Origin of the sequence: Kitasatospora sp. NPDC004669, from assembly GCF_040609455.1 — a bacterium.
Lineage (GTDB): Bacteria > Actinomycetota > Actinomycetes > Streptomycetales > Streptomycetaceae > Kitasatospora.
In genome coordinates this window covers 1-55,686 of the sequence record NZ_JBEXKB010000003.1, presented here as the reverse complement: position 1 = coordinate 55,686, position 55,686 = coordinate 1, and the positions used below count along the sequence as shown (strand labels likewise).

Here is a 55,686-nt window from a genome sequence, read left to right as displayed (position 1 = left end):
CCTGCACCGCGGGGCTCTGGGCGATCTGCCGGGTGACCTTGGCGATCTGCTCGTAGCGCTGGCGCCCGGCCCGCGAGCCCAGGACGTAGCCGGCCGCGAAACCTGCGGCCAACGACAGCTTCCACATGATCGGATCCACCCTCTCCTGGCGGCCTTCTGCCGCATTGCCCTACCCGTTGGTCGGGACGGCGAACCGTCCCGCGCTCCCAGCATCCCCCGGAGGTCGTCGCGGGCGCGCGGGGGGCGCGCCGGGACGGCGGTCCGGGGTGGCCGGGGAAAGCGATTGGCGGACCACCCCCCCGAGTGCGCTAATGTATGTCCCGCAGCGAGCGCCGAGGAGCCCGGGAAACGGGAGCCGAAGCGGAAGCCGATCCCCCATAGCTCAATTGGCAGAGCAGCCGACTGTTAATCGGCAGGTTATTGGTTCGAGTCCAATTGGGGGAGCTCAGGAGGAGGCTCTTCAGGGAGTCCACATCCTGTACGTGGTACGGAAGTCGAGTATCGCGATCCCGCATAGCTCAATTGGCAGAGCAGCCGGCTGTTAACCGGCAGGTTATTGGTTCGAGTCCAATTGCGGGAGCTGCACCGGGTCCGCCCGGTGACTGCTCAGAGCGAAGGCCCCTCGGATGACCGGGGGGCCTTCGTGTTGTCCCGGCCCGGTGTTGCGTCCGTCACCCCCGTCCGTCACCCCCGGCCAGGGGTGCCCGGTCGGTCAGGGGTGCCCGGCTCAGATGGTCGCCTTCCGGTAGAGGTCGGCGACCCGCTGGTCGAAGGTGATGCTGTACGAGGTGTCCGGGCTGTCGCCGCCCTCCTGGTAGCCGCCGATCACGCCGACCACCGTGCCGCTGTCGGTCACCCACGGGCTGCCGCTGGTGCCGTCGGTGTAGCCGCCGCAGTCGAAGCGCTCCTGGGTGGAGCTCTGCGAGCGGGTCTTCACCGCGCAGGTGATCGGCTCGTCGCTCTCGTTCGGGTAGCCGGTCACCGAGACGGCCAGCCCGACGCCCTGGCCGGTCCCGAGCGGGTTGCCGCCGACGGCGTCCTCGATCTGCTTGCCGCCGACCGGGCCGACCGTGACGAAGGCCACGTCGAAGTCCGGGTCGTCCTCCTGCGCCCAGCGCGGGTCCACGGTGATCGACTGCACCGGCCAAGTCCCGTACGGGGTGTAGCCGTTGCGATAGCCGGGGGTGAACACCAGGCCGTCCAGCAGGCCGACCCGCTGGTTCTGCACGCAGTGCGCCGCGGTGACCAGCAGATTGTGCCGGGGGCTGCGCACCACGCTCGCGGTGCACGCCCGGGGGCCCTGCGCGGTGTGGATGGACAGGGTGCCGATCCGGTCGCGGGCCGGGCTCGGCTGGGCGACCTCGGCGTTCGGCGGCTTGTCCGGTCCACCGCACGCGGTGCCGGCGGCCAGCAGCAGGGCGGCCAGCGTGGCCGCTCTGGCCGCGCGCGGGGGCGGTACCGGGCGGGGGGCCATCCGGGCTCCGTCTCGTTCCTCGGGGCGGGCATCCGGGCCGTGCGTTCCGCCGTTCGTGAGGAAGATCTACCAGGCCGTGCCCGGCGGCGCCACCACCGGGTGTTCGATTCCGGTCCGGCCGGTCCTTGCCGGGTCCGACGGAACCCGCCGGACCGGACCCGGCGTCCGTTCAGCCGGTGGCCCGGTCGTAGAGCGCCTGGACCCGGTCGCCGAAGTAGCTGCTGTACGAGGTGTCCGGGCTGTCGCCGCCCTCCTGGTAGCCCCCGATCACGCCGACCACGGTGCCGGTCCTGGTGTTCGGGTCGAAGTCGGTCACCCAGGGGCTGCCGCTGGTGCCGCCGGTGTAGTCGGGGCAGTCGATCCGCAGCTGGGTGGGGCTCTGCTTGGAAGTGGTGTTGGAGCAGGTGATCGGGACGTCGCTGCTGCCCGGGTAGCCGGTGACCCGGACGGGGATCTGGTAGCCGCGGTTGGCGCCCAGTTTGTTGGCGCCGAGCACCTGCTGCACCTGCTGCCCGTTCTGGGCCTGGACGACCGCGAAGGCGACGTCCATGTCCGGGTCGGCCTTGTCCTTCCAGCCGTCGTCCACGGTGACCGACAGTAGCGGCCAGACACCGCTGGGGGTGTCGCCGCTGCGGTATCCGGGGACGAAGACCAGGTCGCTGCGCTGGCCGAGCTTCGGGTCCCAGACGCAGTGGGCGGCGGTGACGATGAGATTGAGCCCGGCGCTGTCCACCACGCTGGCGGTGCAGAAGTGGTCGCCGTCCGCGTTGCGGGTGAACACCGCGCCGACCAGGCCGTTCAGCACGGTGGGCTTGGCGGTGCGGGTGACCCCGGTGCGCTTGCCGATCGCGCCCGTGAGTCGCTGCTTGCTCCAGCCGTGGGTGTCCGGGGAGCCGGAGGCCGAGGGCGGCGCCGAGGTGACGCTCGGGGCGACCCCGCCCGGCCGCGCCGCGGTGGTGCAGCCGGCGGCCGCGAGCACCAGCAGCAGCGCCCCGGCCGCCGCTCCCGTCCCACGCATCGTCATCGGTCCAGGCTGCCCTGGATCGGTCCCTCGGCGCCAGCCGGCCTGCGCTGCCTGGAGAGGCGCACGGCGTCGCGCACCCAGGTGCGCCCCCGGTGCGCACCACGGGTGATCGACCGGCTATGCTGCCCGGGACGGCCTCGTAGGGCCGTCCGCTGCTGCCGTGGCCGACGACCGGCGCGCGGCGAACCGGGGCGGTAGCTCAGCCGGTTAGAGCAGGGGACTCATAATCCCTTGGTCGTGGGTTCGAGTCCCACCCGCCCCACCTCTGCGACGCGTGTCGTGTGTCGTGCGACCGTCCGACGAGTGTCGTACGACCGTCCGCGGGCGAGCTCCTGAGCTGGAGCTTCACCGCCCGTGACGACGGAGAGTCTAGAGCGCGGCCCCCCTCTTCCGGCGGTGGCGCGCCGGAATTCACCCGCCCGTAGGCATCGGCCCCGGAGTCCCGTGACGGCCCGCCGCCGCCTCGGGGATCCCTCTTGTACGGCTTTCGTACCGGCCCTGGCGTCCTGCGCGGAAAAAGTGATATCACTTTGACAGCTGAAGCGGACACTCGCGCAGCGGACATTCGCACCGGGGGGAGTCGGTCTCATGACCACACCGCGTTTCGCCGTCGAGGACGGCCCTGCCATCGATCTTCCGGCCCCGAAGACCACCGAGCGGGTCATCACCGGCGCCGCCGGGCTGCCGGTGCTCGGCGGGGCACTGCTCGGCCTGGCCGCCGGGCTCGCCTCCGTCATCACCGGAGGGATCCAGGTGTCCGGCGGGCACAAGGGCCTGGGCATCGCCCTGGTGGTCGCCGGGCCGCTGCTGGTGCTGGCCTCGCTGGTGCTGCTGTGCGGGCTGACAGTGATCTCGCCCGGCTCGGCCCGGGTGGTCCAGCTGCTCGGCACGTACCGGGGCACCATTCGCGCCGAGGGGCTGAGCTGGCTGAACCCGTTCACCAGCCGTCGGCACATCTCCCTTCGGATCCGCAACCACGAGACCGAGACCACCAAGGTCAACGACGCGGACGGCAACCCGATCGAGATCGCCGCCGTGGTGGTCTGGCAGGTCGAGGACACCGCGATGGCCGTGTTCGAGGTGGACGACTACACCGACTTCGTCGCCATCCAGACCGAGACGGCCGTCCGGCACATCGCCACCAGCTACCCGTACGACGCCCACCACGAGGGGCAGTTGTCGCTGCGCGACGGCGCGGACGAGATCGCCCGCAAGCTCTCCGCCGAGATCGCCGCCCGGGTCGCCTCGGCCGGGGTGCGGGTCATCGAGTCCAGGATCACCCGGCTCGCCTACGCGCCCGAGGTCGCCCAGGTGATGCTCCAGCGCCAGCAGGCCGGGGCCGTGGTGGCCGCCCGGCGGCTGATCGTCGAGGGAGCCGTCGGTATGGTCGAGGAGGCGCTGGACCGGCTCGCCGAACGCGACGTGGTGGAGTTGGACGAGGAGCGCAAGGCCGCCATGGTGAGCAACCTCCTGGTGGTGCTCTGCGGCGACCGGGGCACCCAGCCCGTCGTGAACACGGGCTCCCTCTACCAGTAAAGGCGCGGCGTTGGCGACGGAACGGAAGAAGATCCTGTTGCGACTGGACCCTTCAGTTCACGACGCGCTGGCCAGATGGGCTGCGGACGACCTGCGCAGCACCAACGCGCAGATCGAGTTCGTGCTCCGCCGCGCCCTCACCGAGGCCGGCCGGATGCCTAGCGGTGCGGCCCGGCTTCCCCGGCGCGGCCGACCGCCCAAGGAGAGCCCGGAGAACGGCGGTTCCGACGAGGACTGACCGCAGCGGCCGGGCACCACGGATCTTTCGGAGAGACCGAGATGGACCTGCCCGTCAATCTGCCCGAGAAGTTCTACCTGCTCGCCTACGACCCGCAGCGTGAGCGCCTCACCAAGCACTCCACCCTCAACCTGCTGCTACAGGCGGCGGCGTTGACCGAACTGCTGCGCCGGGGGCTGCTGCGGGAGGAAGGCCGTACGGCCGTCCCCCGGGCCCGCGACACCGCCGCCTCGGCCGGCCTCGACCCGTACAGCGCCCACCTGCTGGGCCAGGTCCAGGAGAAGCGGCCGCACAGCTGGAGCTGGTGGATCGGCCACGCCAGGACCGGCGGGCGCGACCAGCCGACCCGGTGGGTCCGGGACGGGCTCGCGGCGGCCGGCTGGGTCGACGTCCACCGGCGTCGGGTGGCCGGGGTGGTGCCGGTCACCGGGATCGTCCCGCGCGACCCCAAGGTGCGCGAGGCGCTGGCGGCCTCCGTCACCGCCGCACTGAAGAGCCCGCTGAGCCGGGTGGACCCGGCCGACGCGGCGCTGACGGCGCTGGTCGCGGCCGGCAAGCTGCGGTCGGTTCTGAGCTCCGAGCTGCAGGGCCGGTACAAGAGCCGGATCGAGAAGCTGGCCCCGGCGGCCGGTCCGGTCCCGCGGGCGCTCGGTACGGCACTGATCGGCCACAAGGTCGGCGCGGTGCTGGACGGCGCGGGCGCCGCCGCCTGCTGAGGACGTGACGGGCCGTCCACGGGGGTGGCGGCCCGCCCGGGAGCCCGGCCGTCGAACAGGTGGCCGGGCTTCGCGCTGCCGGTGGCCCGTAAGCTGGCCGGGTGCCAGGACACGCCCTAGAACCCGCCCTGCTGCCGACCCCGCTGGTGGACTGCACCGACGAGGCCTTCGCCCGGGCCGGGGTGGAGCTGCGGCTCAAGCGGGACGACCTGCTGCACCCGACCGTCCCCGGCAACAAGTGGCGCAAGCTCGGGCCCAACCTGGCCGCCGCCGTCGAGCAGGGCCACACCCGGCTGCTGACCTTCGGCGGGGCCTACTCGACCCACCTGCGGGCGGTCGCGGCCGCCGCCGCGGCGCTCGGGCTGGAGAGCGTCGGGCTGGTGCGCGGCGAGGAACTGGCCGGCCGACCGCGCAACTGGTCGCTGCGGGCCGCCGAACAGGCCGGGATGCGGCTGGAGTTCCTCACCCGGGCCGCCTACCGGGAGGCCACCGGCCGGGCCGAGGGGGAGTACGGGCCCGAGGCCCTGCAGCGCCGCTGGGGCCCCTGCCTGGTGCTGCCGGAGGGCGGCTCCAACGCCCTGGCCGCGATCGGCGCGGCCGCCATCCCGGCCGAACTGCCCGACCTGGGCGGGCGCGACGTGGTCTGCTGCCCGGTCGGTACCGGCGGCACCCTGGCCGGCATCGCCGCGGGCCTGCCGCCGGGCGCGCGGGCGCTCGGGGTGGCCGTGCTGCGCGGCGGCGAGGGCTACCTGGAGGCCGAGGTCGCCCGGCTGCACCGGGCCGGTTACGGACGCGAGTTCGACAACTGGCGGATCGACCACACCCACCACGGCGGCGGGTACGGTAAGGTCCCGCCCGACCTGGCCGCCTCCGCCGGGGAGTTCGAGCGGCGCCACGGCATCCCGGTGGAGCGCCGCTACGTCGCCAAGCTGCTCGCCGCGCTGGCCGACCTGGCCGGGGCGGGGGCCTTCCCGCGCGGCACCCGCCTGACGGCCGTGGTCACCGGCCTGCCGGATCCGGAGTAGTCCGGGGGGTCAGGACCCGAAGGTCAGATCGGCACACGGGTCGGTGTCGGCGCCCCGGGTGTTCTCGGCTATCCCGGTCGGGACGCCGCTGGGCAGGGTGCCCGGTCCCGCGCTCGGGTCGCCGCCGGGCGTGGCCGACGGACCGGTGACCGAGTTCAGCTGGGTGCCGGCCGAGTGGTAGTCGGCGCCCAGGGTGACGGTGATGGAGTCCGCACCCGGCTCCTCGACCGTACGGGCCCCGGGGAAGAGTGCCGCGATCTGGTCGGCGACGGCCTTCTGCGCCGGGTCGTAGCCGATCTCGGTGTGCTGCTTGCCGGGGTTGTTGGCGCCGAGCACGACGTTCTGGAAGCCGCGGCCCTTGAGCGTCTCCGCGCCGGAGCCGGCCAGCCCGGAAGCGCCGACCCCGTTGACCACGGTGATCGGGACGGCGGCCTGCTCGGGGGTGAGCGGCGCGTCGGCGGTGGGGCTCGCGGTCGGGGTGGGGGAGGCGGCCGCGCCGGTTCCGGCGGTGCTCTGCCCGTCCAGGGTGCGGTCCTCCCGGATCAGCTTCCACAGGGTGTCGGCGTCCGGCTGGACCAGTCGCACCCGCTCCCCGGCGAAGCGCCAGGGGGCGGTCACGAAGGTGACGTCGGAGAGCTTGATGTCCTCCACCGAGCGGGCGAAGTCCACCAGCTTCATCGCGGTGCCGAGCCCCTCGTCCACGGTCAGCGACTTGGTGGCCGCGTCCGCCAGCGGGAGCAGGGTGGGCAGCGAGAAGCCCTGACTCTGCACCTTCTTGATCATCGAGGAGAGGAAGGCCTGCTGGCGCTTCATCCGGCCTATGTCGGAGTTGTCGCCGATGCCGTGGCGGGCCCGCAGGTAGTCCACCGCGGACTGCCCGGAGAGCTTCTGCAGGCCCTTCTTGAGGCGGATGCCGTACTCGTCGACGTCGTTGGGCACGCAGGCCTCCACGCCGCCGAGGGCGTCGGTCATCGCGGCGGCGCCCTTGAAGTCGACCACGACGGTGTGGTCGACCCGCAGCCCGGTGAGCTGCTCCACGGTGTTCTGGGTGCAGGCCGGGTTGCCCTTGGGGAGCAGGCCGACGCTGAACGCCGAGTTGAACATCTGGTCGTTCCGCGGCTTGCTCCAGGTGCCGTCCGCCAGCTTGCAGGACGGGATGGTGACCAGGGTGTCGCGGGGGATCGAGACGCCGACGGCGTGCTTGTGGTCGGCGTAGATGTGCACCAGGATCGCGGTGTCCGAGTTGCCGACGCCTTCCTCGCCGCCGCCCAGGGCGCTGTTGCCGTCGTCCCGGGTGTCCGAACCCAGCAGCAGCACGTTGACCGGCACCTGGGCGCCGGGGGAGGCCGGGACGGGGGCGGGCGGGCGCTCGGTGGCGACGCCGCCCGCGTCGAAGGTGGTGATGTTGCTGTCCAGCCGGTGATAGAACCAGGCCCCGGCTCCCACGACCGACAGCACCAGAACGGCGGCCAGGCCGATGGCGGTCCGCAGGTAACGGCGCCGGCGCGTGCTGCTGCTCATCCTCCGTGCCCCCCGTCTTCAGGTATCTCGCGTTCGACGTTCGAACGTTAGACGTTTCGGAGGGCTGTTCGGTTACCCCCGATGGTCGGGGGATTCGATCCGTGGGGCTGTGATGCTGCTCACGCTCCAGGGCCGGAGGCGCCGGTGAGCATCCGGCGGAGCAGGTCGCGCAGCACCGTCCGCTCCTCGGGGCCGAGCGCGGCGAGCGGCTCGCGGGCGAAGTTGAGCGACTCGCGCAGCTCCTCGGAGGCGGCCGCGCCGGTGTCGGTGGCGGCGACCAGCTTGACCCGGCGGTCCTGCCGGTCGGCCTCCCGGGTCACGAAGCCGCGGGCCTCCAGTCGGTCGACGATGCCGGTGATGTTGGACGGCTCGCAGCTGAGCGTCTGGGCGATGTGCCGCATCGGCAGCGGGCCGCGCCGCAGCAGGGCGAGCACCTTGGCCTGGGCGCCGGTGAGCGAGCGGGCGGCCGCGGCCTCCTCGTACTCGCGGTGGAAGAGCGCGACCAGGTTGGCCATCAGGTCGACGACCTCGCGGGTGATCTCGTCGGACTGCGGCGTGGCGGCCTGGGTCGGCTGAGTGTCCATGTCGCAGAGTCTACCTGAAAAGTTGACAAGGTGAACCTTTCATGTCCATCGTTACTTCAGTCGCTCAACCTTTCACCTGCCGAACCCCCCTCCGAGGAGCACCGCCATGGCAGAGCAGGCCGCCCCCGCCACCGCCCGTGAATGGCACCTCGCCGCCCGCCCCCAGGGCTGGCCGGTGTCCACCGACTTCGCCCTGGTCGAGGCCCCGGTCCGGACCCCGGGCCCGGGCGAGATCCTGGTTCGCAACACCCACCTCTCGGTGGACCCGTACATGCGCGGCCGGATGAACGACGTGAAGTCCTACGTCCCTCCGTTCCGGCTCGGCGCGGCCATGGACGGCGGCGCGGTCGGCTACGTGGTCGCCTCCGAGGCCGAGGGCTTCGCCCCGGGCGACGCGGTGCTGCACGGGCTCGGCTGGCGCGAGTACGCCACCCTGGACGCCGGGCACGCGGTGAAGGTCGACCCGCAGGCGGCCCCGCTCTCCGCCTACCTCGGTGTGCTCGGCATGCCGGGCCTGACCGCCTACGCCGGCCTGCTCGCCGTCGGCGGCCTCAAGGAGGGCGACAAGGTCTTCGTCTCCGGCGCGGCCGGCGCGGTCGGCTCGCTGGTCGGCCAGATCGCCCGGCTCAAGGGCGCCTCGCTGGTGGTCGGTTCGGCCGGTTCGGCGGAGAAGGTCGCCAAGCTGGTGGACGAGTACGGCTTCGACGCCGCCTTCAACTACAAGGACGCGCCGGTCGCCGAGCAGCTCGCGAAGGCCGCCCCCGAGGGCATCGACCTCTACTTCGACAATGTCGGCGGTGACCACCTGGAGGCCGCGATCGGCGCGCTCGGCGTGCACGGCCGCGCGGTGCTCTGCGGCGCGATCGCCCAGTACAACTCCACCACCGCGCCCGCCGCCCCGCGCAACCTCGCGATGGCGATCGGCAAGCGGCTGCGCCTGGAGGGCATGCTGGTGCGCGACCACGCCGCCCTGCAGCCGCAGTTCGTCGCCGAGGTGGCCGGCTGGCTGAAGTCCGGCGAACTGCGCACCGAGGAGACCGTGGTGGACGGCTTCGAGAACGCCGCCGAGGCCTTCATCGACCTGCTGCGCGGCGTCAACACCGGCAAGATGGTCGTCCGCCTCGACGACTGACGCTCAGTCAGAACGCCGAACCGCCCCGCCGGCCCCCCTATCGGGCGCGCGGGGCGGTTCGCGTGCACGGCGCAGGGGATCCGGCCGCACTACCGCATTCCGGTCGGATCTGAAAGTGCGTCATCCATCCTGCGGCGCCGCGCGGTACGGTGGTCCCGCCTGGCGATGGGGCCGTTCGGGGGAGAGATCCGGCCGAGGGGTAGACCTCGTTAAGGATTCGACTAGCATTGAGCGAAAGCCTGTCCGTTTTGCTCAATTTAGTAGCTTAATGTCGGCTAACGTGGGTAACTGCGGATCAACTGCAGGCACGAGGCAGCTGGGGAAGGCGACCCTCGTCCACAGCCTGGAGGTCCCGGTGACGACACGTGGAGTTCTCTACATCCACTCCGCGCCCCGCGCGCTGTGCCCGCACGTCGAGTGGGCCGTCGCGGGGGTGCTCGGTGTACGGGTGAGCCTGGACTGGATCCGCCAGCCGGCCGCACCCGGGCACTGGCGTGCCGAGCTCTCCTGGCAGGGGGAGCCCGGCACGGCCTCGAAGCTCGCCTCGGCGCTGCGCGGTTGGCAGCTCATGCGGTACGAGGTGACCAGCGAGCCCTGCGCCACGGCGGAGGGCGAGCGGTACAGCAGCACGCCCACGCTCGGCATCTTCCACGCCGTCACGGGCATCCACGGCGACATCCTGATCCCCGAGGACCGGCTGCGCGCGGTGCTGCTGCGGGCCCGCAGCGAGGGGGCCGACCTGGAGGCCGAGATCTCCCGGCTGCTCGGCAAGCCCTGGGACGACGAGTTGGAGCCCTTCCGGTACGCGGGCGAGGGCGCGCCGGTGCGCTGGCTGCACCAGGTGGTCTGAGCCCGCGGGGACGACGAAGGGGCCGGCGCTCACGGAGAGCGCCGGCCCCTTTCGTACGGACCCGTGGGTACGGGCCGGGGTCAGCGGGTGCGGAAGGCCAGCACCACGTTGTGGCCGCCGAAGCCGAACGAGTTGTTCAGCGCGGCGATCCGGCCCTCGGGCAGCGGGGTGGCCTCGCGGACGATCCTCGCGTCCACGTCGTCGTCCAGGTCGTCGACGTTGATGGTCGGCGGGGCGATCCGGTGGAACAGGGCCTGCACGGTGGCGACGGTCTCGATGCCGCCGGCGCCGCCCAGCAGGTGACCGGTCATCGACTTGGTGGCCGAGACGAGGATGTGGTCGAGGTCCTCGCCCAGCTCCTTGCGCAGTGCCTTCAGCTCGGCGGTGTCGCCCTGCGGGGTCGAGGTGGCGTGCGCGTTGACGTGCACGATCTCGGCCTTGTCCAGCTCGTTGCGCTCGAACAGGTCGGCCAGCGCGCGGGCCACGCCGGCGCCGGTCGGCTCGGGCTGGGCGATGTGGTGGGCGTCCGAGGACAGGCCCTGGCCCACGGCCTCGCAGTAGATCCGGGCGTTGCGCGCCTCGGCGTGCTCCAGCGACTCCAGCACGACCACGCCGGCGCCCTCGCCCAGCACGAAGCCGTCGCGGGCCTTGTCGTACGGACGCGAGGCGCGCTCGGGCTCGTCGTTGTTCTTGGACATCGCCATCATGTTGGCGAACGCGGCGATCGGCAGCGGGTGGATCGCCGCCTCGGTGCCGCCGGCCACCACGACGTCGGCGCGGCCGTTGCGGATCATCTCGATCGCGTAGCCGATCGCCTCGGCGCCGGAGGCGCAGGCGGAGACCGGGGTGTGCACGCCGGCGCGGGCGCCGACCTCCAGACCGACGTTCGCCGCGGGGGAGTTGGGCATCAGCATCGGGACGGTGTGCGGGGAGACCTTGCGGGCCCCCTTCTCGCGCAGCACGTCGTACTGGTCGAGCAGGGTGGTCACGCCGCCGATGCCGGAGGCGATGACGGCGCCCAGCCGCTCGGGGGCGAGCTTGGAGGACTCGTCGGTGGCCGGGGTCTCGAAGCCGGCGTCGGCCCAGGCCTCGCGGGCGGCGATCAGCGCGAACTGGGCGGAACGGTCCAGCTTGCGGGCCAGCGGGCGGGGCAGGATCTCGCCCGGCTCGACGGCGGTGCGCGCGGCGATCCGGACCGGCAGGTCCTGGGCCCACTCCTCGGTCAGGGCCGCCACTCCGGAGCGCCCGGCGACCAGGTTCTCCCAGGTGGTGGCGGCGTCGCCGCCCAGCGGCGTGAAGGCGCCGATACCCGTGACGACCACGGTACGGTTTTCAGCGGTCACTGGTTTCTCTTCTTTCACGTTCGTGCGGGGTCGGCGGCGAGCCGAAGAAGGGCCCGGCCGGGCGCCCGGTGGGGCGTCCCGGCCGGCGGGTCGGCCTGGCTCGGGGAGCCGGGCCGACGGGTCAGCCGTCCGAGGCGTTCCTGACGCCGGACGGACTGCGGGACTCGAACGAGTCGACCGCTCAGGCGGAGTGGGTGAGGATGTAGTCCACCGCGTCGCCGACGGTCTTCAGGTTCTTGACCTCGTCGTCCGGGATCTTGACGTCGAAGCGCTCCTCGGCGGCCACGACGACCTCGACCATGGACAGCGAGTCGACGTCCAGGTCGTCGGTGAAGGACTTGTCGAGCTCGACGTCCTCCGCCGGGATGCCCGCGATCTCGTTGACGATCTCGGCGAGACCTTCCAGGACCTCGGCCTTGTCCTTAGCCATACTGGCTGCTCCTCTTCGGTGTTGAGCGTGTCCGACCGGCGGCCGAACACAGGCTTGTTGATGGGTGGGGCGAAACGCGCCTAGGGGAGCGTAACGACTGCCGCGGCGTACACGAGACCCGCCCCGAACCCGATGATCAGCGCGAGGTCGCCGCTGTGGGCCTCGCCGCTCTCCAGCATGCGCTCCATCGCCAACGGGATGGAGGCCGCGGAGGTGTTACCGGTCTCCGCGATGTCGCGGGCGACCGGCACCGACTCCGGCAGCTTGAGTGCCTTGATCATGGCGTCGGTGATCCGCATGTTGGCCTGGTGCGGGATGAAGGCGCCGAGCTGGTCGGCGGTGATCCCGGCGGCGTCCAGCGCCTGCTGGGCCACCTTGGCCATCTCCCAGACCGCCCAGCGGAAGACCGGCTGGCCCTCCATCCGCAGGGCCGGCCACTTGGTCTCCGTGCCCGCGCCGTTGATCGCGTCGGGCTTGGCGAAGGCGGTGTCCCAGGCCTGGGTCTGCGAGATGACGTCCCGCTGCGAGCCGTCCGAACCCCAGATCAGCTTGCCGATCCCGGGAGTGTCGGAGGGGCCGACGATCGCGGCGCCGGCGCCGTCGCCGAAGATGAACGCGGTCGAGCGGTCCGACTTGTCGGTCAGGTCGCTCAGTCGCTCGACGCCGATCACCAGCACGTACTCGGCGTTGCCGCCGCGGATCATGCCGTCGGCCAGGCCCAGGCCGTAGCCGAAGCCGGCGCAGGCGGCCGAGATGTCGAAGGCCGGGGCGGTGCCGCAGCCGAGCCGCTCGGCGATCTCGGTGGCGATCGCCGGGGTCTGCTTCAGGTGCGAGACGGTCGCGACGATCACGCCGCCGATCTGCTCGGGGGCGATCCCGGCCTGCGCGATGGCCTTGCCGGCGGCCTGCACCGACATCTCGGCGACGGACTCCTCCGGGCCGGCCCAGCGGCGCTCGGCGATCCCGCTGCGGGTGCGGATCCACTCGTCCGAGGAGTCGATCCACTCCAGGACCTCGGAGTTCGGGATGACCCGGACCGGGCGGTAGCCGCCGACACCGTGGATGCGGGAGTACTGCGCACCGGTGGCGGGACGGATCTGCGGCTTGGTCATGCCTGGTCCTCCTGGTCCTGCCGGTCCTGACCGCCGTGCTCCGCGATGAGCTCGCGGGCCTTGTCCAGGTCGGCGGGGGTCTTCAGGGCGAGCGTGGCCACACCCTTGAGGTTGCGCTTGAGCAGCGCGGTGAGGGTGCCCGCGGGGGACAGCTCGATCACGGCGGTCGCGCCCAGCTGCCCGAGGGTCTCCATGCAGAGGTCCCAGCGGACCGGGTTGGAGACCTGCGACACCAGGCGCGCGAGCACCTCGGCGCCGGAGCCGACGACCTCGCCGTCCTTGTTGGAGACGTAGCGGACCTGCGGGTCGGTCACGGTCAGGGTCGGGGCCAGCTTGGCCAGCCGCTCCACGCCGGGGGCCATGTGCTCGGTGTGGAAGGCACCGGCCACCTTCAGCGCGATCAGCTTGGCGCCGGCCGGCGGGTCCGCCTTCAGCGCCTCCAGCTGGGCCAGCGTGCCGGCGGCGACGATCTGGCCGCCGCCGTTGTTGTTGGCCGCGGTGAGGCCGTGCTCCGCCAGCTTCGCCGCGACGACCTCCGGGTCGCCGCCGAGCACGGCGGTCATGCCGGTCTCGGTGACCGCGGCGGCCTCGGCCATGGCCCGGCCCCGCTCGCGGACGAAGGTCAGTGCGTCCTGGGCGCTGAGCACCCCGGCGCCGGCCGCGGCGGTGATCTCGCCGACGCTGTGGCCCGCGACGGCGCCGACCAGCTTGCGGGCGACGTCCTCGTCCGGGAACAACTCACGGGCGGTCACCAGACCGGCGGCGACCAGCAGCGGCTGGGCGACGGCGGTGTCCTTGATCTCCTCGGCGGACGCCTCGGTACCGGCGTGCACCAGGTCGAGCCCGGCGACCTCCGACCAGCCGCGCAGGCGGTCGGCGACACCGTCGAGCTCCAGCCAGGGGCTGAGGAAACCGGGGGACTGGGCACCCTGTCCAGGGGCGACGATTACGAGCACGGTTCAACCCTCTCTCGCCAGGCGCCCAGGGGCGGGTAGGCGACGGTAACGAAGAAAACCATCCGGGATTGTATGGTCCCTACACCCGACTCAGCTGGGCTCTCCGGCGTCGGCCAGCCGGCCGAGGGCCAGTGCGATCCGCAGAGTGAACGCCGAACGTACGTCGGAGGGGGCGTACCCCGTGACGTCGGTCACACGTCGCAGCCGGTAGCGCACCGTGTTGGGGTGGACGAAGAGCATCCTGGCCGCTCCCTCCAGGGAGGACGCCTGCTCCAGGTAGACACTCAGCGTCTCCAGCAGCGCGGAGCCGGCCTCGTCCAGCGGTGTGTAGATCTCCTCCACCAGCTGGTGCCGGGCGGCCTGGTCCCCGGCCAGCGCCCGCTCGGGCAGCAGGTCGTCGGCCAGCACCGGGCGGGGGGCGTCCGGCCAGGCGGCGCAGGCGCGCAGGCCGGCCGCGGCGGCGTGCGCCGAGCGGGTCGCCGAGAGCAGGTCCGGCACGGTCGGGCCGATCACCACCGGGCCCGGCGCGAACTGGCCGATCAGCGCCCGGGCGGCGTGCACCGGCTCCTTGTCGCCGCCGACCACGACCACCAGGCGCTTGCCCAGCACCCCGGTCAGCACGTTCAGCTTGGCGTACCGGGCGGCCCGGCGGATCGCCTCCACCACCAGCTCGCTGTCGCCGTCCGGGGCGCTGCCCATCACCACCCGGACCTGGCTGGGTTGCCCCCAGCCGAGCGCGGCGGCGCGGGACAGCACGCCCTCGTCGGCGTCGCCGGACAGCAGCGAGTTGACGACCAGCGCCTCCAGCCGGGCGTCCCAGGCGCCGCGCGCCTCGGCGGCCTGGGCGTACACCTGGGCGGTGGCGAAGGCGATCTCGCGGGCGTAGACCAGCACGGACTCGCGCATGTCCGCCTCGTCGCCGGGGGCGGCCACCTCCTCGATGGCCTCCTCCATCACCTCGATCGTGGTGCGGATCAGCTCGACGGTCTGGCGCAGGGTGATCGCCCGGGTCAGCTCGCGCGGGGCGGTGCCGAAGACGTCGGTGGAGATCGCCTGGGCGGCGTCGGGCTGGCGGTACCACTCGGTGAAGGCGGCGATACCGGCCTGGGCGACCAGGCCGATCCAGGAGCGGTGCTCCGGTGGCATCCGCCGGTACCAGCCGAGTTGGTCGTCCATCCGCGCGATCGCGGCGCTGGCCAGCTTGCCCGAGGACTTCTCCAGCCGCTTGAGCGTCGCCGCCCGGCGCTCGGCCTGCTCGGCGGCGTTTCTGCGTTCCTGGGCCGTCAGACGGGGCGCCGCCCGGCCGGGGCGGTCGCGGCCGGCCCGGGCGGCCGGGCTCTTACCGGTCGGTTCGGGTGCGACGGGACTGGGTTCGCTCTGGGAGTTCGTGGAGGCGGCTGGCACAAGGACAAGACTGCCTCACGCGAGTGACTGCTCGTGCACACCCCCCGGCGGAGCGGCGCGGTGGGAAGGGTCACACCCACTACGGTAGGGGAGTGTGACCGACGCTCCTGACCGCGCCCGTGCCGATCTGCGCCGCACCGCCGAGCGCTACCGCTCCGTCCCGGCCGAGGGCATCGAGACCCGCCACGCGTTCTCCTTCTCCGGCCACTACGACCCGAAGAACACCCACTTCGGTGCGCTGCTCGCGTGCAACGAGGAACTCCTCGCCCCCGGCGCGGGGTTCGAGGAGCACAAGCACCGGGACACCGAGATCCTCACCTGGGTACTGGAGGGCGCGCTGGCCCACCGGGACTCGCACGGCCACAGCGGGGTGGTGCGCCCGGGCATGGTCCAGCACCTCAGCGCGGGCTCCGGCGTCACCCACACCGAGCGCAACGTCGGCGGCGCCACCGGGCCGGTGCGCTTCGTCCAGATGTGGCTCCAGCCGGACGAGTTCGACGCCACCCCGGCGTACGGGCTGCGCAGGGTGGAACCGGCGGACGGCGGGTTGACGCTGCTGGCCTCCGGGCTGGAGCGCGACGCCGGCACCGACGCCCTGCGGCTGCGCCGCGGTGACGCCGCGCTCTGGCTGGCCGTCGCCGGTCCGTGGCAGCCGCTGCCGCGACTGCCCGAGGCGCCCTGGCGGTACGCCCACCTGACGGCCGGCTCACTGGGCTACCGGACGATCCCGGGGCCCAAGGGCGGCGGCCGTTCGATGGTCCCGGGCGACAGCGTGCGGATCACCGGCGAGGCCTTCGCCGACCCGACGGCAGGCGAGACCGGCGCCGAACTCCTGCTCTGGGAGATGCACTCGCCGGTCTCGTACGGCTAACCGTTCAGCTCGGAGAGCACCGCGTCGGAGAGGGCCGGCCAGAGCTCGACGGCCCACGGCCCGAAGTCCCGGTCGGTGAGCGCGATGCAGGCCACGCCGGCCTGCGGGTCGACCCAGAGGAAGGTGCCGGACTGGCCGAAGTGGCCGAAGGTCTCGGGGGAATTGGCGGTGCCGGTCCAGTGCGGGCTCTTGCCGTCGCGGATCTCGAAGCCGAGGCCCCAGTCGTTCGGGCGGCGGTGGCCGTAGCCGGGCAGCACCCCGCTGGTGCCGGGGAAGGCGACCTCGCGGGTGGCCCGCCGGACGGTGGAGGGGTCCAGCAGCTTGGGCGACTGCAGCTCAGCGGCGAAGCGGGTCAGGTCGGCCACCGTGGACAGGCCGCCGGCGCCGGCCGGGGACTTGTGCGCGGTGTTGAGCACGGTGTCGTGCATGCCCAGCGGCTCGAACACCGCCTCGGCGACGTAGCGGTGGAATTCGATCCCGGCGGCCTCGGACAGCGCGCGGGCCAGCGCGTCGAAGCCGGCGTTGGAGTAGAGCCGGCGGTTGCCGGGCTCGGCGAAGATCCGGTCCTCGTCGAAGCCGAGGCCGGAGGTGTGGGCGAGCAGGTGGCGCACGGTCGAGCCGGGCGGACCGGCCGGGTCGTCCAGCTCGAACACGCCCTCCTCGATCGCGACCAGCGCCGCGTACGCGGTGAGCAGCTTGGTCACCGAGGCCAGCGGGAAGAGGTACTGCTGCGGCCCGTGCGCGCCCAGCACCGCGCCGTCCGCACCCCGGACCACCGCCGCGGCGGCGTGGGGCACGGGCCAGTTCTCGATCATCCGCAAGCTCTCCATGCGGTTGACTCTAGTGCGAGCGAAAGCCGGGTGGTGGGGCCACCTGGCTGGGAGGCTTGCTTGGAGTGCACTCCAACTCGGTAGCGTCGTCGCCGTCGCACAGGACAGGGGGAACGACCAATGGCCACACCCGCGCGCGTCGAGGGCCGTCCGCGCAGCTGCTCCGAGGTGTTCAACCGCCCGGTCGGCGATCCGGACCGGACCCCGCGGCACACCATCGGCGAGGTCGCCGCGGCCAGCGGACTGACCGCCCACACCCTGCGCTGGTACGAGCGGATCGGTCTGCTCGACCCGGTCGACCGCGCGGTCGGCGGCCAGCGCCGCTACTGCGACGCCGATCTGCACCGGCTGGCCTTCCTGGGCCGGCTGCGGCTGACCGGGATGTCGGTGGCCGACATGCTCAAGTACGTCGACATGGCCCGCCGTGGTGGGGAGACCTACGAAGACCGGCGCCGGCTGCTGGAGGCACAGCGCGAAGAGGTCCGGCAGCGGATCGTCGACCTGCAGGCCACCCTCTCCGTCCTCGACTACAAGATCGATCTCTACGCCGGGAGGATCGCCGACAGCACCGGCGCTCCCGTCCAATGCCAGTACTACCGAGTAGAGGAAGAGCAGAGCGTATGACTCATTCCGTCCTCCCCACCGCCGAACTCGGCACCGCCGGCCCGCTGGTGGGCGTCCAGGGCCTCGGCTGCATGGGCATGAGCGAGTTCTACGGCCCGACCGACTCCGGCGAGGCACTCGCCACTCTGGACGCCGCCCTGGAGGCCGGTGTCACCCTGTTCGACACCGCCGACGCCTACGGCTACGGCCGCAACGAGGAGTTCATCGGCCCGTTCGTCCGGGCCAACCGGGACAAGGTGGTGCTCGCCACCAAGTTCGCCATCGAGCGCAAGGAGGACGACCCGGCCCACCGCGGCATCCGCAACGACCCGGCGTACATCCGGGCCGCCGTGGACGCCTCGCTGCGCCGCCTCGGCGTGGACGAGATCGACCTCTACTACATGCACCGCCGCGACCCGGCCGTGCCGCTGGCCGAGTCCGTCGGCGCGATGGCCGAGCTGGTCAAGGCCGGCAAGGTGCGCCACCTGGGCCTGTCCGAGGTGACGGGCGCCGAGCTGCGTGAGGCGCACGCGATCCACCCGATCGCCGCGCTGCAGTCCGAGTGGTCGGTGTTCGCCCGGGACGTCGAGCGCACGGTGGTGCCGGCCGCGGCCGAGCTGGGCGTCGCCTTCGTGCCGTACTCGCCGCTCGGGCGCGGCTTCCTGACCGGCGCGTTCCAGGCCGCCGAGCAGCTCGCGGCGGACGACGTGCGGCGCACCCAGCCGCGGTTCACCGGTGAGAACGCGGCGGCCAACGCCGGACTGCTGGCGCCGCTGCGGGAGATCGCGACGGCCCGCGGGGTGACGATGGCCCAGGTCGCGCTGGCCTGGGTGCAGCAGCGGACCGAGGTGCACGGGCTGACCGTGGTGCCGATCCCGGGAACCCGCAAGCGCAGCCGGCTGGCCGAGAACACCGCCGCGGCGACCCTGCGGCTCACCGCGGCGGAGCTGGCGCTGCTGGAGCCGGTGTCGGCGCAGGTGGCCGGCGGCCGCTACGCCGACATGAACTTCACCCAGGTCGGGCGGGAGTAGTACCCGAGCGGGCCCGGGGAGCCGTCACTCCCCGGGCCCTGCGCCTTCCGGGCTCCGCGGTTCAGGCCTTGCGGTTCAGGCCTTGCGGCCGGTGAAGGCCGCCAGCCGGGTGTGGATGTCGGCGTCCTCGGCGACCGGCTGCACCTCGCCGAACGGGACGCCCTCGACCCGGCCCTCGGCCGGGAGGACGGCCTCGGCGATGGCCAGCGCGGTGTGCGCCAGCCCGTCGTCCAGGACGAAGCCGTTGTCCAGGGTCTTCGCGATGTCCCAGGCGTGGGTCGTCGCCTCCATCACGTAGCCGCCGACCACCATGCCACCGGGCACCTCGCCCCAGGGGGCGAAGGTCGGGCGGCCCAGCTTGGCGTCGTCGGCCCAGGCGGCGGTGGCACGGGCGCCGGCCCGGGCGAGCGCGGCCGGCCAGCCCTCGTCGGACGGGTCCTCGATGCCGGGCAGGATGTCCTCGGCGCGGCCGCCCTCGCCCATGTACGCGAAGCGGTGGATGCCGCCGACCACGTGGTTCAGCAGCTGGCGCAGCGTGAACTCCTCGCAGGGGGTGGTCCGGTCGAGGTCGGCCGGGGTGATCGCGGCGAACAGCTTCTCCAGCTGGCCGAGGGCGAGCAGGTACTGCGGGCGGGCGTCCTGGACGGCGTTCACGGGTGGTCAGCTCCCTTGTGCGGTGCGGTTTTTCGAGCCTTTCGGGCTCGGAACGCAATCTCCCAGTAAAACCTGACAAGTGCCGTCAGGATTACTGGGATTCTTGTGTCATGAAGGCCGACCGCCTGCTCTCGATCCTCCTGCTGCTCCAGACCCGCGGCCGGGTGTCCGCCACCGAACTCGCCGAACGGCTGGAGGTGTCCGTCCGCACCATCTACCGCGACGTGGAGTCGCTCTCCGCGGCCGGGGTGCCGGTGTTCACCGAGCGCGGCCGGCACGGCGGCATCAATCTCCTGCCCGGCTACCGCACCGATGTCACCGGGCTGACCGCGGACGAGGCCCGGGCGCTGTTCGTGCTCTCCGCCCAGGGCGCGCACAGCGACCTCGGGCTGGACGGCGCGCTCGGCTCGGCGCTGCGCAAGGTGATGGCGGCGCTGCCCGCCCCGCACCGCCCGGCCGCCGAGCGGGTCAGCGAGCGCATCCTGGTCGACCCGGCCCGCTGGATGCAGGGTGCCCAGCCCGCCGTCGGGAGCGGTCCGGACCTGGGGGAACTGCAGTACGCGGTGTTCGCCGACCGACGGCTGCGGCTGCGCTACCGGCACGGCGGCACGCCCGCGCCGGTGGAGTACACCGTCGACCCGTACGGCCTGGTGAGCAAGGCCTCGGTCTGGTACCTGGTGGCCGACCTGCACGGCGAGCCGCGGCTGTTCCGGGCCGACCGGGTGCTGGCTGCCGAGACCACCGAGGAGGCGGTGCGCCGCCGTCCGGGGCTGGGGCTCGGCGAGGTGTGGGCGGCGCTGCGCGAGCAGGTGGAGCGGATACCGAAGGAGGTGCCGGTGCGGGTGCGGGTCCGGCGCGGGCGGCTGGACATGTTCCTGCGCATCCACGGCGGCCGGGTCGCCGAGCTGCCGCCGGAGGCGGGAGCCGGGCCGGCCGAGGAGTGGGTCGAGGTGGCGATGGCCTTCCCGGCCCCGGCGGCCGTCCTCTCGCTGCTGGCCTTCGGGGCGGAGATCGAGGTGCTGTCCCCGCCGGCCGCCCGGCGCGAGCTGGCCCGGGCGGCGGCGGAGGCCCTACGGCTCTACCAGGACCAGCCCTGCCGGGATCAGGAGTCGGGCGTGGTCCGGACGACGTCCCGGTAGTCGCCGAGCGAGATCGCCGCGAAGTTGTGCAGGCTGTCGGTGCCGTCGGTGAAGTAGCCGTTGTGGCCGGCCGCCCGGGCCGAGGAGATCTGCTCCGCGCCGAAGCCGCCCCCGGTCGGGTCGGCGCCGTGGCCGAGCTTGCCGACCTCCAGGAACGGGACGTTGCCGATCCAGTCGCTGGGGTTGCGGGTGGCCCAGACGTGCACGCCGGCGCCCAGTTCGGAGGTGCTCTGCACGCCCATGCCGGGGCTGCCGAACACCATCATGTCGGTGATGCCCGAGGTGTCGGACGGCGAGGCGGCCGCGCGGTGGATCTTCGGGGCGGCGGTGCCGCAGACCACCGAGCCGTACGAGTGGCAGAGCAGCGCCGGGGGAGCGTCCGGCCGGGTGGTCTCCTTGAGGCCGGCCAGCAGCCGCTCCAGCCGGGGCGCGCCGACGTCGGCGAGCCGGGAGGTGGCGGCGTCCGGGCCGAGGCCGGAGGGGGTGACGTAACCGGTCCAGGCGATCACGGCGGTGCGGGTGCCCGGGGCCTGGCGCTGCTCCTCGGCGTGGAGGGCGCGGGCCATGCCGGCCGGGGAGCGCAGCGGCTCGGCGGTCTGGTCGAAGTGGCCGAGGTCGGCGTCCGAGCCGGGGACGACCACGGAGATCCGCTCGGCGTCGGCGAGGTCGCCCCACACCTCGGTGACCAGGCCGCGGCCGCGCGGGTCGAAGGCCAGGACCTGCCGGCCGGGGGTCAGCAGGTGATCGACGTCGTTGGCGCGGGAGACGGCCAGGGCGCGGGTGTCGGAGTCCAGCTTCCTGTCGTCGGCGCGGGCCCGGGCGGCGTCGCGCTCGTTCGCCAGCGCGATCCGGTTGGCGCGGTAGCGCAGGTCCAGCGGGGCGCCGTCGTAGTTGCCGACGACCAGCGGGTAGTCCTTGATCAGCCGGTCCAGCTCGGTGGGGGCGAGCGAGGCGAAGAAGGCGGCGGCGTCGGCCGGGCTGGTGACGGCCGGGTCGGGCAGGAGGCGGCCGAAGGTGTGGTCCTGCACCCAGGCGGAGCTGCCGGCCGGGGGCGTGGAGATCGCCAGCTGCTCGGAGGAGACCGCGGCCGCGGCCGCCGAGGCACCGGCGTCGGCGAGCACGGCGAGACCCGCGAACGCCCCGATCAGTACCCGCTTCCAGCGTCGACGGTTGCGCACCGCACCAACTCCCTTGGGCCCGTCACCGTTTCGCGGGCGGTGCCCGGAGGGTGCGATTGGACTGCTGACTTCCCTGAGCAAGCCTAGAGGTCACAGGAGGGTGACGGACATGCCTAAACTGTGGGATGGATCACATGAACCGGGGGTGTCCTCCCGACGGCCATATGCGGCCGTTCCGGCGGTGCTGACCGGAGTGCCGGGCGTCGAATTCGCGCACCAGCCGCTTGGGCGCGGTGCGCCGCCAGGCCTCGGTGACCAGGTCGTGCAGCTCCTCCGGATCGACCAGGTCCAGCCGGACGCGCACCCAGCCGTGCCGGCCGACGTACGGGGCGAAGGAGAACACCTCGGGCTCGGCGGCGAGCAGTTCGGCCTGGTCCTCGGGGGAGGCCTTGACGGTGACGGTCTCCCCTCCGGAGGCGCCCATCGCGAAGATCTTGTGCCGGACCCGCAGGGTCTCGATGTCCCAGGTCGGTTCCTGGGCGGACTCCGGCAGGGCCAGGGCCATCGCGCGGAACTCGTCGAACGTCACCATGGCGGCAGGTTAGAGCAGGTCGCCGACAGTGCGCCCCCGGTGCGCGCGGTGGCACACCGGGGGCGCGTGGCCACGCCGTCGAGGTCAGCCCCGGGCAGGATGCCCGGATCAGGACAGCGAGGCCCAGTTGTCGCAGGTGCGGTCGCCGTCGACCAGGCGGTCCGGGTGGCCGCTGCCGTCGGCGATCGAGATCCGCCGGTAGCTCTGGCCGCAGAACACCCAGTACTCGCTGATCCCGCCGACCCGCTGGCAGTCCGGGACGGGCAGGAGGCAGTCCACCCGGCTCAGGCCGTTCAGCGAGGTCCACTGGGAGAGCTCGCGGTCGGTGCGCTCGCGCACGTCGGTGTGCCCGGAACCGTCCGCGATCGAGATCAGCCGGTACTGCTGGCGGCCGCCGGTGGTGTGGAAGCACCACTACCAGCTCTTGCCGCCGACCCGCTGCTGGTCCGGCACCGGCAGCCAGCAGTCGACCTGGCCGACGCCGCTGAGTGAGCCCCAGTTGGTGAGGTCACGGTCCGAGCGCTCCAGCGTGGTGGTGTACCGGCCGCCGCCGCAGGTGATCGAGACCAGCCGGTACTGCTGGCGGCCGCCGGTGCTGTGGAACACCCAGTACCAGCTCTTGCCGCCCGGGTCCTGCTGGTCCGGGACAGGCAGGACGCAGTCCACCCGGCCGACGCCCTGCAGACAGGTCCAGGTGTTCAGCCAGGTGTCGTCCTCGACCTTGCGGTCGGTGTGGGCGGAGCCGTCGGCCACCGAGATCAGTCGGCAGCGGTCGCCGTGGAAGGCCCAGTACTGGCTCTGGCCGCCCCGGCGGTACTGGTCCGGGACGGTGACGAACTCGTCGCAGGGGTAGGCCTTCACCGGCTGGGGCTTGGGCTGGCCGCCGCCCTGCGGGGTCGTGGTCTGCCCGCCGGTCTGGCCACCGGTCTGCGTGGTGGTCTGCCCGACCGGGGTGAGCCGGCCGTCGCAGAGCCCGCGCAGGATGCTGAGCGAGGGCATGAAGGCGTACACCGAGCCGGTGGTCTGGACGAACTGCGCGAAGCTCAGCGGGGTGTGCTCGATCAGGCCGCCCGCGTCCCGGCTCTCGAAGTCGACCGGGGTGACCTCGCCGGTGTCCGGGTTCGCGCAGTTCTGGGTGACGGGGTCCCGGCCGGGCACCAGCCTGGGCTTGGCGTGCCCGGGCGGGATGGCTCCCCCACTGTCCCGGTTCGGCGGGAAGTTCGGCTGGTCCATCCAGTCGACCTGGATGAATTCGAACTGCCGCTGGATGTCCGCCTGGTAGCAGATGAACAGCAGGCCGCGCGGGTCGTCCGGTCCGCCCGGGCCCTCGGAGGCCGGGTCGAACGGGGCTCCGTACGGGGTGCCGCGGCGCATGATGCGCCGGCCGTTGAGGACCTCGGCGTCGAACGGGGGCTTGTCCGGCGCTTCCTGCAGACCGGCGCGCGGTTCGGTCTTGCGCAGGTGTGACCAGAGCGGGGTGACCAGGCCCTCCGGGTCGTCCCGGAAGTTGAAGTCGTTGTCCTTGGCGGCGTCCGGGTTGTTCGGCACGTCCCGGTCCGGGTGCTTGCAGACCGGGGCGCCGGAACGCCAGCGGCCGACCATCCGGGCGGCCAGCCACTCGGTGGTGGCGTGGTCCGGGACGGCCTTGGCTCTCCTGAGCTCCTGGAGCTTGACCGCGACCTGCGACCACCAGCCGGGGACGTCCTGGGCAAGCCGGCGGATCACCTGGAAGGAGCCGTTGCGGGCCCACTCGGGGTACTGGCTCGGGGGGCCGCTGAACCGGTCGTTCTCCAGGCCGCAGACGAACTCGCCGGCGGGGATCAGCCGGGTGCCCGGGTGACCGTCCACCTCGTCCGGCTTGCTCGGGTCGGGTTTGTCGAAGCCCCGGATGCCGGGCTCGCTGATGCCGTCCTTGAAGCCGAAGTGCTCCTTGCCGCGCCGGCTGCCCAGCAGGGTCTGGGCGTTCTGCTGGTAGACGATCAGCACCCGGCACTCGGCCGCGGCGATTCGCTGCGCCTCGATCGCCGACTGGAGGTCCCGCTCGGTGTCCGCCGAGATCTTCAGCACGGCGTGGATCGGCTGGTTCTTCCCGTTGCCGAACAGCCAGTTGTCCGGGGAGTTGTCGCCGGTGTCGCCGAGCGCGCCGGCCCGCTGGGCGGAGCCCTCCTTGAAGGCCTCCAGGCCGCCGCCGACCGGCGGGGCGGTCGGGAACGGATCGGTGGAGGCCAGCATCCGCAGACCCTCGTAGGTGAAGCTGACACCCAGCCAGGTGGCGGTCAGCGATTTGGGGTCGTCGCCCCCGGAGGCCTGCCTGGCCTCGCTGAACCGCTCGTTGAACGCGGCGACCTCGCGGGTGGTGGAGACCTGCGGGGTCAGCCTGCGCAGCCAGTCGCGGGCCCGGGCGACGTCCTCGAACTTGAGGAACAGGACGCTGACGTTGTCCTTCTTGAAGCCGGCGAGGATGTCGCCCTGGATCTCCTCGCTGTCGCGCAGGCTCAGATCCGTGGTCATGGGTGGGGTGTCCTTTCTGGGCGGGGCGGGGGATCAGACCGAGGGGGTGAGCTGGACCCACTGCGCGACGCTGGGCACGCCCTTGTCGCTGAGCAGGAAGAGCATGTACCAGCCGGGCGGCGCGGCCTTGGCGTCCGGCGGGGCCTGGATCTCCAGCCGGTTGCCGGCCCGGCTGGTGAGCCGCAGGTCGATGTGGCGCTGGCTGGTGTTGACCGAGTGGGTGGAGGTGGTCGGCGCCAGCAGGACCGCCTTGGCGGCCAGGCCCGGGGTGGTGCTGGTGACGGTGAACTTCCTGTCGTAACCGACCGGCGCGGTGGGCGCGTTGGCCAGCGCGGGCCGGTCGCCCTGGTGCAGGTAGGCCGGCTCGTAGATCTCGATGGTGCCGTTCATGTTCACCGGGCCGGAGGTGCCCGGGATGCCGCTCACGGTGCCGTTGATGTCCGTGTTGTTGGCCATCTGCTGGAGCTCGTCACCGGTCACCATGATCCGGCCGTCCGGCAGCACCACGGCGTTGGAGTGGTAGCCGCGCGGCAGCCGCTGGACCGGGCCGAGCTGCCAGTCGCCCTGGTCGTCGCGCAGCTCGATCTGCCGGTACTTGAGGTCGGCGTTCGGGTTGTACGGGCCGTTGCCGTAGTCGCGGATGTCGTAGGCGCCGTTGACCGTCATCAGCCGGCCGGTGGGCAGCAGGACGGTGTCGTCCTGGGTGCGGCCGAAGGCGCGCGACTTCTCGGCGGTCCAACTGCCGTTGGAGAACCGCAGGGTGCTCGGGTTGTCCCGGTCGCCGCCGAGGACCAGCGCGGAGTCCGGGCCGTTGGCGCCCGCGGGCAGCATCACGGCGGAGCCGTAGTTGCGCTTGCGGCCGTCCGGGCGGGCGGTCAGGTCGGTGCGGGTCTCGGCGACGGGGTCGAACTTCCACTGCTCGGCGGCCTGGCGGCCGAAGCCGTAGATGTTGCCGTCGTTGAGCGAGAACAGGTGCGGGTAGTCGGTGGTGAACGGGGCGTTCACCTTGAACCGCTCGACCGGGGTGTCCTTGGGGGTGTCGGTCTTCTTCACCGGGACCCCGAAGGCCTTGGCGGGGAATCGCTCGACGACCGGGGTGGGGGTGCCGTAGCCCAGCTCGGACTGGCCGGACATGATCAGCTGTCGGCCGTCGGCGCCGGTCACCACCGAGGGGTACCAGCGGCCCACCGACATGTCGGGGTTGCGGGTCCAGGTCTCGGTCCACGGGTCGAAGATCAGCGAGAGCTTGGCGCCGGTGCCGCCGTTGCCGCCCAGGTTGCCGCCGAAGACACCGAGCATGCCGTTGGGCAGGAACGAGTGGCCGGAGCAGAAGAACGGCACCGGGCGCGGCTCGCCCAGGCCGTCCGGCATGTCCGAGACCGGCGGGTTGACCTGCTTGAAGGCGTCCCTCTCGGTGCCCTTGGAGGGGTCCCAGAGGAAGGCCCGGCCGGCGTTCTCCTTGCCGGTGGTCTGGGTGGGGGCGGGCTCCTTCTCCGGGTTGGTCTCGATCCGCTCGAAGGAGAACAGCAGCACCTTGCCGGTCGGCAGCAGGGCGACGTGGTCGCCGAAGTCGGGGGAGGGGAAGTACTCCTTGAACGCCCCCCAGGTCTCCGGGGCGAAGGCCTTGTTGTGGTCGGCCTGGGATGCCGTCAGGGCGTTGTACCGGTTGGTCCGGGTGGTCTGCGGGTAGTCGCCGATGCCGCGGACGGCCGCGCGCATCCGGGCGTGCTCCTCGGCGTGCTCCTGGCCGAGGGCGGCGACCTCGTCCTGCCGCAGCTCCTCGGCCGCCCGGCGGGAGTCGACGTGCGGGGTGAGGTCGTCCCCGCCGTGGGCGACGGCCGGTGCGACGGCACTCAGCAGGGTGCCGGCGGTGACCGCGAGGACCACGGCGGTGGCCGACAGCCGGCGGCCGGCCCGGGACGGGGGCTGCGGACGCGGTGGGGACGGGGACGGGGACATGGGTCTCCTCAAGGAAGGGGTGTTCAGGGGGTGTTCGGGTGAGGGGTGTTCGGGGGAGGGGCGGCGAATGCGGACGGACGGCCGTGGGCGGGCGCGGTCCGGCGATGGTCGCCGACCGTCACAGAACATCACAGCGTGTGGTGGTTCGCATGCGCATGCATCCCTTGGGGCGGTCCCGTTCCGGAGGTGCGCTTGAACGGCCGAAGGGGCGCGGACCGACCGGTCCGCGCCCCTTCCGTGCCCTGCCCCTCCGGCGCGGGTCACATCCCGCACGGCGCGCTCACACCACGCCCAGCGCGTACGCGGCGAAGAGCGCCGCCGCGGTTCCGGCCGCCACCTTGCCCGGCCGGGAGAAGGCCGTCCAGGGGCCGTCGAAGTGCCGGGTGAACCATCCGATCGCCACCAGGGCGGCTCCGAACGGCGGAAGCAGCGCCAGCCGGGCGACCACCCAGCCGTGCGAGTCCGGCGCGGTGGTCGGTCCCGGGACGGCGCCCAGGCCGGCCGCGCCGGTGAGGACCAGGGGGTCGGCGCGGTAGCGGAGTCGGACCGGGGCGCCGTCCAGGTTGCCGACTTCGTCTGTCGACGGGGCGGAAGGTAGGAATGCGGCGGCCCCGCGGGCGTCACACCGCGGGGCCAAGTGCCGGGTGCTGCCCGGGTATCAGGCGAGTGGGCGAGTCGCCGCTACTGACCAGGGGTCACCAGGCCGGACTCGTAGGCCAGCACCACGGCCTGGGCGCGGTCGCGCAGGTCGAGCTTGGCGAGGATGCGTCCGATGTGGGTCTTGACGGTCTGTTCCGCGAGCACCAGCTGCCCGGCGATCTCCTGGTTGGACAGGCCGCGGGCGATCAGCTCCAGCACCTCGGTCTCGCGCGGGGTCAGGCCGCCCAGTCGCAGCTTGGGGTCGCGACGCCTGGCCGGGCGGCTGCGGGCGAAGTCCTCGATCAGCCGGCGGGTCACCGAGGGGGCGAGCAGCGCCTCGCCGGCCGCGACCACCCGGACCGCGGCGATCAGGTCGGCCGGCGGGGCGTCCTTGAGCAGGAAGCCGCTGGCCCCGGCGCGCAGCGCCTCGTACACGTAGTCGTCCACGTCGAAGGTGGTCAGCATCAGCACCTTGGGCCGGTGGGCGGCGCCGCCTCCCCGACTGCCGGTGGCCGGGTCGAGCAGCCGCCGGGCCGCCTCCAGGCCGTCCATGACGGGCATCCGGACGTCCATCAGCACCAGGTCCGGGTGGGTGCGTCCGGTGACCTCCAGCGCCTGGGCGCCGTCCGCCGCGTCCCCCACCACGTCGATGTCGCTCTGGGCGTTGAGCAGGGCGGCGAAGCCGGCCCGCACCATGGCCTGGTCGTCGACGATGATCACGCGGATGGTCATGCGGGTGTCTCCCGAGGGGTGTCTGGGTCGTCGGTGCCGTCGATGCCGTCGAGCGGCAGGACGGCGGCCACCTTGAAGCCGCCGTCCGGCAGCGGGCCGGTGTCCAGCCTGCCATCGACCAGCCGGACGCGTTCCCGCATTCCGACCAGCCCCTGTCCGGTGCCCTCGACCGAGGCCTCCAGTGACTCGGTGCGTTGCGGCGGCGGCGCGTTGACCACGGTCAGCCGCAGTTCCGGGCCGTCCGCCGAGACCGACACCCAGGTGCGCGCGCCGGGGGCGTGCCGGACCACGTTGGCCAGCGCCTCCTGCACGATCCGGTAGACGGACAGGCCGACGGCCGGCGGCACCCGCTCGGCCAGTCCCTCGTCCACGGTCAGCTCGGCGGGCACCCCGGCCCGCCCCACCGTCTCGACCAGCTGGGCGAGTTGGCCCACCCCGGGCTGCGGGGTCCGCTCCGCGGCGGACTCCTCGCTGCGCAGCACGCCGAGCAGCCGCCGCATCTCGGCCAGCGACCCCCGGGCGGCGTCGGCGATGGTGCTGAACTCCTCGGCGGCGTCGGCCGGTACGCCCTCGATCCGGTACGGCGCGCTGGCGGCCTGGACGGCGATCACCGACATGTGGTGGGCCACCACGTCGTGCAACTCCCGGGCGATCCGGGCGCGTTCCTCCAGCAGGGTGCGCCGCTCGCGTTCGACCTCGCTGATGTGCTCCTGTTCGGAGAGCAGCCGGCGGGCCACCGCGCGGTCCCGGACGGCCCAGCCGAGCAGCAGCGCGGCGCCGCTGAGCGCGATCAGCAGGATGGTGGTGCCGTCGCCGGACCGGGGCAGGCCGAGGGTGGTGGTGAGCGCGGTGAGCAGGACGGTGGCGATCCAGACCGAGACCACGGCGGCCCGGCTCTCCCGCAACGCCAGGGCGAGCAGCAGGAAGACGTACGCGAGGATCATCGGCGCCGTCCACGGCCAGGTGCCGGTCACCTGGTGGTGGCGGGCGGTGACGGCACCGGTGGTGACCAGGGTGGCGGCGCTGATCCACCAGGCGGCCAGCGGCCGGGTGATGGCGAGGAGCAGCGGCGTGGTCTGGGCGACGGTGAGCGCGGCGGCCACCGGCGGCACCACGCCGTAGAAGTTCACCAGGGCGGCGATCCCGCTGGGGATCAGCCCGGTCTGCAGCAGCGTGGCGATGACGTACGGGATCCGGCGGACCCAGGGCCGGCGCGACTCCCCGAGCAGCGGGGTGTGGTCGCGGCTCGGGGTGGTCAGGTGGTGCCGCAGGGCGCGGAGTTGACGGCGGGCGTAGCCGTGGGCGTCGGCTTTGGTGAGCGTCTTCATCGCGGGCCAGCCTAGGAGGGCGGGCCCACGCCGGTCGTCGGACTGGAGCGCGAACTTCCGGGGGCTGCCCGGGTACGGGGTGATACCCGGGTACTACGAGCGCCAGTGGCCGGCCAGGGCCGGGCCGAGCTGGTCGAAGTGGCGCTCGATCACCGTGACCATGCCCTCGGGCCCGGCCGGCTCCTGTTCGGCGGTCCAGGACAGGTGGGCGGAGCGCAGCAGGCTGCCGAAGACGGCGGCCAGCACGACCGGGCGCAGGTCCTCGGCCGGGTCCAGCCCCTCGCGCTCGGCGAGCACCTGGACCACCAGCCGCTCCTGCTCGGTGACCCGGCGCAGATGGGCGGCCAGCAGCGCGGGCGTCTCCTCGATGATCCGCAGCAGTTCCAGGGCGCTGCTGATCGAGCCGGGGCCGGAGGTCCGCGCGTTCCCGAGGTCGCGCCAGGCCTTGACGATCGAGGCGCGCAGGGCCTGGAGCGGGGTCTCCTCGGCGGGGCGGCGGCGCAGGCACTCGATGAAGTAGTCCTCGGCGTCGGCCATCACGGCGAGCGCGACCTCGTCCTTGTTGGCGAAGTAGCGGAAGAAGGTGCGCTGGGAGACGTCCACGGCGGAGGCGATCTCGTCGACGGTGGTGCGGGCGAAGCCCTGGCTGAGGAAGAGCAGGTGGGCGGCCTGGACCAGGGCGTCCCGGGTCTGCTGCTTCTTGCGCTCCCGCAGTCCGGGCGCCCGGCCGAGGTCCTCCGGGGTGCCGACGGGGCGGGGGGTGTGAGCGGCCATGGCGGGGCCTTCCGGGCGCTGGTGTGGCGGGTGGGAGGACAACCTTAGCTTCCTGACAAATGTCAGTGCAGGTCAGAAGTCATCGTTTGCCGAATGTCAGAGGCTGACATAATCTCCCGGGAGTGGCGCTCGTCGGCCGGGCACTCGTGGGGACGGGTGGGTCGTCGCAGCGCCACGACCATGTCCGCTCGGTTCCGATCTCCGTCGCACGCCCCGGAGGGCCCCAGATGAGCCAGTCCGTCGTCAAGAACTCCAAGGCGGACACACCGCCGCCGCCGAATCCACCGACCGGGGGAGGGCTCAAGGGGCACCCCTGGCTGACCCTGCTGACCGTCGCGGTCGGCGTGATGATGGTGGCCCTGGACGGCACGATCGTCGCCATCGCCAACCCGGTGATCCAGGAGAAGCTGCACGCCGCGCCGTCCGAGATCCAGTGGGTCACCAGCGGCTACCTGCTGGCGCTGGCGGTCTTCCTGATCACCGCCGGCAAGATCGGTGACCGCTTCGGCCACAAGAACACCTTCCTGGTCGGCGCGGTCGGCTTCGCCGCCACCTCGGCCGCGATCGGCTTCGCCGGCAACATCCAGACCGTGATCGCCTTCCGCGTCCTGCAGGGCCTGTTCGGCGCGCTGCTCCAGCCGGCCGCGCTCGGCCTGCTGCGGGGGGCCTTCCCGGCCGAGCGGCTCAACATGGCGATCGGCATCTGGGGCGGCGTGATCGGCGCCTCCACCGCGGCCGGCCCGATCGTCGGCGGCCTGCTGGTCGAGCACGTCAACTGGGAGTCGGTCTTCTTCATCAACGTCCCGGTCGGCCTGATCGCGCTGGCCCTGGGCCTGTGGATCCTCAAGGACGTGCGGGCCGAGAACGCCGCCAAGTCCTTCGACCTGCCGGGCATCGCGCTGCTCTCGGTCGGGATGTTCGCGCTGGTCTTCGGCATCATCAAGGCCCCCGCGTGGGGCTGGGGCGACACCAGGACGCTGCTGTTCCTGGGCGGCGCGGTGCTGCTGATGGTGCTGTTCGCGCTCTGGCAGGGCCGCGCGAAGGAGCCGCTGATCCCGCTCAGCCTGTTCCGCTCGGTGCCGCTGTCGGCGGGCGTGCTGCTGATGGTGCTGATGGCGTTCGCGTTCTTCGGTGCGATCTTCTTCGTGACCTTCTACCTGCAGAACGTGCACGGGATGAAGCCGGTCGAGGCCGGCGTCCACCTGCTGCCGATGACCGGCATGATGATCGTCGGCTCGCCGCTGGCGGGCATCGCGATCGGCAAGCTCGGTCCGCGGATCCCGATCATGGTCGGGATGCTGCTCACCACCGGCGCGATGGTCGGCATGTCCACCCTGGACACCGGATCCGGCACCGGCGTGATGTCGCTCTGGTTCGTCCTGATGGGCCTCGGCATCAGCCCGGTCATCGTCGGTGCCACCGAGGTCATCGTCGGCAACGCCCCGCTGGAGCTGTCCGGCGTGGCCGGCGGCCTGCAGCAGGCCGCGATGCAGGTCGGCGGCAGCCTCGGCACCGCCGTGCTGGGTGCGCTGATGGCAGCCAAGGTCGGCGACGTGCTGCCCGGCAACTGGGCCAAGGCCGGTCTGCCGCCGGTCGAGGGCCCGCAGGCCGAGGACCTCAAGCAGGCCGCCCAGCTCGGCATCGCCCCGCCGGCCCCGCCCGGTACCCAGCAGCAGGCGGTGGACGCGATGGCCGGCGCCGTGCACCAGTCCTTCGTCAGCGGCATGTCGCTCGCCTTCGTGGTGGCCGCCGTGGTGGCCTTCGCCGCCGCCCTGCTCGCCCTGCTCACCCGCCGCGGCAGCACCGACGCGGGCCCGGCCGTGCACATCTGATCAGGTTCGGAAGAGGAAACCGAAAGGGCCGGACCCCGCGAGGGGTCCGGCCCTTTCAGGTACTAGCCGGTGATCAGGCGTCGCCGCCGGCGGCGCCCGGGTCGGCCGCGGCCACGTCCAGCAGCTGGTAGCGGTCGATCGCGTCCTTCAGCGCCGAGCGGTCGATCTTGCCCTGCTTGGCGAGCTCGGTGAGCACCGCCAGGACGACCGACTGGGCGTCGATGTGGAAGAAGCGACGGGCCGCGCCACGGGTGTCGGCGAAGCCGAAGCCGTCGGCACCCAGCGACTGGTACTGACCCGGCACCCAGCGGGCGATCTGGTCCGGCACCGCGCGCATCCAGTCGGACACGGCGACGAACGGGCCCTCGGCGCCCTGGAGCTTCTGGGTCACGTACGGCACGCGCTGCTGCTCCTCGGGGTGCAGCAGGTTGAACTCCTCGGACTCCACCGCCTCGCGGCGCAGCTCGTTCCAGGAGGTCGCGGACCAGACGTCGGCCTTGACGTTCCACTCCTCGGCGAGGATGCGCTGGGCCTCCAGGGCCCACGGCACCGCCACACCGGAGGCGAGGATCTGGGCCGGGATCTGGCCGGCGACGCCCGGCGCGTACTTGTGCAGACCCTTGAGGATGCCGTCGACGTCCACGTTCTCGGGCTCGGCCGGCATCTTGATCGGCTCGTTGTAGACGGTGAGGTAGTAGAACACGTCCTCGCCGTTCGGGTGCTCGGCGCTGGAGCCGTACATCCGACGCAGACCGTCCTGGACGATGTGCGCGATCTCGAAGCCGTACGCCGGGTCGTACGCGACGACGCCGGGGTTGGTCGAGGCCAGCAGGTGCGAGTGGCCGTCGGCGTGCTGCAGGCCCTCACCGGTCAGCGTGGTGCGACCGGCGGTGGCGCCGAGCACGAAGCCGCGGGCCAGCTGGTCGGCCATCTGCCAGAACTGGTCGCCGGTGCGCTGGAACCCGAACATCGAGTAGAAGACGTACACCGGGATCAGCGGCTCGCCGTGGGTCGCGTAGGACGAGCCCGCGGCGATCAGCGAGGCGGTGCAGCCGGCCTCGGAGATGCCGTCGTGCAGCATCTGGCCCGTCGGCGACTCCTTGTAGGCCAGCAGCAGGTCGCGGTCGACCGACTCGTAGGTCTGGCCCAGCGGGTTGTAGATCTTCGCCGACGGGAAGAGCGAGTCCATGCCGAAGGTGCGGTACTCGTCCGGCGCGATCGGCACGAAGCGGTTGCCGATGCCCTTGTCCCGCATGAGGTCCTTGAGCAGCCGGACGAACGCCATGGTGGTGGCGATCGTCTGGTTGCCGGAACCCTTCTTGACCGCCTTGTACGCGTCGTCGCCCGGCAGCTCCAGCTTGCGCGGGCGCACCTTGCGGGTCGGCACGTAGCCGCCGAGCTCCTGGCGGCGGTCGTGCATGTACTGGATCTCTTCCGAGTCGCGGCCCGGGTGGTAGTAGGGCGGGTAGCCCTCTTCGAGCTGCTTGTCGGTGATCGGCAGGTGCAGCCGGTCCCGGAAGCGCTTCAGGTCCTCGACCGTCAGCTTCTTCATCTGGTGGGTGGCGTTGCGGCCCTCGAAGTTGGGGCCCAGCGTCCAGCCCTTGACCGTCTGGGCCAGGATGACCGTCGGCTGGCCCTTGTGCTCGCGGGCCGCCTTGAACGCCGCGTAGATCTTCTTGTGGTCGTGGCCGCCGCGACCCAGGTACTGGATCTGCTGGTCGGTCATGCTCTCGACCATGGCGCGCAGGCGCAGGTCGCCGCCGAAGAAGTGCTCGCGGATGTAGTCGCCGGACTCGGTGGCGTAGGTCTGGAACTGGCCGTCCGGGGTGGTGTTCATCTTGTTCACCAGGACGCCGTCGCGGTCCTGTGCGAGCAGCGGGTCCCAGCTGCGGTCCCAGATGAGCTTGATCACGTTCCAGCCGGCGCCCCGGAACTGGGACTCCAGCTCCTGGATGATCTTGCCGTTGCCGCGGACCGGACCGTCCAGACGCTGCAGGTTGCAGTTGACCACGAAGGTCAGGTTGTCCAGGCCCTCGCGGGCGGCCAGCGACAGCTGGCCGAGCGACTCGGGCTCGTCCATCTCGCCGTCGCCGAGGAAGGCGTACACGTGCGAGTCGGAGGTGTCCTTGATGCCGCGGTGCTCCAGGTAGCGGTTCATCCGCGCCTGGTAGATCGCGCCGAGCGGGCCGAGGCCCATCGAGACGGTCGGGAACTCCCAGAAGTCCGGCATCAGCCGCGGGTGCGGGTAGCTGGACAGGCCGTACGGGGCCTTCGACTTCTCCTGGCGGAACGCGTCGAGCTGCTGCTCGCCCAGTCGGTCCAGCAGGAAGGCGCGGGCGTAGATGCCGGGGGAGGCGTGACCCTGGAAGAAGATCTGGTCGCCGGACTCGCCCTCGGCGTCCTTGCCGCGGAAGAAGTAGTTGAAGCCGACGTCGTAGAGCGACGCGGAGGAGGCGAAGGTGGCGATGTGGCCACCGACGCCGATGCCCGGGCGCTGCGCCCGGGAGACCATGACGGCCGCGTTCCAACGGGTCGCGTTGAGGATCTTGCGCTCGATCTCCTCGTTGCCGGGGAAGAACGGCTCGTCCTTGGTCGCGATGGTGTTGACGTAGTCCGTGCTGCGCATCTCGGGCACGGCGACACGCTTCTCGCGGGCGCGCTCGATCAGCCGCAGCATCAGGTAACGGGCACGCTCACGCCCCCGCTCGTCGATGGCCGCATCGAGCGACTCCAGCCATTCCGCGGTCTCCTCGGGATCGAAGTCCGGGACCTGACTCGGAAGGCCGCCAATGATGATCGGGTTGCGATCGGATCCGGAAGCCACGCTGTTCCTTCACTGTCGGTCGAAACTGAGGTGTGTCGCGCCGCCTCCATCGTGCTACCGCGCTCGGAGATCCGTCATCTCTACCGATCGGTAACCGTTCCGCCTGGTGGGCGGGCCGGTCTGGTGGCGCACGGTGCGGGCGTCTTCGTCCGCTCCGAACACCCCCGGGTGTTACGAAAAGAGGTGGTCCGACCTGGTGTCCCCTCCGCCCGATGGCGGGCGGCCGGGGTGAGGGCCAACAGGAGACTCTACGCCCGCGCATGCGCGGACCCCGAATGCCGTTCGCATCTCGGGCACACGTACGGCCTGTGGGCCGGGACCACCCGAAGCATCCTTGTCTCACGCAGAGAAGGGCAAATCGGTGTGATTCCCGACACGTCGACCGGCGTGTCCCGCTGCGACACGTCAACCTTTGGAGGGGATCGGCAGTCGGGTACTTGCGCGAACCGCCGCGCCCGTGTGGACTACGGCCACAGCCCCGGCATGGACGCCGGGCCGAATACTGGAGGTTATTCCCGTGAGCGCGACCGCGGACCCCGCGGACAAGTCCAACCCGGCGACCCGTCTCGGCTTCGAAGAGGGCCAGATCGTCCAGGAGCTGGGGTACGACGACGACACTGACCAGGATCTCCGCGAGGGCATCGAGGAGATCACCGGGACGGATCTTGTCGACGAGGACTACGACGACGTCGCGGACGCCGTCCTGCTGTGGCACCGCGACGACGACGGGGACCTCACCGACTCCCTCGTCGACGCCCTGGAGTACCTGGCCGAGGGCGGTCTGATCTGGCTGCTGACGCCCAAGACCGGCCGCGACGGCCACATCGAGGCCTCCGACGTCGCGGACGCGGCGAAGACCGCCGGCCTGTCGCAGACCAGCTCGATCGCGATCGCCAAGGACTGGGCGGCCACCCGCCTGGCCACCAAGTCCACGGCCAAGCAGCCCAAGCAGCGCTGAACGGGCCCCGAGCCCCGCGCCGGGCCCCGTCGGAGCACTCCTCCGGCGGGGCCCGGCGCTTTTCGCGTGACGGCCCCGTGTTCCGCGTGACGGCCCCGTTCCGTGTGACGGCTCCCGTGCGCGGCTCGCGGCGGGGTCGTTCGGGCCGAGGCTGTTCGCCGAGGGCGAAAGGGCTGGGCCGCCCGGCGGCACGGGTCATCCGTTCGGCCGAACGTCCGTAAGCGGATGCGAGGATGTGCCCTGCCGCGCCGCCGCGTGGCCCGGTCGCGTCAGAAAGGTCCCGCTCATGGCCATCGAGGTCGGCACCCCGGCTCCGGACTTCCGGCTCAGCACCCAGCACGGGGAGACCGTCCGGCTGGCCGACTTCCGCGGCGACAAGCACGTGGTGCTGGTGTTCTACCCGTTCGCCTTCACCGGCGTGTGCACCGGCGAGCTGGGCGCCATCCAGCGGGAGCTGGCCGGGCTGCAGAACGACGGGGTCCAGGTGCTCGGCGTCTCCTGCGACTCGCAGTTCAGCCAGCGCGTCCTCGCCGACCGGGAGGGCCTGGAGTTCCCGCTGCTCGCCGACTTCTGGCCGCACGGCGAGGTCGCCCGGGCCTACGGCGTGCTGGACGAGGAGAAGGGTTGCCCCCTGCGCGGCACCTTCGTGATCGACAAGGCCGGCACGGTGCGCTGGAGCGTCGTCAACGGCCTCCCGGACGCCCGGGACGAGCAGGAGTACCTGAAGGTCCTCGCCGCCCTCTGAGGCCCCCGGCCGGGCCTTCGGAGGTGTGTCGGCCCCGTTCGGAGGTGTGTGCGGGAACCGGGCACTACGCTCGGGCCGTTGGCGGGTGGGGCGTACGTCCGTTTCCGGCGGGTGGGCGCCTCGAACCGCACCACCGCGGGGGCACCAGCCGTGCCTCCCGATTCTTGGAGGACACGTGGGAGTCAGCCTCAGCAAGGGCGGAAACGTCTCGCTCACCAAGGAGGCCCCCGGGCTCCAGGCCGTCGTGGTCGGCCTGGGCTGGGACGTCCGGACCACCACCGGGACGGACTTCGACCTGGACGCCAGCGCGCTGCTCTGCAACGACCAGGGCAAGGTCGCCTCGGACGGCAACTTCGTGTTCTTCAACAACCTGAAGAGCCCGGACGGCTCGGTCGAGCACACCGGCGACAACCGCACCGGCGAGGGCGAGGGTGACGACGAGGCGATCAAGGTCAACCTGGCCGGCGTCCCGGCGGACGTGCAGAAGATCGTCTTCCCGGTGTCGATCTACGACGCCGAGAGCCGTGGCCAGAACTTCGGCCAGGTCCGCAACGCGTTCATCCGCGTGGTGAACCAGGCCGACAGCTCGGAGCTGGCCCGCTACGACCTCTCCGAGGACGCCTCCACCGAGACCGCGATGGTCTTCGGCGAGCTGTACCGCAACGGCACCGAGTGGAAGTTCCGCGCCATCGGCCAGGGCTACGCCTCCGGCCTGCGCGGCATCGCCCAGGACTTCGGCGTCAACGTCTGAGTCCCCGTAGGCGCACGGCTTCCGCGCCGAACTCCCGGGGCGGCCCCGGACCTTCGAGGTCCGGGGCCGCCCCGGCTTCGTCGGGGTCCGCCGCGCTGCGAGGATGTGAGTTCAGGAAGTTCAGCCGGCCAAAGCGGGCCGGCCGGGGCCGCGGGGGATTACACCTGTAGGGCGCGCCCCGGGAGAAGCAAGGGAGGAAGAACAGCATGGTGGTCACGCTCGCCAAGGGCGGGAACGTCTCGCTCACCAAGGCCGCGCCGAACCTGACGCAGGTCCAGATCGGCCTCGGCTGGTCCGCCCGTTCGACCACGGGCGCACCGTTCGACCTCGACGCGAGCGCCCTGATCTGCGGTAGCGGGCGAGTGCTCGGTGACGAGTACTTCGTCTTCTACAACAACCTGAAGAGCCCCGAGGGCTCGGTGGAGCACCAGGGCGACAACCTCGTGGGCGGCGACGAAACGGGTGACGACGAGCTGATCCTGGTCAACCTGGAGCTGGTCCCGGCGCAGGCCGACAAGGTGGTCTTCGCGGTGTCGATCTACGAGGCCGAGGCCCGGTTGCAGAACTTCGGCCAGGTCCGCAACGCCTACATCCGGGTGGTCAACTCCCTCGACGGCCAGGAGATCGCGCGCTACGACCTGTCCGAGGACGCGTCCAGCGAGACCGCGATGATCTTCGGCGAGCTGTACCGGTACGCGGGCGAGTGGAAGTTCCGCGCAGTGGGCCAGGGCTACGCCTCCGGCCTGCGCGGCATCGCGCTCGACTTCGGCGTCAACGTACAGTAAGGGCATAAATCGGACTTATCGCACCCGACTAACGATCATGAGAACAGAGGGCAGTGCGGGGGTGACCTGACCGGGTCCCGGCCCGGTCAGGCGTCTCGGGACGAGGCCGACCCCGGCACGGCCAGAATCCCGAAAGGTAGCCAACTCCCGTGTTCCTCCGCACATTCGGCTGGTCGTTCGCGATCACCGCCATCGGCCTGATCGCGGCCGGACTGCTCTGGGGAGCTCAAGGCTTCGGCATCGTGCTGATCCTCTCCATCCTGGAGATCTCCCTCTCCTTCGACAACGCGGTGGTCAATGCCACGGTGTTGAAGCGGATGAACCCGTACTGGCAGAAGATCTTCCTGACGGTCGGTGTCCTCATCGCCGTCTTCGGTATGCGGCTGGTCTTCCCGCTGCTGGTCGTCGGCCTCACCGCGAAGCTCAACCCGGCGACGGTGATCGACCTCGCGCTGCACTCCGACAAGACCCATGACGGCCTCACCTACGGCCAGTACCTGGAGGCGGCCAACCCGGCCATCGCGGCCTTCGGCGGCGTCTTCCTGCTGATGATCTTCCTCGACTTCGTGTTCGAGGAGAAGGAGCACAACTGGCTGAGCTGGCTGGAGCGGCCGCTGGAGAAGGTCGGCAAGCTGGACGCCCTGTCCACTGTCGTCGCCCTGGTCGCGCTGGTGCTGGCCTCCCGCTTCTTCGCCGCGGAGCACGCCGAAACCGTTCTGCTGGCCGGTGTGCTCGGCCTGATCACCTACCTCGCGGTCGGCGGACTCTCCTCGATCTTCGAATCGGGCCTGGAGGCGGAGGCCGAGCGCGAGGAGGAGGCCGAGAAGGCCGGCAAGTCGGTCGTCCAGGTGGCGGGCAAGGCCGCGTTCTTCCTGTTCCTCTACCTGGAGGTGCTGGACGCCTCGTTCTCCTTCGACGGCGTGGTCGGTGCGTTCGCCATCTCCAGCGACATCTTCCAGATCACCCTGGGCCTCGGCATCGGCGCGATGTACATCCGCTCGCTCACCGTCTTCCTGGTCCGCAAGGGCACCCTGGACGACTACGTCTACCTGGAGCACGGGGCGCACTACGCGATCGGCGCGCTGGCGGTGATCCTGCTGGTCGGGATCAAGTACCACATCCCGGAGATCGTCACCGGGCTGATCGGCGTCGCCTTCATCGGGCTGGCGCTGGGCTCGTCCGTCCTGCGCAACCGGCGCGAGGGCGCGGCGGAGGAGAAGGAACTGGTCGCCAGCGACCAGTAGTCGCCGGGCTGATCCCCTGCGGGCCGGGCGCCCGCCGGGCAAGCGCAACGGCCGCCCCCGGGGTTCCGGGGGCGGCCGTTCGCGTTGCCGTCCGGGCGTTGCCGTTCGGGCGTTGTCGCCGGGGCCTTCGTCGTTACCGGGGCGCCGGGATCAGCCGAGCTGCTGCTCGATCGCGCGCAGCTTGCGCTCCAGCGAGTCCAGCTTCGGCATCGACAGGGTGTCGTCGTCGGCCGTCAGGTCGACGGTCGAGCTGCGACGGGTCGAGACGGAGTCGCTCGTCGACGGGGAGTACGTCGAGGACGAGTACGTCGAGGAGGAGTAGGAGGAGCTGACCGAGGCCCGCGGGCGGCGGCCGGCGTCCAGGGCGGACGGCTCGAACGAGTCGAGGGCGAACCGGTCGGTGGAGCTGTTCGTGGTGGAGGTGGCGCTGTCGTCCCTGGCGGCTAGGGCAGGCTCCGTAGCGCTCGGGCCGTCTCCGGCCGCCGTGAGCGCGGGGACCTGACGCCCGCCGCGGGCCCGGGCGAGCATGCCGCCCTGGCGGGAGATGGCCTTCAGCTCGGCCCGCTCGCGGCGGTCGGCGGTACGGGCGCGGGCCTTGGCGTCCAGCTTCGCCTGGCGCTCCTCGCGGACCTCGTCGACCGCCTCGTCCAGGCTGCGGACGTTCTCCAGCAGCATCAGCGACCAGGCCGCGTAGGTCTCGCGCGGGGCGCGCAGCCAGCGGACGATGCGGATCTGCGGCAGCGGGCGCGGGACGAGGCCCTGCTCGCGCAGGGCGGCCTTGCGGGTCTGCTTCAGGGCGCGGTCGAACAGGATCGCCGCCGAGATCGACATGCCGGAGAAGAACTGCGGGGCGCCGGCGTGGCCGAAGCCGCGCGGGGCGTGCACCCAGTTGAACCAGGCCGAGGCGATCGCGAACACCCAGACCAGCAGGCGGGAGCCGAGCGCGGCGTCACCGTGGCTGGCCTCGCGGACGGCGAGCACCGAGCAGAACATCGCGGCGCCGTCCAGGCCGAACGGGACGAGGTACTCCCAGCCGTTGGCCAGGCCCAGGTTCTCCTTGCCGAAGCCGACCAGGCCGTGGAAGGAGAGCGCGGCCGCGACACCGGCGCAGCAGAACAGCAGGGTGTACGAGGAGATCCCGTAGATCATCTCCTTGCGGCGGCGGCGCTCCTCGCTGCGCTCCCAGGAGTCACCCGCCTCGTCCTTCTTCAAGTTCTTGAAGCGCAGCGTCGCCATCAGGACGGCGACGAACAGCAGGGCTGCGCCGCCGACGACAGTCCAGACCAACTGTATGGAGGTCAGGTTCATTGCGGGTCGGGCCTCGGGTTTCCGCAGGGGACAGGTTCACAATGCGACACAGGCGGTCAGGTCCAGCCGTGCGGGCACTGTCTGACGGTTCGTTCGTCTCCGCACGGCGTGCCCACCGCGCCCGCGCAGGGGCGGAGGGGACACCTGTGCGGCTAGACGATATCGCGTCCGAAGGGGCGGCATGTTACGGGAGGGCGGCTTCCTCGGGCCAATCGGCCCACCGGTTGGCGTCGGGGGTGGGCGTGAACGGCCCTGCGGGGTAGGGGAGTGGGGAGTTCGGGTATCGGTCGGCCGGGTCGATGCCCGATCATGGACCGGTCGATCGTCGACCGGCGGATCGTCGATCGGTGGATCGTCGGATCGCCGCACGGAGGCAGGGGGAGAGGACGGGATGGTCTCGATCTGGGAGTACCTGCGCGGGGACAAGAGCTACACCTTCGACAACCCGGGCGCGCAGCACAAGGTCACACTCACCAAGTCGGCGCCGCAGCACGCGATCACCGGCTCGGCCGCCACCACCGGCTACCTCTACGTCAACCTGCACTGGACCATGCGCTCGGGCGCCGTCCGGCCGAGCACCCGGGAGACCGTCAAGCGCTTCTTCAGCCCCCGGATCCTGAGCCCGCTGGAGCCGGACTCGCCCGGGAGTAACGAGCAGCTGAACGTCGACCTCGACCTGGCCTGCATGTACGAGCTCACCGACGGCACCCGGGGCGTGGTGCAGCCGCTCGGCGGCTTCTTCGGCGACCTGCGGGAGCCGCCGTACATCAAGCTCAGCGGCGACGACCAGTACGGGGCGCCGTCCGGCGAGACGATGTACGTCAACCTGGAGAAGAAGGACAAGTTCAAGCGGCTGCTGGTCTTCGTCTACATCTACGACGGCACCCCGGCCTTCGAGCAGACCCACGCGGTGATAACGATCGTGCCGCAGACCGGCCCGCGGATCGAGATCAAGCTGGACGAGCGGGCCCGGGCGGCGCGCTCCTGCGCCGTGGTGCTGATCGAGAACGCGGGGGACAACCAGCTGACGGTGCGCCGTGAGGTGCGGTACGTCAACGGGTTCCAGGCGGACATCGACCGGCTGTACGGGTTCGGGATGCAGTGGCAGCGGGGGTACAAGGGCCAGCCGGGGGGCGGGGACTGAGCCTTCTCCCCCTCGGCGGGGCCGTGCCGAGGCGGCCCCGCCGTCCGGCGGGCGGCCGCCGACGGGGCGCTGCGGTCGGCGGGGTCCTGTGGTCGGCGGGGTCCGGCGGCGGGGCTGGAACTGCGGCTAGCGGGGCTGGAACTGCGGGCCCTGCGGCGGGAGGGCGAACTCCTCGACGTCCTGTGCCGGGGGCTGCGGCGGTACCGGCGGCTGCTGGCCGGTGCCGGGCTGGTAGTTGGCGCCGGGGTGCTGCTGCGGCGGGACGGTCGGCTGCTGTTGCTGGGGGTAGCCGTAACCGGTGCCCGGCTGCGGGGTCGGCGGCGCGGGCGGGTACGGCTGGGCGGGCTGCGGGTAGCCGTAGCCGGTCGCGGGCTGGTGCTGCGGGTAGCCGTACCCGGTGCCGGGCTGCGGCTGGGGGTAGCCGTACCCGGTGCCCGGCCGGGTCGGCGGCGCGGGTGGGGCCGGCGGGACGTTCGGGGGCGCGGTGGGCGGAGCCGTCGGCGGGGGCGTCATGGCCGGCGGGGCCGTGGGCGGCGGGGGGGTCGGCTGCGCCGCGGGGCCGCCCGCGGCCGCTGCCGGGCTGGTCGTCGGGTGCTGCGGCTGCGCCGGGGGCTGGGGCGTCGGGACGGCGGGGGACAGCGTGAAGGTGCCCGGCTCGGGCTGGGGCGTCGGGCGCCGCTCCGGCAGCGGCGTGGCGCGCGGGTCGACCGCGCCGGTGGGGCTGGCGGTGGAGACGGGGGCCGGGGTCGGCGTCGGCTCGGGCGCGGCGGTCTCCGCCTCGTCGTCCACGGTGATGCCGAAGTCGGTGGCCAGGCCGATCAGCCCGGAGGTGTAGCCCTGGCCGATCGCCCGGAACTTCCAGGCCCCGTTGCGCCGGTAGAGCTCGGCCGCGACCAGTGCGGTGACGTTCTCGGCGTCGGCGATCGCGAACTCGGCGACCGGGGGCGCGCCTTCACCGGTCGCGGCGTCGAACAGCAGCAGCCGCAGTCCGGGGACGGCCCGGAACGGTCCGCCCTCGGAGGAGCCGGCCAGCACCACCCGGTCCACGTCGGCGGGCAGCTTGGCGAGTTCGATCTCGACCGTGTCGATGATCTCGGCGCCGCCGGAGGTGTGCTGCTTGGGCAGGTGGCGGACGAGTCCAGAGGGGTGGCGCGGCTGGTTGTAGAAGACGAAGTCGGCGTCCGAACGGACCCTGCCGTTGGCGCCGAGCAGCAGCGCGGACGCGTCCACGTCCGGCGCACCGGGCGTGGCGCTCCAGCGCAGCACGGCGCGGACCGCCGCCGCCGGCAGTGCGATGTTGGCGCCCTTGGCCATCACGTGCGTCATAGCGGACCATCCTGCCTGTTCGCCACCCCTTCGGACAACGTGACCGGGACCGCCCTGGCGGGGGCGGACTTTGCCAAGACTTGCGCCGGATCGAGGTTTGTCGTCACCTTCCACGCTCTCCTCGCCGTGATTGCGAGTGATCATCCGGTGATCGTTCAAGCGGACCCCGAGGTTCCGGGATGTTCCGGGAGTTCAGTGCCCGGGAACCGGGAACGGCCGGAAATCGTCCGTACGATGGGCGCTCGAAAGGCCCCCGGGGGTTCGGCGGAGGGGAGTCCGCCGGCGGTGCCTCCAGGTGAAACGCCCAGGTAGAACCGCTGGCCGGAGGCCGTCCACCCTCGAGGAGAGCACCTTGCGCCATTTCGGCCACCTCGCCGACGACGTCCGCGCCCGGCTGTTCCTGGAGCAGCCGCGGGCGTTCACCGCGGACAGTGAGCCCGCGGTGCTCGCCACCGCCCTCGGCGGCACCCTCTACAGCCCCGCCACCAGGCCCGTTCTGGCCTCCGACATCCGAAAGCAGGCCGCTCGGGGCGTGGTTTCGATGGTGCTGTGCCTGGAGGACGCGATCGCCGACCACGAGGTGGACGCGGGGGAGCGGAACCTGGTCGAGCAACTGACTGACCTGGTTCAGGATTTCACCGACTGCGCACAGGATCACCCACTGCTCTTCATCAGGGTTCGTACGGCCTCCCAGATCCTCGACCTGTCCGAGCGGCTCGGCCCGGCCGTCTCGCTGCTCAGCGGCTTCGTGCTGCCCAAGTTCACCCCCGAGGGAGGCGGCGCCTACCTGGCCGCGCTCACCGCCGCCGAGGCCGCGACCGGGCGACGGCTGTTCGCCATGCCCGTCCTGGAATCGCCCGAACTCGCCCACCTGGAGAGCCGGCGCGAGCAGCTCTTCGGCATCGCCGAGCTGCTCGCCGGGCACCGCGAGCGGGTGCTCGCCGTCCGGCTCGGCGTCACCGACCTCTGCTCCGCCTACGGACTGCGCCGCTCGCCCGACCTCACCGCGTACGACGTGTCGCTGGTCGCCTCGGTGATCGGCGACGTGGTCAACGTGCTCGGCCGGGCGGACGGCACCGGCTACACCGTGACCGGGCCGGTCTGGGAGTACTTCCCGGTGCAGGAGCGGATGTTCAAGCCGCAGCTGCGCCGCACCCCGTTCGCCGCCTCCGGCGGCACGGCCCGGGCCTCCGGGGAGGAGGTCCGGCGCCGGATCATCGAGCACGACCTGGACGGGCTGATCCGCGAGCTCGAACTCGACCGGGCCAACGGCCTGCTGGGCAAGACCTGCATCCACCCCAGCCACGTCCCCGCGGTGCACGCGCTCTCCGTGGTCACACACGAGGAGTACTGCGACGCCCACGACATCCTCCGCCAGGAGCAGGCCGGCGGTGGGGTACTGCGTTCGGCGTACACCAACAAGATGAACGAGGCCCGGCCGCACCGCGCCTGGGCGGAGCGGGTGCTGCTGCGGGCGGAGGTGTTCGGCGTGGCCCGGGAGGACGTGAGCTTCGCGGAGCTGCTGTCGGCCTGCCTGTGCGGCTGACCGCCACCTGAGCGCGTGATGAGACCTGAGCGCGTGATGAGACCTGAGCACGTGATCCGACGAGCACCATCGAAGGCGGGACCGGCAGTGACGACAGCACAGCAGACATGGACCGGGCGCTGGGTCGCCGACCGGGCCGGGATAGCGCTGACCGGATCGGAGCGCCTTCCCGAACTCGTCGGCCTGGCCCTGCGGTCCGGCAACCCCCGGCGCGCCCACCTGCTGGTCTCCAGCGTGCTCGGCAAGCACGTCCCGCAGCGGCCGGCGGTGGTGCACGGCACCGGGCTGGAACTCGGCCGCCGGGTCCGGGAGCTGCTCGGCGCCGAGGCGGCCGCCCGGGTCGTCGTGCTCGGCTACGCGGAAACCGCCACCGGCCTCGGCCACAGCGTCGCCGACGGCCTGGACGCCCCGTATCTGCACTCCACCCGCCGGCCGGTCCCCGGGATCGCCCCGCTCGGCGGCTTCGAGGAGGAGCACTCGCACGCCACCGCCCACCTGCTGCTCCCCGCCGACCCCGTGCTCCTCAGCGGGGACGGTCCGCTGGTGCTGGTGGACGACGAACTCTCGACCGGCCGGACGGTCCTCAACACCATCCGCGAACTGCACGCCCGCCACCCGCGCGGCCACTACGTGGTCGTCGCCCTGGTCGACCTGCGCTCGGCCGAGGACCGGGCCCGGCTCGCCGGGGCCGCCGCCGAACTCGGCGTCCGGCTGGACGTGGTGGCCACCGCCAGCGGAGCCGTCGAGCTGCCCGGGGACATCGTCGAGCGGGCCGAGCGGCTGATCGCCGCGGCGCCCCCGGCAGTCGTACCGCCGACGGTCGCCCCCGCCCCGCTGGTCCGGGTCGCGCTGGACTGGCCCGCCGGGCTCCCCGACGGCGGCCGGCACGGCTTCACCGCCGCCGACCGCGCCCGGCTCGACGCCGTACTGCCCTCGCTGGCCGAGCAGTTGGCCGAGGCGCTGCCCGAGGCGGCGGAGCGGGTGCTGGTGCTCGGCTGCGAGGAGCTGATGTACGCGCCGCTGCGGCTGGCCGACGCGCTCGCCGCGCGGCTCGGCGGCGACCGCGTCCGGTACTCCACCACCACCCGCTCGCCCGTTCTCGCCGTGGACGACCCCGGCTACGCCATCCGCACCCGGCTGGCCTTCCCCGCCCACGACGACCCGCAGGACGACGCCTCCCGCGAGCGCTACGCCTACAACGTCGCCCCCGGTACCGACCCGGCCCGGCGCTTCGACGCCGTGGTGCTGGTGGTGGACGACGTCGCCGACACCCCCGCGCTGCACCGGGGTGAGCGCGCGCTGCTGGGCCAACTGCGGCAGGTCGCCGACCGGGTGGTGCTCGCGGTGCTGCCCTCGCACCGGCCGGTGCCGTCATCGTCGTCGCTGCCGTCGCGGCCCTTGTCTTCGCTTTCCTTGCCGTCGCTTCCCTTGCCTTCGCCGCTGTACGGGCCGGAGTTCTCCTCGTACCGTCCCGAGGAGGTTGCCTGGCTGCTCAAGGACCTCTCCGACGTCCGGCTCGAAGCCCCCACCGAGGAGCGGGAGGAGGCCGTCCAGAACGGCGGCGCGCACTACGCCGAGTCGCTGCCGGTCGAGTACCGGCCCAGCCCCGAGTACCAGGAGCTGTTCCACCAGGCGCTGCGCGGCTCCGCCGAGCGGATCGCGCTCGCCGTCGGCACCGTCGCCGAGACGCTGCTGCGCGAGCGCGGGCCCGGGTTGGTGCTCGCCTCCCTGGCCCGGGCCGGGACACCGGTCGGCGTCCTGATCCGTCGCTGGCTGGGCTTCGCCCACGACCTCGACGTCCCGCACTACGCGGTGTCGATCGTCCGCGGCCGGGGCATCGACCCGGTCGCCCTGCGCTACCTGGCGGCCCACCACCGGGCGGCGGACGTGGTGTTCGTGGACGGCTGGACCGGCAAGGGCGCGATCACCCGCGAACTCGCCGACGCGCTGGTCGGCACCGGCTTCGACCCGGACCTCGCGGTGCTCGCCGACCCGGGCCGCTGCGTGCGGACCTACGGCACCCGGGACGACTTCCTGATCCCGTCGGCCTGCCTCAACTCCACGGTGTCCGGGCTGGTTTCGCGCACCGTGCTGCGGGCCGGGCTGATCGGTCCCGAGGACTTCCACGGGGCCAAGTACTACGCCGAGCTGGCCGGCGGCGATGTTTCGGCGGCCTTCCTGGACACGGTGGCCGCCTGTTTCGCTTCGGTTCGCGGCTCCGCCGTCGAGGGGGCCGAGCGGCTGGCCGCCGACCCGGACCGGACGCCCGACTGGGCCGGCTGGGCCGCGGTGGAGCGGATCAGCGCCGAGTACGGGATCGACGACGTCAACCTGGTGAAGCCCGGCGTCGGCGAGACCACCCGGGTGCTGCTGCGCCGCGTCCCCTGGCGGGTGCTGGCCCGGCGCGGCGCCGGCGCCGATCTCGACCACGTACGGCTGCTCGCGGCCCAACGCGGCGTCGTGGTCGAGGAGGTGGACGGACTGCCGTACACCTGCGTCGGGCTGATCCACCCCCGCTACAGTCGGGGCGCGACCGGGGCGAGTGGTCGGGCCGTGACGGGGAGGGAGTCCTGATGGGTGGCGCGGCTGAGGGAGCCCTGAGGGGCGGTGTGGTCGAGGGAACCCTGAGGGGCGGCGCGGCCGAGGTGCTGGTGGCCAGCGACCTCGACCGTACGCTCATCTACTCGGACCGCGCCCTGGCCCTGGACGTCCCCGACCGGCTGGCGCCGCGGCTGCTCTGCGTCGAGGTACTGGACGGGCGGCCGCTGTCCTTCCTGACCGAGCGGGCGGCCTCGCTGCTGGAACGACTGGCGGGCGAGGCCGCCTTCGTACCCGCCACCACGCGGACCGTCGAACAGTACCGGCGAGTCAACCTGCCCGGTCCGACGCCGAGTTACGCGATCTGCGCGAACGGCGGACAGCTACTGGTGGACGGCGAGCCGGACCAGGACTGGCGTCGCGAGATCACCGCGCGGATCGCGGCCGGCTCGGCGCCGCTGGAGGAGGTGGTCCGCCACCTCGCGCTGTGCGCCGACCCCGAGTGGACGCGTAAACGGCGGGTGGCCGACGAGCTGTTCACCTACCTGGTGATCGAGCGCGACCGGCTGCCGGACGGCTGGCTGGCGGAGCTGGCCGGCTGGTGCGCCGAACGCGGCTGGCGGGTCTCGCTGCAGGGACGGAAGGTGTACGCCGTGCCGGAGCCGCTCGGCAAGAGCGCCGCACTCGCCGAGGCCGTCCGGCGCAGCGGTGCCACCACCGTGCTGGCCGCCGGTGACTCGCTGCTGGACGCCGACCTTCTGCTCGCCGCGCACGCCGCCTGGCGGCCGGGACACGGCGAGCTGGCCGACAGCGGGTGGACCGCCCCCGGCGTCACCGCCCTCGCTGAGGTGGGGGTGGCGGCGGGGGAGGAGATCGTCCGTCGGTTCCTGACCGCTGGCGGCCGACCGCCTACGGACTAACCGCAGCAGCCGCCGCCGCAGCAGCCGCCCCCCGCGGGCTGTTGCGGTGCGGCGCCGGCGGCGCCGGCGGCACCGGTCACGGCGACGGTGGACAGCAGCTTCACCGTGTCCTGGTGGCCCTCCGGGCAGACGGCGGGGTCGTTGGCCTGCGCCATCGGGCGGCTGAGCTCGAAGGTGGCGCCGCAGGAGCGGCAGCGGAAGTCGTAGCGTGGCATACCGGCAGGGTACCGATGGGCGCTGTGGTCGGTGGCCTGGTTGCCGGTGTTCATCGATGGCCGAGATCGCCGCGGATCATCCCGATCACCTGCGCCGCCGTCCCCCGTACCGCCGCCAGCTCGGTCAGGAAGTGCCAGTAGTCGGGGTGCCGGCCGGCCGCCTGGAGGGTGGCCAGCGCGCGGTCCAGCCGGGCCACCGCCTCGTCCAGCGGGGCGGCGTGCCGCGGATCCGGCGCGCTGCGGCCCGCCATCGCCAGGCGCTGGGCGTCCCGGACGGCGAATCGGGCGCGCTCGATCTCCCGGTTGGGGTCGTGCTGCACCTCGTTCAGTTGGCGCAGCCGGTCGTTCACGGCCAGCACCGAGCCGTCCGCGGTCTCCAGCAGCGCGCGGACCGTACCGATCGCGGCCGTGGCCTCCGTCCAGCGCTGCTCGTCCCGGGCCCGGGCGGCCTCGGCGAGCTTGCGCTCGGCGGCCCGGCCGGTCTCGGCGACCTGCTCGGGCACCCGCTGGAGGTCCTGCCAGCAGGCCGTGCTGAACCGGCGGCGCAGCTCGCTCAGCGCGGGCTCGACCGTCGCCGCCTTGGTCTCCAGCGCCTGGATCCGGGTCCGCAGGCTGGACACCCGCCGGTCGAGCTCCCGGGCCCGCTCCGGCAGCTGCGCGGCGTCGGCGGTGACCGCTTCGGCGCGCTGCCGCACCTCGTCGGCGCGGCGCAGCGTGGCGGCCACACCGTGCCGGGCCGGGCCCTCGTTCAGCCGCCCCAGCTCGGGGGCCAGCTCGGCCAGCCGGGCCGCCAGGTCGTCCGCCCGCAGACCGGCGCCGCGCACCTCGTCCAGCGTGGTGGTGGCCTGCAGCAGCGCGCGCTTGGCCTGCTCGACCGCCGGGGTGACCCGCATCAGCTGCTGCTCGGCGTGCTGGAGGGTCGGCTGCAGACGGCGCAGGAAGTCGTTCAGCTCGGCGCGGGCGGAGCCGAGCTGGCCCTTCACGTCCTCCAGCAGGCGCCGGGCCTGGGCGGCCGAGCCGGCGTCCAGCGCCTCGCTGTCGAGGTCATGGGCGTCCAGGGCGGCCAGGTAGTTCACGGTGACCTGCTCGACCCGGCCGGAGATCGCCGGCAGCTCGGCCAGCGCGCGCTGCGCCGTCGCGTCGTCCTCGGCGGCCCGGACGGTCTCCACCGCGAGCCTCACCTCGCGCTGCGTCTCGTCCAGCTCGTAGAACGCCTCCTGCGCCGCGGCCCGGGCCTCCTTGGCCTCCGCCCGCACACCCTCCCCGCCACGTCGGCCCCACCAGCCGCCACTGCCGGCCGACGCCAGCGCGACCGCCCCCAACGCGCCCGCCAGCGCCACCGGCAACGCCAGCGCATCCCCGACGGCCCCCGCCATCCGACGCCGCCCCCGCCGCCCGCTCCCGCCGGCCACCGCCACTGCGTGCTCCCTGCTCCGACTACCCGCTGATCCGCGCCCATTCTCCCCGATCCGCCCCTCGCGAGGGCACCTCGGGCCTGTGCCTTCCCCGGCATGCCCGCCTCCTGCGTGGCGGGCCCCGTCCCGGCGCTTCCGGCCCGCCCCCGCGGGCGCCGCCCGCGCCCTTCACAGAGCCCACCCGGCCCCCGCCCGTCCGCCCGTGCCGCGACCACCCCCCGGGACCAGGTACCCTAGGCACTCGTCGTGCGCCCATCGGGCCACGTACGGGGGCGCGTAGCTCAGTGGTAGAGCGCTGCTCTTACAAAGCAGATGTCGGCGGTTCGAAACCGTCCGCGCCCACCAGCGCAAATGCCCCGCAGCGATCACGCTGCGGGGCTTTTGACTGCAACGGCCGACGGCAACCGCTGATGTCGGTCCGCCCGACGCCGCCTCTTCAGCAGGCGGTCCATGTAGCCCAAGGCCTCCCGTCGGGTCTCCTCGGAGACGTGCGTGTGGACGTTCATGGTCACGGCGATCTGCGAGTGCCCCAGGATCTCCATCACCACCCCCCGCGACGCCGCACCCCCGGTGGTCGGGGGTGGCGATCTCGGTGGTAGGGAAGTGGGGTGACTACCAGGGCGTTTGATGCGGTGTTGTGTGATGTGGACGGCGTGATCCGGTTCTTCGACGGGGCCGGGGTGGCCGCGTTGGAACGGGCGGCGGGGGTGGGGGTCGGGAGTACGGCGGCGGTCGGGTTCGCGCCGGAGAACGACCGGCCGTTGTTGCTGGGGCGGATCAGTAAGGCGGAGTGGGTGGAGTCGATCGCCCGCGGGTTGACGGGGCGGGTGCCGCAGGGGGCGGCGCGGGGGTTGGCGGAGGCGTTCGCGAACTCGCCGTTCTGGGCGGACGAGGTGGTGGTGGAGCTGCTGCGGCGGGTGCGGGAGCACTGCCGGGTGGTGCTGGTGACCAATGCGACGGTGTGGTTGGACGAGGACCTGGCGCGGATGGGGCTGACGGATCTGGCGGACGAGGTGGTCAACAGTTCGCGGGTGGGCAGTGCCAAGCCGGAGCGGCGGATCTACGAGATCGCCGCGGAGCGGGCCGGGGCCGCGCCGGAGCGGTGCCTGTTCGTGGATGACCGGCAGGAGAACGTGGACGCGGCGGTGGCCTTGGGGATGGCCGGGGTGCTGTACCGGGGGCCGGAGGATCTGCGGCGGGCCTTGGCGCCGGTGCTGAACTAGCGGGTGGTGTGGGCGCCGCCGTTGAGGTGGAGGGTCTGGCCGGTGAGGTGGCGGGCGCCTGGGGAGGCGAGGAAGTGGACGGTGCGGGCGACGTCGGCGGGGGTGCCGGGGCGGTTGGTGTGGGTCTCGGCGATGAGGGCGGCGCGGCGTTCGGGGGTCATGGCGCCCTGGAAGAAGCCGGTGTCCTCGATGTAGCCGGGGGAGATGACGTTGGCCGTCACGTCGAGCGGGCCGAGTTCGGCGGAGAGCGCGGAGTTCCAGGCGGCGAGTGCGGCCTTTGACGCGCCGTAGGCGCCGCCGCGGCGTTCGGCGCCGAGCGAGCCGATGCTGATGACGGTGCCGCCGGGGACGAGGGCGGGCCGTAGGGCGGTGGTGGTGAGGACGGCGCCGAGCAGGTTCTGGGCCAGGTTGGCCTGCCAGTCGGCGAGGACGGCGTCGAGCGGCGGGAGGTCGGCGGGGGCCGGGGTGGGCAGGCCGCCGGCGGCGTTGACCAGGACGTGCAACTCAGGGACGCGGTCGGCTAGTTCGGCGACCTGTCGGGGGTCGGTGGCGTCGCACGGCACGCCTTCGACGGACAGTTCGGCGGCAGCCCGCTCGACGGTGTCGCGGTGGCGGCCGGTGATCAGTACGCGGTCGCCGTCGGCGGCGAAGAGTTCGGCGGTGGTGCGGCCGATGCCGCTGGTGCCGCCGGTGATCAGGACGGTGCGGGCCATGGGTTTCTCCCCGGGATGTATGTTTAGGTCTAAACGTAGCGGAGGTGTCAACGGTGTCGGAAGCGGTGGCCGGCGGGGCGGCGGAAGCGACGGTCGAGGTGACGGCGGCTCAGATCGCCGAGGCCTGGCGGCGGGAGCGGCCGGGGACGCCCACCGACTCGATCGGGATCGTCACCCCGGTCTGGTGGCTCGCCAAGCTGTTCACCGACGACCGGGCCCGGGCCCTGCGCGCCGCGGGGATCGACGCCGCGACGCTCGACCTGCTCTCCGTACTGCGCCGATCGGGTGAACCGTACGCGCTGACCACCCGTGAACTGGCCCGGCGCACCCTGGTCACGGCGGGGGCGATCTCGCAGCGGGTGGCCCGGGCCGAGGCGCAGGGGCTGGTCGTCCGCAAGCCCGGGGAGCCGGCCGAGCACGGACGCCGGGCGGTGGTGGTGTCGCTCACGGCGGCCGGGCACGTGCTGGTCGAGCAGTCCGTGGACGTGGTGCTGGGCCGGGAGGCGCGGCTGGTCGACGGCCTGTCGGAGGCGGAGCGCGCGACCCTGGCCGGCCTGCTGGAGAAGCTGTTGGCCGATGTACGGCTGCGGGTGGCGGGGCCGGAGGGGCCGGGCGAGGATCGGGGGGACCGTACGGACCCCTGAGAGCGGTGGGCGGATGGCGGAGCAGCCGGGGGAGACCCGGGCGGAGCTGTCGGCGCGGCTGAACTGGCTGCGGGCGGCCGTGCTGGGCGCCAACGACGGCGTGGTCTCCACGGCCGGGATCGTGACCGGGGTGGCGGGCGCGGCCGGTTCCCGTACCGCGCTGCTCGCGGCGGGGGTGGCCGGGCTGCTGGCGGGGGCGATGTCGATGGCGGCCGGCGAGTACGTGTCGGTCAGTACCCAACGGGACACCGAGCGGGCCGCGTTGGCCAAGGAACAGCGGGAGTTGGCGGAGGACCCGGAGGGCGAGCTCGACGAACTGACCGACTACTACCGGGACAGCGGGCTGACCGACGGCCTGGCCCGGGAGGTGGCGGCGGCGCTGACCGAGCGGGACGCGCTGGCGGCCCACGCGCAGACCGAACTCGGCATCGACCCGGAGGCGTTGACCAACCCGTGGGAGGCGGCGCTGGCGAGCGCGGCCGCGTTCACGCTGGGCGCGCTGGTGCCGCTGCTGGCGGTGATGCTGCCGCCGGAGTCGTGGCGGCTGGGGGTGACGGCGGCCGCGGTGGTGCTCGCGCTGACCTTCTCGGGCTGGACCAGCGCCCGGCTGGGCGGGGCCGCGCCGGGGCGGGCGGTGGCGCGCAACGTCGCGGGCGGGCTGCTGGCGATGGCGGTGACGTACAGCGGGGGCGTGCTGCTGGACCGCATCACCGGCTGATGCGCTCGACAGGCGGGTGATCGCGGCCTGTGTTTGTGTGGCTGCAAACCGCTTGGGAGAGGTGAAGCGCCGTGACCATACCCCCGTTCGGATCGAACGACCCGTTCTCCGACCTGCTCAGCCGGTTCTTCGGGATGAGCCCGCTGGCATCCCCGCCCGCTGTGCAGCGGGTGCCGATCGGGCGGTTGCTCAGCGAGTCCTCGCAGGAACTGCTGGCGTTCGCCGCACAGCGCGCGGTCGAGGACGGGGGCAGCGATCTCGACACCGCGCACCTGGCGTGGGCGGCCACCCGGGTGGAGCCGTCGCGGCGGATGCTGGAGCGCGCGGGCATCGACCCGGACCGGCTGTCCCGGGACCTGGAGCAGGCGCTGCCGTCCGGGAGCGCGGAGTCGCCGGGCGGGCGGCCCGCGCTCACCCCCTCGGCCAAGCGCGCGTTGCTCGCCGCGCACGCCCGTTCGCAGGCGGTCGGTGCCTCGTACATCGGGCCTGAGCACATCCTCGGCGCGCTGCTGGAACAGGAGCGTTCGGGTGCGGGTACGGCGCTGCGCAACGCGGCGCCCTCGCAGGAGGCGCTGAAGTCGGTACTGGAGGGGCGCGGCACCGGCGGGGAGCGCAGCAGCGCGGGCGCGCACCCGAGCGAGACGCCGACGCTGGACGAGTACGGGCGGGACCTCACCGAGGAGGCGCGTTCGGGCCGGCTGGACCCGGTGGTGGGGCGGGCCGAGGAGATCGAGCAGACCGTCGAGATCCTCTCCCGGCGGACCAAGAACAATCCGGTGCTGATCGGCGAGCCGGGCGTCGGCAAGACCGCGATCGTCGAGGGGCTGGCGCAGCGGATCGTCTCCGGGGACGTGCCGCGGAGCCTCGGGGAGAAGCGGGTGGTCACCCTCGACCTGACCGCGCTGGTGGCCGGCTCCAAGTACCGGGGCGAGTTCGAGGAGCGGCTGAAGAACGTGATCGACGAGGTCACGGCGGCCGAGAAGAGCGTGATCCTGTTCCTGGACGAGCTGCACACCGTGGTCGGCGCGGGCGGCGGCGAGGGCTCGATGGACGCCGGCAACATCCTCAAACCGGCCCTGGCGCGCGGTGAGTTGAGCGTGGTCGGCGCGACCACGCTGGACGAGTACCGCAAGCACGTGGAGAAGGACGCGGCGCTGGAGCGCCGCTTCCAGCCGGTGCTGGTGCCCGAGCCGAGCGTCGAGGAGACGATCGAGATCCTGCAGGGGCTGCGCGACGCGTACGAGGCGCACCACCAGGTGCGGTTCAGCGACGAGGCGCTGGACGCGGCGGCAACGCTCTCCGACCGGTACGTCAGCGACCGCTTCCTGCCCGACAAGGCGATCGACCTGCTGGACCAGGCCGGCGCGCGCGTGCGGCTGCGCAGCCTCAGCGGCTCCACCGGGGCGACCTCGGTGCAGGACCGGATCACCAAGCTGAAGCGGGAGTTGGACGAGGCCGTCGCGGACGAGGAGTTCGTGCGGGCCGCCAACCTGAAGACCGAGCTGCGGCAGACCGAGGACGAGCTGGCGGCGATCGCCGAGTCCCGGGAGGAGGTCGTCGACGTGACGGCCGACGACATCGCGCAGGTGCTGTCCTCCCGGACCGGCATCCCGGTCGCCGAGCTGAACGCGACCGAGAAGGAACGGCTGCTCAAGCTGGAGGAGCACCTGCACGAGAAGGTGATCGGCCAGGACGAGGCGGTCGGCGCCGTCGCCCAGGCGGTGCGCCGCGGCCGGGCCGGGATGGGCGACCCGGAGCGGCCGACCGGCTCCTTCCTCTTCCTCGGGCCGACCGGTGTCGGCAAGACCGAGCTGGCGAAGGCACTGGCGGCGCTGCTGTTCGGCGACCCGGACCGGATGATCCGCTTCGACATGAGCGAGTTCCAGGAGAAGCACACCGTCTCCCGGCTGGTCGGCTCCCCGCCCGGGTACGTCGGCTACGAGGAGGCCGGGCAGCTGACCGAGGCGGTGCGCCGCAAGCCGTACAGCGTGCTGCTCTTCGACGAGGTGGAGAAGGCCCACCCGGACGTCTTCAACCTGCTGCTCCAGGTGTTGGACGACGGACGGCTCACCGACTCCCAGGGGCGTACGGTCGACTTCCGCAACACCGTGGTGATCATGACCAGCAACATCGGTTCGCAGCGGATCCTGGACCACTCCGGGAACGTCGACCAGATCAGGGACGACCTGATGCGGGACCTGCGCCGGCAGTTCCGGCCGGAGTTCCTCAACCGGATCGACGAGGTGATCGTCTTCCACGCGCTCACCCGGAAGGACCTGGTGTCGGTGGTCGACCTGCTGCTGGATCGCACCCGGCGCCGGCTCCGGGCGCAGGACGTGGGGCTGGAGGTCACCGAGGCGGCCAAGGAGTTCCTGGTCAACCGCGGCTACCAGCCGGAGTTCGGGGCCCGACCGCTGCGCCGGACGATCCAGTCGGAGCTGGACAACCGGATCTCCAACCTGCTGCTGGACGGCACCGTCCGGGAGGGGGACACGCTGATCGCGGACATGAGCGACGGGGAGCTGACGGTGACGCTGGCGCGGCCGGAGGCGTCGGCGACCTCCGCGGAGGCGGAGGAGAAGGCGCGGGCCGCGGCAGCTGCCGCCGGGAGCTGACCCCGCCCGTGCCGGGGACCGGCGGGGGGGGGGGGGGGGCCCGCCGGCGGGGACCCCACCCCCCCCGCGGGGGCGGCGCCCGGGGGGGGGGGGCGG

Annotated in this window: 51 protein-coding genes and 4 tRNA genes (1 of these 55 only partly in view); 28 read left to right on the top strand and 27 right to left on the bottom strand. The window is 72.5% G+C overall.

Annotated features, from left to right (window positions below; all coding sequences use genetic code 11):
* Positions 1 to 130: the 5' portion of a hypothetical protein gene (locus ABZW30_RS03840; protein ID WP_355669583.1), read on the bottom strand. Its footprint begins 167 nt before the window's first position; only the first 130 of its 297 coding nucleotides appear in the window; the start codon lies at positions 128 to 130; the stop codon falls past the left edge of the window.
* Between the two features lie 241 nt (positions 131 to 371).
* On the opposite strand from ABZW30_RS03840, the gene ABZW30_RS03835 reads away from it, so the two are divergent.
* Together ABZW30_RS03835 and ABZW30_RS03830 are read left to right on the top strand one after the other, a co-directional pair.
* A tRNA-Asn gene (locus ABZW30_RS03835) sits at positions 372 to 444 on the top strand.
* Between the two features lie 63 nt (positions 445 to 507).
* Positions 508 to 580 (top strand) — tRNA-Asn (locus tag ABZW30_RS03830).
* Positions 581 to 727: 147 nt separating this feature from the next.
* Here the strand turns inward: ABZW30_RS03830 and ABZW30_RS03825 are convergent.
* Positions 728 to 1,474: a trypsin-like peptidase domain-containing protein gene (locus ABZW30_RS03825; protein WP_355669429.1), complete on the bottom strand. Its 747-nt coding sequence runs from the start codon at positions 1,472 to 1,474 to the stop codon at positions 728 to 730.
* A 169-nt stretch (positions 1,475 to 1,643) separates the two neighbouring features.
* Positions 1,644 to 2,498: a hypothetical protein gene (locus tag ABZW30_RS03820; RefSeq protein ID WP_355669428.1), complete on the bottom strand. Its 855-nt coding sequence runs from the start codon at positions 2,496 to 2,498 to the stop codon at positions 1,644 to 1,646.
* A gap of 188 nt (positions 2,499 to 2,686) precedes the next feature.
* Between ABZW30_RS03820 and ABZW30_RS03815 the strand changes: the two genes are divergently transcribed.
* The 5 genes from ABZW30_RS03815 (at position 2,687) to ABZW30_RS03795 (ending at position 6,013) form a co-directional block, all read left to right on the top strand.
* Positions 2,687 to 2,760: transfer RNA gene (locus ABZW30_RS03815), tRNA-Ile, on the top strand.
* Between the two features lie 326 nt (positions 2,761 to 3,086).
* A complete protein-coding gene (locus tag ABZW30_RS03810) occupies positions 3,087 to 4,034 on the top strand; it encodes an SPFH domain-containing protein (protein WP_355669427.1) in 948 nt (315 codons plus the stop codon).
* A 10-nt stretch (positions 4,035 to 4,044) separates the two neighbouring features.
* On the top strand, positions 4,045 to 4,272 hold the full coding sequence (locus ABZW30_RS03805) for a hypothetical protein (protein ID WP_355669426.1): 228 nt from the start codon (positions 4,045 to 4,047) through the stop codon (positions 4,270 to 4,272).
* A 41-nt stretch (positions 4,273 to 4,313) separates the two neighbouring features.
* Positions 4,314 to 4,988: a GPP34 family phosphoprotein gene (locus ABZW30_RS03800; RefSeq protein WP_355669425.1), complete on the top strand. Its 675-nt coding sequence runs from the start codon at positions 4,314 to 4,316 to the stop codon at positions 4,986 to 4,988.
* A 101-nt stretch (positions 4,989 to 5,089) separates the two neighbouring features.
* Positions 5,090 to 6,013 carry a pyridoxal-phosphate dependent enzyme gene (locus tag ABZW30_RS03795; RefSeq protein ID WP_355669424.1) on the top strand — a complete coding sequence of 308 codons (924 nt, stop codon included), beginning with the start codon at positions 5,090 to 5,092 and terminating at the stop codon, positions 6,011 to 6,013.
* Between the two features lie 9 nt (positions 6,014 to 6,022).
* Here the strand turns inward: ABZW30_RS03795 and ABZW30_RS03790 are convergent, their stop codons facing one another.
* Positions 6,023 to 7,534 (bottom strand): LCP family protein, encoded by a 1,512-nt coding sequence (locus ABZW30_RS03790; protein ID WP_355669423.1) that lies wholly within the window; start codon positions 7,532 to 7,534, stop codon positions 6,023 to 6,025.
* Between the two features lie 119 nt (positions 7,535 to 7,653).
* A complete protein-coding gene (locus ABZW30_RS03785; RefSeq protein WP_355669422.1) occupies positions 7,654 to 8,118 on the bottom strand; it encodes a MarR family transcriptional regulator in 465 nt (154 codons plus the stop codon).
* A gap of 106 nt (positions 8,119 to 8,224) precedes the next feature.
* On the opposite strand from ABZW30_RS03785, the gene ABZW30_RS03780 reads away from it, so the two are divergent.
* Complete coding sequence (locus ABZW30_RS03780; protein ID WP_355669421.1) at positions 8,225 to 9,250, top strand: NADP-dependent oxidoreductase; 1,026 nt, start codon at positions 8,225 to 8,227, stop codon at positions 9,248 to 9,250.
* A 355-nt stretch (positions 9,251 to 9,605) separates the two neighbouring features.
* Positions 9,606 to 10,100 (top strand): DUF3145 domain-containing protein, encoded by a 495-nt coding sequence (locus ABZW30_RS03775; RefSeq protein ID WP_270147090.1) that lies wholly within the window; start codon positions 9,606 to 9,608, stop codon positions 10,098 to 10,100.
* 80 nt (positions 10,101 to 10,180) lie between these two features.
* Here the strand turns inward: ABZW30_RS03775 and fabF are convergent, their stop codons facing one another.
* The 5 genes from fabF to ABZW30_RS03750 form a co-directional block, all read right to left on the bottom strand.
* Positions 10,181 to 11,443, bottom strand: a complete 1,263-nt coding sequence (fabF, locus tag ABZW30_RS03770; RefSeq protein ID WP_355669420.1) for a beta-ketoacyl-ACP synthase II — start codon at positions 11,441 to 11,443, stop codon at positions 10,181 to 10,183.
* Between the two features lie 181 nt (positions 11,444 to 11,624).
* Positions 11,625 to 11,873, bottom strand: coding sequence for an acyl carrier protein (locus tag ABZW30_RS03765; RefSeq protein ID WP_355669419.1), 249 nt, complete (start codon positions 11,871 to 11,873; stop codon positions 11,625 to 11,627).
* Between the two features lie 80 nt (positions 11,874 to 11,953).
* A complete protein-coding gene (locus tag ABZW30_RS03760) occupies positions 11,954 to 12,985 on the bottom strand; it encodes a beta-ketoacyl-ACP synthase III (protein ID WP_355669418.1) in 1,032 nt (343 codons plus the stop codon).
* Positions 12,982 to 13,941, bottom strand: coding sequence for an ACP S-malonyltransferase (locus ABZW30_RS03755; protein ID WP_355669417.1), 960 nt, complete (start codon positions 13,939 to 13,941; stop codon positions 12,982 to 12,984). The genes ABZW30_RS03760 and ABZW30_RS03755 overlap by 4 nt, the downstream gene beginning before the upstream one ends.
* A 90-nt stretch (positions 13,942 to 14,031) precedes the next feature.
* Positions 14,032 to 15,228, bottom strand: a complete 1,197-nt coding sequence (locus ABZW30_RS03750) for a helix-turn-helix domain-containing protein (protein WP_355669582.1) — start codon at positions 15,226 to 15,228, stop codon at positions 14,032 to 14,034.
* A gap of 211 nt (positions 15,229 to 15,439) precedes the next feature.
* Between ABZW30_RS03750 and ABZW30_RS03745 the strand changes: the two genes are divergently transcribed.
* Entirely contained in the window at positions 15,440 to 16,216 is a 777-nt protein-coding gene (locus ABZW30_RS03745) for a pirin family protein (protein WP_355669416.1), read from the top strand.
* Here ABZW30_RS03745 and ABZW30_RS03740 read toward each other — a convergent pair.
* Positions 16,213 to 17,046: a serine hydrolase domain-containing protein gene (locus ABZW30_RS03740; RefSeq protein ID WP_355669415.1), complete on the bottom strand. Its 834-nt coding sequence runs from the start codon at positions 17,044 to 17,046 to the stop codon at positions 16,213 to 16,215. The genes ABZW30_RS03745 and ABZW30_RS03740 overlap by 4 nt on opposite strands.
* A 120-nt stretch (positions 17,047 to 17,166) precedes the next feature.
* Here ABZW30_RS03740 and ABZW30_RS03735 point away from each other — a divergent pair, with 120 nt between their 5' ends.
* Both ABZW30_RS03735 and ABZW30_RS03730 read left to right on the top strand, forming a co-directional pair.
* Positions 17,167 to 17,670: a MerR family transcriptional regulator gene (locus tag ABZW30_RS03735; RefSeq protein ID WP_355669414.1), complete on the top strand. Its 504-nt coding sequence runs from the start codon at positions 17,167 to 17,169 to the stop codon at positions 17,668 to 17,670.
* Entirely contained in the window at positions 17,667 to 18,680 is a 1,014-nt protein-coding gene (locus ABZW30_RS03730; RefSeq protein WP_355669413.1) for an aldo/keto reductase, read from the top strand. The genes ABZW30_RS03735 and ABZW30_RS03730 overlap by 4 nt, the downstream gene beginning before the upstream one ends.
* 75 nt (positions 18,681 to 18,755) lie before the next feature.
* On the opposite strand, the gene ABZW30_RS03725 is transcribed toward ABZW30_RS03730, so the two are convergent.
* The gene (locus ABZW30_RS03725; protein ID WP_355669412.1) at positions 18,756 to 19,334 is read right to left on the bottom strand and encodes a TIGR03086 family metal-binding protein; all 579 of its coding nucleotides are present in this window, start codon (positions 19,332 to 19,334) and stop codon (positions 18,756 to 18,758) included.
* 110 nt (positions 19,335 to 19,444) lie between these two features.
* Between ABZW30_RS03725 and ABZW30_RS03720 the strand changes: the two genes are divergently transcribed.
* Positions 19,445 to 20,473, top strand: a complete 1,029-nt coding sequence (locus ABZW30_RS03720) for a WYL domain-containing protein (RefSeq protein ID WP_355669411.1) — start codon at positions 19,445 to 19,447, stop codon at positions 20,471 to 20,473.
* Here the strand turns inward: ABZW30_RS03720 and ABZW30_RS03715 are convergent.
* The 9 genes from ABZW30_RS03715 to ABZW30_RS03675 form a co-directional block, all read right to left on the bottom strand.
* Positions 20,437 to 21,651, bottom strand: a complete 1,215-nt coding sequence (locus tag ABZW30_RS03715; protein ID WP_355669410.1) for an alpha/beta hydrolase — start codon at positions 21,649 to 21,651, stop codon at positions 20,437 to 20,439. The genes ABZW30_RS03720 and ABZW30_RS03715 overlap by 37 nt on opposite strands.
* 130 nt (positions 21,652 to 21,781) lie before the next feature.
* Entirely contained in the window at positions 21,782 to 22,183 is a 402-nt protein-coding gene (locus tag ABZW30_RS03710) for an MmcQ/YjbR family DNA-binding protein (protein WP_355669409.1), read from the bottom strand.
* 108 nt (positions 22,184 to 22,291) lie between these two features.
* Positions 22,292 to 22,522, bottom strand: coding sequence for a hypothetical protein (locus ABZW30_RS03705; protein ID WP_355669408.1), 231 nt, complete (start codon positions 22,520 to 22,522; stop codon positions 22,292 to 22,294).
* A 75-nt stretch (positions 22,523 to 22,597) separates the two neighbouring features.
* Positions 22,598 to 24,694 carry a Dyp-type peroxidase gene (locus ABZW30_RS03700; protein WP_355669407.1) on the bottom strand — a complete coding sequence of 699 codons (2,097 nt, stop codon included), beginning with the start codon at positions 24,692 to 24,694 and terminating at the stop codon, positions 22,598 to 22,600.
* Between the two features lie 33 nt (positions 24,695 to 24,727).
* Positions 24,728 to 26,653 carry a galactose oxidase-like domain-containing protein gene (locus tag ABZW30_RS03695; protein WP_355669406.1) on the bottom strand — a complete coding sequence of 642 codons (1,926 nt, stop codon included), beginning with the start codon at positions 26,651 to 26,653 and terminating at the stop codon, positions 24,728 to 24,730.
* A gap of 280 nt (positions 26,654 to 26,933) precedes the next feature.
* Positions 26,934 to 27,290, bottom strand: a complete 357-nt coding sequence (locus ABZW30_RS03690; protein WP_355669405.1) for a hypothetical protein — start codon at positions 27,288 to 27,290, stop codon at positions 26,934 to 26,936.
* Between the two features lie 44 nt (positions 27,291 to 27,334).
* Positions 27,335 to 28,024 (bottom strand): response regulator transcription factor, encoded by a 690-nt coding sequence (locus tag ABZW30_RS03685; protein ID WP_355669404.1) that lies wholly within the window; start codon positions 28,022 to 28,024, stop codon positions 27,335 to 27,337.
* Positions 28,021 to 29,352 carry a sensor histidine kinase gene (locus ABZW30_RS03680; RefSeq protein WP_355669403.1) on the bottom strand — a complete coding sequence of 444 codons (1,332 nt, stop codon included), beginning with the start codon at positions 29,350 to 29,352 and terminating at the stop codon, positions 28,021 to 28,023. Before ABZW30_RS03680 ends, ABZW30_RS03685 begins: the two co-directional genes overlap by 4 nt.
* 93 nt (positions 29,353 to 29,445) lie before the next feature.
* A complete protein-coding gene (locus ABZW30_RS03675) occupies positions 29,446 to 30,126 on the bottom strand; it encodes a TetR family transcriptional regulator (protein WP_355669402.1) in 681 nt (226 codons plus the stop codon).
* A 227-nt stretch (positions 30,127 to 30,353) separates the two neighbouring features.
* Here ABZW30_RS03675 and ABZW30_RS03670 point away from each other — a divergent pair, with 227 nt between their 5' ends.
* Entirely contained in the window at positions 30,354 to 31,958 is a 1,605-nt protein-coding gene (locus ABZW30_RS03670; RefSeq protein ID WP_355669401.1) for an MFS transporter, read from the top strand.
* Between the two features lie 73 nt (positions 31,959 to 32,031).
* On the opposite strand, the gene aceE is transcribed toward ABZW30_RS03670, so the two are convergent.
* Complete coding sequence (gene aceE / locus ABZW30_RS03665) at positions 32,032 to 34,782, bottom strand: pyruvate dehydrogenase (acetyl-transferring), homodimeric type (protein ID WP_355669400.1); 2,751 nt, start codon at positions 34,780 to 34,782, stop codon at positions 32,032 to 32,034.
* Positions 34,783 to 35,299: 517 nt separating this feature from the next.
* Here aceE and ABZW30_RS03660 point away from each other — a divergent pair.
* From ABZW30_RS03660 to ABZW30_RS03640, 5 genes are all read left to right on the top strand, one after another.
* The gene (locus tag ABZW30_RS03660; protein WP_355669399.1) at positions 35,300 to 35,740 is read left to right on the top strand and encodes a DUF3052 domain-containing protein; all 441 of its coding nucleotides are present in this window, start codon (positions 35,300 to 35,302) and stop codon (positions 35,738 to 35,740) included.
* 286 nt (positions 35,741 to 36,026) lie between these two features.
* Complete coding sequence (locus ABZW30_RS03655) at positions 36,027 to 36,485, top strand: peroxiredoxin (protein WP_355669398.1); 459 nt, start codon at positions 36,027 to 36,029, stop codon at positions 36,483 to 36,485.
* 175 nt (positions 36,486 to 36,660) lie between these two features.
* On the top strand, positions 36,661 to 37,236 hold the full coding sequence (locus tag ABZW30_RS03650) for a TerD family protein (protein WP_355669397.1): 576 nt from the start codon (positions 36,661 to 36,663) through the stop codon (positions 37,234 to 37,236).
* A gap of 206 nt (positions 37,237 to 37,442) precedes the next feature.
* Complete coding sequence (locus ABZW30_RS03645; protein WP_355669396.1) at positions 37,443 to 38,021, top strand: TerD family protein; 579 nt, start codon at positions 37,443 to 37,445, stop codon at positions 38,019 to 38,021.
* Positions 38,022 to 38,170: 149 nt separating this feature from the next.
* A complete protein-coding gene (locus ABZW30_RS03640; protein ID WP_355669395.1) occupies positions 38,171 to 39,265 on the top strand; it encodes a DUF475 domain-containing protein in 1,095 nt (364 codons plus the stop codon).
* A gap of 150 nt (positions 39,266 to 39,415) precedes the next feature.
* Here the strand turns inward: ABZW30_RS03640 and ABZW30_RS03635 are convergent, their stop codons facing one another.
* Entirely contained in the window at positions 39,416 to 40,573 is a 1,158-nt protein-coding gene (locus ABZW30_RS03635) for a DUF2637 domain-containing protein (RefSeq protein ID WP_355669394.1), read from the bottom strand.
* Positions 40,574 to 40,964: 391 nt separating this feature from the next.
* Here ABZW30_RS03635 and ABZW30_RS03630 point away from each other — a divergent pair, with 391 nt between their 5' ends.
* A complete protein-coding gene (locus tag ABZW30_RS03630) occupies positions 40,965 to 41,717 on the top strand; it encodes a Tellurium resistance (protein WP_355669393.1) in 753 nt (250 codons plus the stop codon).
* 126 nt (positions 41,718 to 41,843) lie between these two features.
* Here ABZW30_RS03630 and ABZW30_RS03625 read toward each other — a convergent pair whose 3' ends face one another.
* Complete coding sequence (locus tag ABZW30_RS03625) at positions 41,844 to 43,043, bottom strand: TerD family protein (protein WP_355669392.1); 1,200 nt, start codon at positions 43,041 to 43,043, stop codon at positions 41,844 to 41,846.
* A gap of 352 nt (positions 43,044 to 43,395) precedes the next feature.
* On the opposite strand from ABZW30_RS03625, the gene ABZW30_RS03620 reads away from it, so the two are divergent.
* The 3 genes from ABZW30_RS03620 (at position 43,396) to ABZW30_RS03610 (ending at position 48,047) form a co-directional block, all read left to right on the top strand.
* A complete protein-coding gene (locus tag ABZW30_RS03620) occupies positions 43,396 to 44,589 on the top strand; it encodes an HpcH/HpaI aldolase/citrate lyase family protein (RefSeq protein WP_355669391.1) in 1,194 nt (397 codons plus the stop codon).
* Positions 44,590 to 44,676: 87 nt separating this feature from the next.
* Positions 44,677 to 47,163, top strand: coding sequence for a phosphoribosyltransferase (locus tag ABZW30_RS03615; protein ID WP_355669390.1), 2,487 nt, complete (start codon positions 44,677 to 44,679; stop codon positions 47,161 to 47,163).
* Positions 47,163 to 48,047 (top strand): HAD family hydrolase, encoded by an 885-nt coding sequence (locus ABZW30_RS03610; protein ID WP_355669389.1) that lies wholly within the window; start codon positions 47,163 to 47,165, stop codon positions 48,045 to 48,047. Before ABZW30_RS03615 ends, ABZW30_RS03610 begins: the two co-directional genes overlap by 1 nt.
* Here the strand turns inward: ABZW30_RS03610 and ABZW30_RS03605 are convergent.
* Both ABZW30_RS03605 and ABZW30_RS03600 read right to left on the bottom strand, forming a co-directional pair.
* Positions 48,044 to 48,262: a zinc ribbon domain-containing protein gene (locus tag ABZW30_RS03605; RefSeq protein ID WP_355669388.1), complete on the bottom strand. Its 219-nt coding sequence runs from the start codon at positions 48,260 to 48,262 to the stop codon at positions 48,044 to 48,046. The genes ABZW30_RS03610 and ABZW30_RS03605 overlap by 4 nt on opposite strands.
* Positions 48,263 to 48,312: 50 nt before the next feature.
* Positions 48,313 to 49,638: a hypothetical protein gene (locus ABZW30_RS03600; RefSeq protein ID WP_355669387.1), complete on the bottom strand. Its 1,326-nt coding sequence runs from the start codon at positions 49,636 to 49,638 to the stop codon at positions 48,313 to 48,315.
* 309 nt (positions 49,639 to 49,947) lie between these two features.
* Here ABZW30_RS03600 and ABZW30_RS03595 point away from each other — a divergent pair.
* Together ABZW30_RS03595 and ABZW30_RS03590 are read left to right on the top strand one after the other, a co-directional pair.
* Positions 49,948 to 50,022 (top strand) — tRNA-Val (locus ABZW30_RS03595).
* Positions 50,023 to 50,312: 290 nt separating this feature from the next.
* Positions 50,313 to 50,900: an HAD-IA family hydrolase gene (locus tag ABZW30_RS03590; RefSeq protein ID WP_355669386.1), complete on the top strand. Its 588-nt coding sequence runs from the start codon at positions 50,313 to 50,315 to the stop codon at positions 50,898 to 50,900.
* On the opposite strand, the gene ABZW30_RS03585 is transcribed toward ABZW30_RS03590, so the two are convergent.
* Positions 50,897 to 51,613, bottom strand: coding sequence for an SDR family oxidoreductase (locus tag ABZW30_RS03585; protein ID WP_355669385.1), 717 nt, complete (start codon positions 51,611 to 51,613; stop codon positions 50,897 to 50,899). The genes ABZW30_RS03590 and ABZW30_RS03585 overlap by 4 nt on opposite strands.
* 53 nt (positions 51,614 to 51,666) lie before the next feature.
* Here ABZW30_RS03585 and ABZW30_RS03580 point away from each other — a divergent pair, with 53 nt between their 5' ends.
* The 3 genes from ABZW30_RS03580 to ABZW30_RS03570 all read left to right on the top strand — a co-directional run bounded on the left by ABZW30_RS03580 (position 51,667) and on the right by ABZW30_RS03570 (position 55,590).
* Complete coding sequence (locus ABZW30_RS03580; protein ID WP_355669384.1) at positions 51,667 to 52,257, top strand: MarR family transcriptional regulator; 591 nt, start codon at positions 51,667 to 51,669, stop codon at positions 52,255 to 52,257.
* A gap of 13 nt (positions 52,258 to 52,270) precedes the next feature.
* Positions 52,271 to 52,975 (top strand): VIT family protein, encoded by a 705-nt coding sequence (locus tag ABZW30_RS03575; protein ID WP_355669383.1) that lies wholly within the window; start codon positions 52,271 to 52,273, stop codon positions 52,973 to 52,975.
* 71 nt (positions 52,976 to 53,046) lie between these two features.
* Positions 53,047 to 55,590 (top strand): ATP-dependent Clp protease ATP-binding subunit, encoded by a 2,544-nt coding sequence (locus ABZW30_RS03570; RefSeq protein ID WP_355669382.1) that lies wholly within the window; start codon positions 53,047 to 53,049, stop codon positions 55,588 to 55,590.
* Positions 55,591 to 55,686 lie beyond the last annotated feature (96 nt).

What these genes read in the sequence shown, in the direction of transcription:
- ABZW30_RS03825 (WP_355669429.1), bottom strand. Translation starts at nt 1,474, where the DNA reads ATGGCCCCCCGCCCGGTACCGCCCCCGCGCGCGGCCAGAGCGGCCACG.
- ABZW30_RS03820 (WP_355669428.1), bottom strand. Translation starts at nt 2,498, where the DNA reads ATGACGATGCGTGGGACGGGAGCGGCGGCCGGGGCGCTGCTGCTGGTG.
- ABZW30_RS03800 (WP_355669425.1), top strand. Translation starts at nt 4,314, where the DNA reads ATGGACCTGCCCGTCAATCTGCCCGAGAAGTTCTACCTGCTCGCCTAC.
- ABZW30_RS03605 (WP_355669388.1), bottom strand. Translation starts at nt 48,262, where the DNA reads ATGCCACGCTACGACTTCCGCTGCCGCTCCTGCGGCGCCACCTTCGAG.
- ABZW30_RS03765 (WP_355669419.1), bottom strand. Translation starts at nt 11,873, where the DNA reads ATGGCTAAGGACAAGGCCGAGGTCCTGGAAGGTCTCGCCGAGATCGTC.
- ABZW30_RS03680 (WP_355669403.1), bottom strand. Translation starts at nt 29,352, where the DNA reads ATGAAGACGCTCACCAAAGCCGACGCCCACGGCTACGCCCGCCGTCAA.
- ABZW30_RS03790 (WP_355669423.1), bottom strand. Translation starts at nt 7,534, where the DNA reads ATGAGCAGCAGCACGCGCCGGCGCCGTTACCTGCGGACCGCCATCGGC.
- ABZW30_RS03700 (WP_355669407.1), bottom strand. Translation starts at nt 24,694, where the DNA reads ATGACCACGGATCTGAGCCTGCGCGACAGCGAGGAGATCCAGGGCGAC.
- ABZW30_RS03780 (WP_355669421.1), top strand. Translation starts at nt 8,225, where the DNA reads ATGGCAGAGCAGGCCGCCCCCGCCACCGCCCGTGAATGGCACCTCGCC.
- ABZW30_RS03785 (WP_355669422.1), bottom strand. Translation starts at nt 8,118, where the DNA reads ATGGACACTCAGCCGACCCAGGCCGCCACGCCGCAGTCCGACGAGATC.
- ABZW30_RS03730 (WP_355669413.1), top strand. Translation starts at nt 17,667, where the DNA reads ATGACTCATTCCGTCCTCCCCACCGCCGAACTCGGCACCGCCGGCCCG.
- ABZW30_RS03585 (WP_355669385.1), bottom strand. Translation starts at nt 51,613, where the DNA reads ATGGCCCGCACCGTCCTGATCACCGGCGGCACCAGCGGCATCGGCCGC.
- ABZW30_RS03810 (WP_355669427.1), top strand. Translation starts at nt 3,087, where the DNA reads ATGACCACACCGCGTTTCGCCGTCGAGGACGGCCCTGCCATCGATCTT.
- ABZW30_RS03710 (WP_355669409.1), bottom strand. Translation starts at nt 22,183, where the DNA reads ATGGTGACGTTCGACGAGTTCCGCGCGATGGCCCTGGCCCTGCCGGAG.
- ABZW30_RS03630 (WP_355669393.1), top strand. Translation starts at nt 40,965, where the DNA reads ATGGTCTCGATCTGGGAGTACCTGCGCGGGGACAAGAGCTACACCTTC.
- ABZW30_RS03735 (WP_355669414.1), top strand. Translation starts at nt 17,167, where the DNA reads ATGGCCACACCCGCGCGCGTCGAGGGCCGTCCGCGCAGCTGCTCCGAG.
- ABZW30_RS03740 (WP_355669415.1), bottom strand. Translation starts at nt 17,046, where the DNA reads ATGGAGAGCTTGCGGATGATCGAGAACTGGCCCGTGCCCCACGCCGCC.
- ABZW30_RS03625 (WP_355669392.1), bottom strand. Translation starts at nt 43,043, where the DNA reads ATGACGCACGTGATGGCCAAGGGCGCCAACATCGCACTGCCGGCGGCG.
- ABZW30_RS03655 (WP_355669398.1), top strand. Translation starts at nt 36,027, where the DNA reads ATGGCCATCGAGGTCGGCACCCCGGCTCCGGACTTCCGGCTCAGCACC.
- ABZW30_RS03695 (WP_355669406.1), bottom strand. Translation starts at nt 26,653, where the DNA reads ATGTCCCCGTCCCCGTCCCCACCGCGTCCGCAGCCCCCGTCCCGGGCC.
- ABZW30_RS03670 (WP_355669401.1), top strand. Translation starts at nt 30,354, where the DNA reads ATGAGCCAGTCCGTCGTCAAGAACTCCAAGGCGGACACACCGCCGCCG.
- ABZW30_RS03610 (WP_355669389.1), top strand. Translation starts at nt 47,163, where the DNA reads ATGGGTGGCGCGGCTGAGGGAGCCCTGAGGGGCGGTGTGGTCGAGGGA.
- ABZW30_RS03575 (WP_355669383.1), top strand. Translation starts at nt 52,271, where the DNA reads ATGGCGGAGCAGCCGGGGGAGACCCGGGCGGAGCTGTCGGCGCGGCTG.
- ABZW30_RS03760 (WP_355669418.1), bottom strand. Translation starts at nt 12,985, where the DNA reads ATGACCAAGCCGCAGATCCGTCCCGCCACCGGTGCGCAGTACTCCCGC.
- ABZW30_RS03645 (WP_355669396.1), top strand. Translation starts at nt 37,443, where the DNA reads ATGGTGGTCACGCTCGCCAAGGGCGGGAACGTCTCGCTCACCAAGGCC.
- ABZW30_RS03685 (WP_355669404.1), bottom strand. Translation starts at nt 28,024, where the DNA reads ATGACCATCCGCGTGATCATCGTCGACGACCAGGCCATGGTGCGGGCC.
- ABZW30_RS03675 (WP_355669402.1), bottom strand. Translation starts at nt 30,126, where the DNA reads ATGGCCGCTCACACCCCCCGCCCCGTCGGCACCCCGGAGGACCTCGGC.
- ABZW30_RS03635 (WP_355669394.1), bottom strand. Translation starts at nt 40,573, where the DNA reads ATGAACCTGACCTCCATACAGTTGGTCTGGACTGTCGTCGGCGGCGCA.
- ABZW30_RS03720 (WP_355669411.1), top strand. Translation starts at nt 19,445, where the DNA reads ATGAAGGCCGACCGCCTGCTCTCGATCCTCCTGCTGCTCCAGACCCGC.
- ABZW30_RS03600 (WP_355669387.1), bottom strand. Translation starts at nt 49,638, where the DNA reads ATGGCGGGGGCCGTCGGGGATGCGCTGGCGTTGCCGGTGGCGCTGGCG.